At 75.1% G+C, this 56692-nt stretch carries 57 protein-coding genes and 2 tRNA genes (1 of these 59 running past the window's edge); 33 read left to right on the top strand and 26 right to left on the bottom strand.

Going from position 1 to position 56692, the window contains the following annotated elements; genetic code table 11:
• Window positions 1-35 precede the first annotated feature (35 nt).
• The 6 genes from ACI792_RS01325 (at window position 36) to ACI792_RS01350 (ending at window position 7981) form a co-directional block, all read left to right on the top strand.
• Window positions 36-1070, top strand: coding sequence for a sulfite exporter TauE/SafE family protein (locus ACI792_RS01325; protein WP_456600983.1), 1035 nt, complete (start codon window positions 36-38; stop codon window positions 1068-1070).
• A 163-nt stretch (window positions 1071-1233) separates the two neighbouring features.
• A complete protein-coding gene (locus ACI792_RS01330; RefSeq protein ID WP_456600984.1) occupies window positions 1234-2880 on the top strand; it encodes a Wzz/FepE/Etk N-terminal domain-containing protein in 1647 nt (548 codons plus the stop codon).
• A gap of 101 nt (window positions 2881-2981) precedes the next feature.
• Window positions 2982-4286 (top strand): hypothetical protein, encoded by a 1305-nt coding sequence (locus tag ACI792_RS01335; RefSeq protein WP_456600985.1) that lies wholly within the window; start codon window positions 2982-2984, stop codon window positions 4284-4286.
• Complete coding sequence (locus ACI792_RS01340; protein WP_456600986.1) at window positions 4283-5515, top strand: hypothetical protein; 1233 nt, start codon at window positions 4283-4285, stop codon at window positions 5513-5515. The genes ACI792_RS01335 and ACI792_RS01340 overlap by 4 nt, the downstream gene beginning before the upstream one ends.
• A gap of 86 nt (window positions 5516-5601) precedes the next feature.
• The gene (locus ACI792_RS01345) at window positions 5602-6399 is read left to right on the top strand and encodes a sulfotransferase domain-containing protein (RefSeq protein ID WP_456600987.1); all 798 of its coding nucleotides are present in this window, start codon (window positions 5602-5604) and stop codon (window positions 6397-6399) included.
• Complete coding sequence (locus ACI792_RS01350) at window positions 6380-7981, top strand: lipopolysaccharide biosynthesis protein (RefSeq protein ID WP_456600988.1); 1602 nt, start codon at window positions 6380-6382, stop codon at window positions 7979-7981. The genes ACI792_RS01345 and ACI792_RS01350 overlap by 20 nt, the downstream gene beginning before the upstream one ends.
• 54 nt (window positions 7982-8035) lie before the next feature.
• On the opposite strand, the gene ACI792_RS01355 is transcribed toward ACI792_RS01350, so the two are convergent.
• Both ACI792_RS01355 and ACI792_RS01360 read right to left on the bottom strand, forming a co-directional pair.
• Window positions 8036-8908: a WecB/TagA/CpsF family glycosyltransferase gene (locus ACI792_RS01355; protein WP_456600989.1), complete on the bottom strand. Its 873-nt coding sequence runs from the start codon at window positions 8906-8908 to the stop codon at window positions 8036-8038.
• Between the two features lie 171 nt (window positions 8909-9079).
• The gene (locus ACI792_RS01360) at window positions 9080-9868 is read right to left on the bottom strand and encodes a hypothetical protein (RefSeq protein ID WP_456600990.1); all 789 of its coding nucleotides are present in this window, start codon (window positions 9866-9868) and stop codon (window positions 9080-9082) included.
• Between the two features lie 138 nt (window positions 9869-10006).
• On the opposite strand from ACI792_RS01360, the gene ACI792_RS01365 reads away from it, so the two are divergent.
• Window positions 10007-11002: a sulfotransferase domain-containing protein gene (locus tag ACI792_RS01365; RefSeq protein ID WP_456600991.1), complete on the top strand. Its 996-nt coding sequence runs from the start codon at window positions 10007-10009 to the stop codon at window positions 11000-11002.
• 5 nt (window positions 11003-11007) lie between these two features.
• The gene (locus tag ACI792_RS01370; RefSeq protein ID WP_456600992.1) at window positions 11008-11943 is read left to right on the top strand and encodes a glycosyltransferase family 2 protein; all 936 of its coding nucleotides are present in this window, start codon (window positions 11008-11010) and stop codon (window positions 11941-11943) included.
• A 28-nt stretch (window positions 11944-11971) separates the two neighbouring features.
• Here the strand turns inward: ACI792_RS01370 and ACI792_RS01375 are convergent, their stop codons facing one another.
• The 3 genes from ACI792_RS01375 to ACI792_RS01385 all read right to left on the bottom strand — a co-directional run bounded on the left by ACI792_RS01375 (window position 11972) and on the right by ACI792_RS01385 (window position 15027).
• The gene (locus ACI792_RS01375; RefSeq protein ID WP_456600993.1) at window positions 11972-13477 is read right to left on the bottom strand and encodes a sugar transferase; all 1506 of its coding nucleotides are present in this window, start codon (window positions 13475-13477) and stop codon (window positions 11972-11974) included.
• 180 nt (window positions 13478-13657) lie between these two features.
• A complete protein-coding gene (gene pth, locus ACI792_RS01380) occupies window positions 13658-14227 on the bottom strand; it encodes an aminoacyl-tRNA hydrolase (protein ID WP_456601168.1) in 570 nt (189 codons plus the stop codon).
• Window positions 14228-14313: 86 nt separating this feature from the next.
• On the bottom strand, window positions 14314-15027 hold the full coding sequence (locus ACI792_RS01385; RefSeq protein WP_456600994.1) for a 50S ribosomal protein L25/general stress protein Ctc: 714 nt from the start codon (window positions 15025-15027) through the stop codon (window positions 14314-14316).
• A 240-nt stretch (window positions 15028-15267) separates the two neighbouring features.
• Between ACI792_RS01385 and ACI792_RS01390 the strand changes: the two genes are divergently transcribed.
• From ACI792_RS01390 to ACI792_RS01400, 3 genes are read left to right on the top strand one after another with little or no spacing between them, the layout of a single operon-like run.
• Window positions 15268-16044 carry a 3'(2'),5'-bisphosphate nucleotidase CysQ gene (locus tag ACI792_RS01390; protein WP_456600995.1) on the top strand — a complete coding sequence of 259 codons (777 nt, stop codon included), beginning with the start codon at window positions 15268-15270 and terminating at the stop codon, window positions 16042-16044.
• Window positions 16041-16952 carry a sulfate adenylyltransferase subunit CysD gene (cysD, locus tag ACI792_RS01395; protein ID WP_456600996.1) on the top strand — a complete coding sequence of 304 codons (912 nt, stop codon included), beginning with the start codon at window positions 16041-16043 and terminating at the stop codon, window positions 16950-16952. The genes ACI792_RS01390 and cysD overlap by 4 nt, the downstream gene beginning before the upstream one ends.
• Complete coding sequence (locus ACI792_RS01400) at window positions 16952-18193, top strand: sulfate adenylyltransferase subunit 1 (RefSeq protein WP_456600997.1); 1242 nt, start codon at window positions 16952-16954, stop codon at window positions 18191-18193. Before cysD ends, ACI792_RS01400 begins: the two co-directional genes overlap by 1 nt.
• 31 nt (window positions 18194-18224) lie before the next feature.
• On the opposite strand, the gene cysC is transcribed toward ACI792_RS01400, so the two are convergent.
• The 4 genes from cysC to ACI792_RS01420 all read right to left on the bottom strand — a co-directional run bounded on the left by cysC (window position 18225) and on the right by ACI792_RS01420 (window position 21931).
• Window positions 18225-19262 carry an adenylyl-sulfate kinase gene (gene cysC / locus ACI792_RS01405; RefSeq protein WP_456600998.1) on the bottom strand — a complete coding sequence of 346 codons (1038 nt, stop codon included), beginning with the start codon at window positions 19260-19262 and terminating at the stop codon, window positions 18225-18227.
• 62 nt (window positions 19263-19324) lie between these two features.
• Window positions 19325-20305 (bottom strand): ribose-phosphate diphosphokinase, encoded by a 981-nt coding sequence (locus tag ACI792_RS01410; protein ID WP_456600999.1) that lies wholly within the window; start codon window positions 20303-20305, stop codon window positions 19325-19327.
• A 13-nt stretch (window positions 20306-20318) separates the two neighbouring features.
• Window positions 20319-21827: a bifunctional UDP-N-acetylglucosamine diphosphorylase/glucosamine-1-phosphate N-acetyltransferase GlmU gene (gene glmU, locus ACI792_RS01415; protein WP_456601000.1), complete on the bottom strand. Its 1509-nt coding sequence runs from the start codon at window positions 21825-21827 to the stop codon at window positions 20319-20321.
• A gap of 31 nt (window positions 21828-21858) precedes the next feature.
• Window positions 21859-21931, bottom strand: a tRNA-Gln gene (locus tag ACI792_RS01420).
• Window positions 21932-22136: 205 nt separating this feature from the next.
• On the opposite strand from ACI792_RS01420, the gene ACI792_RS01425 reads away from it, so the two are divergent.
• Entirely contained in the window at window positions 22137-23129 is a 993-nt protein-coding gene (locus ACI792_RS01425; RefSeq protein ID WP_456601001.1) for an acyl-CoA desaturase, read from the top strand.
• Window positions 23130-23166: 37 nt separating this feature from the next.
• Here the strand turns inward: ACI792_RS01425 and ACI792_RS01430 are convergent, their stop codons facing one another.
• The 7 genes from ACI792_RS01430 to ACI792_RS01460 all read right to left on the bottom strand — a co-directional run bounded on the left by ACI792_RS01430 (window position 23167) and on the right by ACI792_RS01460 (window position 30700).
• A complete protein-coding gene (locus tag ACI792_RS01430; RefSeq protein ID WP_456601002.1) occupies window positions 23167-24084 on the bottom strand; it encodes a 4-(cytidine 5'-diphospho)-2-C-methyl-D-erythritol kinase in 918 nt (305 codons plus the stop codon).
• A complete protein-coding gene (rsmA, locus tag ACI792_RS01435) occupies window positions 24081-24809 on the bottom strand; it encodes a 16S rRNA (adenine(1518)-N(6)/adenine(1519)-N(6))-dimethyltransferase RsmA (RefSeq protein WP_456601003.1) in 729 nt (242 codons plus the stop codon). The genes ACI792_RS01430 and rsmA overlap by 4 nt, the downstream gene beginning before the upstream one ends.
• A 142-nt stretch (window positions 24810-24951) precedes the next feature.
• Complete coding sequence (locus ACI792_RS01440) at window positions 24952-26043, bottom strand: ubiquitin-like domain-containing protein (protein ID WP_456601004.1); 1092 nt, start codon at window positions 26041-26043, stop codon at window positions 24952-24954.
• 346 nt (window positions 26044-26389) lie between these two features.
• Window positions 26390-27229: a hypothetical protein gene (locus ACI792_RS01445; RefSeq protein ID WP_456601005.1), complete on the bottom strand. Its 840-nt coding sequence runs from the start codon at window positions 27227-27229 to the stop codon at window positions 26390-26392.
• An 81-nt stretch (window positions 27230-27310) separates the two neighbouring features.
• Window positions 27311-28192 carry a TatD family hydrolase gene (locus tag ACI792_RS01450; RefSeq protein WP_456601006.1) on the bottom strand — a complete coding sequence of 294 codons (882 nt, stop codon included), beginning with the start codon at window positions 28190-28192 and terminating at the stop codon, window positions 27311-27313.
• Window positions 28189-29985 carry a methionine--tRNA ligase gene (metG, locus tag ACI792_RS01455; protein ID WP_456601007.1) on the bottom strand — a complete coding sequence of 599 codons (1797 nt, stop codon included), beginning with the start codon at window positions 29983-29985 and terminating at the stop codon, window positions 28189-28191. Before metG ends, ACI792_RS01450 begins: the two co-directional genes overlap by 4 nt.
• A 46-nt stretch (window positions 29986-30031) precedes the next feature.
• On the bottom strand, window positions 30032-30700 hold the full coding sequence (locus ACI792_RS01460; RefSeq protein WP_456601008.1) for a hypothetical protein: 669 nt from the start codon (window positions 30698-30700) through the stop codon (window positions 30032-30034).
• A gap of 180 nt (window positions 30701-30880) precedes the next feature.
• On the opposite strand from ACI792_RS01460, the gene corA reads away from it, so the two are divergent.
• Window positions 30881-31984, top strand: a complete 1104-nt coding sequence (corA, locus tag ACI792_RS01465) for a magnesium/cobalt transporter CorA (RefSeq protein WP_456579402.1) — start codon at window positions 30881-30883, stop codon at window positions 31982-31984.
• A gap of 113 nt (window positions 31985-32097) precedes the next feature.
• Here the strand turns inward: corA and ACI792_RS01470 are convergent, their stop codons facing one another.
• Both ACI792_RS01470 and rsmI read right to left on the bottom strand, forming a co-directional pair.
• Complete coding sequence (locus tag ACI792_RS01470; protein WP_456601009.1) at window positions 32098-32409, bottom strand: hypothetical protein; 312 nt, start codon at window positions 32407-32409, stop codon at window positions 32098-32100.
• 39 nt (window positions 32410-32448) lie between these two features.
• The gene (gene rsmI / locus ACI792_RS01475) at window positions 32449-33288 is read right to left on the bottom strand and encodes a 16S rRNA (cytidine(1402)-2'-O)-methyltransferase (RefSeq protein WP_456601010.1); all 840 of its coding nucleotides are present in this window, start codon (window positions 33286-33288) and stop codon (window positions 32449-32451) included.
• Between the two features lie 103 nt (window positions 33289-33391).
• On the opposite strand from rsmI, the gene ACI792_RS01480 reads away from it, so the two are divergent.
• Complete coding sequence (locus ACI792_RS01480; protein ID WP_456601011.1) at window positions 33392-34927, top strand: dolichyl-phosphate-mannose--protein mannosyltransferase; 1536 nt, start codon at window positions 33392-33394, stop codon at window positions 34925-34927.
• A 70-nt stretch (window positions 34928-34997) separates the two neighbouring features.
• Here the strand turns inward: ACI792_RS01480 and ACI792_RS01485 are convergent, their stop codons facing one another.
• From ACI792_RS01485 to galU, 6 genes are all read right to left on the bottom strand, one after another.
• Complete coding sequence (locus ACI792_RS01485) at window positions 34998-35642, bottom strand: ScbR family autoregulator-binding transcription factor (RefSeq protein ID WP_456601012.1); 645 nt, start codon at window positions 35640-35642, stop codon at window positions 34998-35000.
• A gap of 136 nt (window positions 35643-35778) precedes the next feature.
• Window positions 35779-35852 (bottom strand) — tRNA-Ala (locus ACI792_RS01490).
• 108 nt (window positions 35853-35960) lie between these two features.
• Window positions 35961-36671 carry a hypothetical protein gene (locus tag ACI792_RS01495; RefSeq protein ID WP_456601013.1) on the bottom strand — a complete coding sequence of 237 codons (711 nt, stop codon included), beginning with the start codon at window positions 36669-36671 and terminating at the stop codon, window positions 35961-35963.
• A gap of 178 nt (window positions 36672-36849) precedes the next feature.
• Entirely contained in the window at window positions 36850-37482 is a 633-nt protein-coding gene (locus tag ACI792_RS01500; protein ID WP_456601014.1) for a GNAT family N-acetyltransferase, read from the bottom strand.
• Window positions 37483-37493: 11 nt separating this feature from the next.
• Window positions 37494-38924 (bottom strand): molybdotransferase-like divisome protein Glp, encoded by a 1431-nt coding sequence (gene glp, locus ACI792_RS01505; RefSeq protein WP_456601015.1) that lies wholly within the window; start codon window positions 38922-38924, stop codon window positions 37494-37496.
• A gap of 115 nt (window positions 38925-39039) precedes the next feature.
• On the bottom strand, window positions 39040-39960 hold the full coding sequence (gene galU, locus ACI792_RS01510; RefSeq protein ID WP_456601016.1) for a UTP--glucose-1-phosphate uridylyltransferase GalU: 921 nt from the start codon (window positions 39958-39960) through the stop codon (window positions 39040-39042).
• 27 nt (window positions 39961-39987) lie between these two features.
• Here galU and ACI792_RS01515 point away from each other — a divergent pair, with 27 nt between their 5' ends.
• From ACI792_RS01515 to mscL, 17 genes are all read left to right on the top strand, one after another.
• Window positions 39988-40578 (top strand): 5-formyltetrahydrofolate cyclo-ligase, encoded by a 591-nt coding sequence (locus tag ACI792_RS01515; protein WP_456601017.1) that lies wholly within the window; start codon window positions 39988-39990, stop codon window positions 40576-40578.
• Window positions 40579-40620: 42 nt separating this feature from the next.
• A complete protein-coding gene (locus tag ACI792_RS01520; protein ID WP_456601018.1) occupies window positions 40621-41958 on the top strand; it encodes an SLC13 family permease in 1338 nt (445 codons plus the stop codon).
• Window positions 41959-42043: 85 nt separating this feature from the next.
• Window positions 42044-43231: a CaiB/BaiF CoA transferase family protein gene (locus tag ACI792_RS01525; protein ID WP_456601019.1), complete on the top strand. Its 1188-nt coding sequence runs from the start codon at window positions 42044-42046 to the stop codon at window positions 43229-43231.
• Complete coding sequence (locus tag ACI792_RS01530) at window positions 43228-44748, top strand: carboxyl transferase domain-containing protein (RefSeq protein WP_456601020.1); 1521 nt, start codon at window positions 43228-43230, stop codon at window positions 44746-44748. The genes ACI792_RS01525 and ACI792_RS01530 overlap by 4 nt, the downstream gene beginning before the upstream one ends.
• Window positions 44749-44819: 71 nt before the next feature.
• Complete coding sequence (locus ACI792_RS01535) at window positions 44820-45290, top strand: DUF5313 family protein (protein ID WP_456579415.1); 471 nt, start codon at window positions 44820-44822, stop codon at window positions 45288-45290.
• A gap of 32 nt (window positions 45291-45322) precedes the next feature.
• A complete protein-coding gene (locus ACI792_RS01540) occupies window positions 45323-45772 on the top strand; it encodes a helix-turn-helix transcriptional regulator (RefSeq protein WP_456579416.1) in 450 nt (149 codons plus the stop codon).
• A gap of 5 nt (window positions 45773-45777) precedes the next feature.
• The gene (locus tag ACI792_RS01545; protein WP_456601021.1) at window positions 45778-46188 is read left to right on the top strand and encodes a VOC family protein; all 411 of its coding nucleotides are present in this window, start codon (window positions 45778-45780) and stop codon (window positions 46186-46188) included.
• Window positions 46189-46282: 94 nt separating this feature from the next.
• Window positions 46283-48661: an ATP-binding cassette domain-containing protein gene (locus ACI792_RS01550; RefSeq protein WP_456601022.1), complete on the top strand. Its 2379-nt coding sequence runs from the start codon at window positions 46283-46285 to the stop codon at window positions 48659-48661.
• 35 nt (window positions 48662-48696) lie between these two features.
• Window positions 48697-49044, top strand: a complete 348-nt coding sequence (locus ACI792_RS01555; protein WP_456601169.1) for an ArsR/SmtB family transcription factor — start codon at window positions 48697-48699, stop codon at window positions 49042-49044.
• Window positions 49041-49739, top strand: coding sequence for a cation diffusion facilitator family transporter (locus ACI792_RS01560; protein ID WP_456601023.1), 699 nt, complete (start codon window positions 49041-49043; stop codon window positions 49737-49739). Before ACI792_RS01555 ends, ACI792_RS01560 begins: the two co-directional genes overlap by 4 nt.
• Window positions 49736-50659 carry a cation diffusion facilitator family transporter gene (locus ACI792_RS01565; RefSeq protein WP_456579421.1) on the top strand — a complete coding sequence of 308 codons (924 nt, stop codon included), beginning with the start codon at window positions 49736-49738 and terminating at the stop codon, window positions 50657-50659. The genes ACI792_RS01560 and ACI792_RS01565 overlap by 4 nt, the downstream gene beginning before the upstream one ends.
• A gap of 42 nt (window positions 50660-50701) precedes the next feature.
• A complete protein-coding gene (locus tag ACI792_RS01570) occupies window positions 50702-51958 on the top strand; it encodes an APC family permease (protein WP_456601024.1) in 1257 nt (418 codons plus the stop codon).
• A 108-nt stretch (window positions 51959-52066) separates the two neighbouring features.
• On the top strand, window positions 52067-52570 hold the full coding sequence (locus ACI792_RS01575) for a DUF2243 domain-containing protein (protein WP_456601025.1): 504 nt from the start codon (window positions 52067-52069) through the stop codon (window positions 52568-52570).
• Complete coding sequence (locus tag ACI792_RS01580; RefSeq protein WP_456601026.1) at window positions 52571-53476, top strand: cytochrome c oxidase assembly protein; 906 nt, start codon at window positions 52571-52573, stop codon at window positions 53474-53476.
• 112 nt (window positions 53477-53588) lie between these two features.
• On the top strand, window positions 53589-53915 hold the full coding sequence (locus ACI792_RS01585) for an FmdB family zinc ribbon protein (protein ID WP_456601027.1): 327 nt from the start codon (window positions 53589-53591) through the stop codon (window positions 53913-53915).
• Window positions 53916-54011: 96 nt separating this feature from the next.
• Window positions 54012-54641 carry a Flp pilus assembly protein CpaB gene (gene cpaB, locus ACI792_RS01590; RefSeq protein ID WP_456601028.1) on the top strand — a complete coding sequence of 210 codons (630 nt, stop codon included), beginning with the start codon at window positions 54012-54014 and terminating at the stop codon, window positions 54639-54641.
• A 23-nt stretch (window positions 54642-54664) separates the two neighbouring features.
• Window positions 54665-55114: a large conductance mechanosensitive channel protein MscL gene (mscL, locus tag ACI792_RS01595; protein WP_456601029.1), complete on the top strand. Its 450-nt coding sequence runs from the start codon at window positions 54665-54667 to the stop codon at window positions 55112-55114.
• On the opposite strand, the gene ACI792_RS01600 is transcribed toward mscL, so the two are convergent.
• Window positions 55111-55806 carry a YbaK/EbsC family protein gene (locus tag ACI792_RS01600; protein ID WP_456601030.1) on the bottom strand — a complete coding sequence of 232 codons (696 nt, stop codon included), beginning with the start codon at window positions 55804-55806 and terminating at the stop codon, window positions 55111-55113. The two genes, mscL and ACI792_RS01600, sit on opposite strands and share 4 nt — an antisense overlap.
• 107 nt (window positions 55807-55913) lie before the next feature.
• Here ACI792_RS01600 and ACI792_RS01605 point away from each other — a divergent pair, with 107 nt between their 5' ends.
• Together ACI792_RS01605 and ACI792_RS01610 are read left to right on the top strand one after the other, a co-directional pair.
• Window positions 55914-56273 (top strand): VOC family protein, encoded by a 360-nt coding sequence (locus tag ACI792_RS01605; protein WP_456579428.1) that lies wholly within the window; start codon window positions 55914-55916, stop codon window positions 56271-56273.
• Window positions 56270-56677 (top strand): PaaI family thioesterase, encoded by a 408-nt coding sequence (locus ACI792_RS01610; protein ID WP_456601031.1) that lies wholly within the window; start codon window positions 56270-56272, stop codon window positions 56675-56677. The genes ACI792_RS01605 and ACI792_RS01610 overlap by 4 nt, the downstream gene beginning before the upstream one ends.
• Here ACI792_RS01610 and ACI792_RS01615 read toward each other — a convergent pair.
• On the bottom strand, window positions 56674-56692 hold the end of the coding sequence (locus ACI792_RS01615) for an MSMEG_6728 family protein (RefSeq protein WP_456601032.1). It continues 896 nt past the right edge of the window; the window shows 19 of its 915 coding nt (coding positions 897-915); the start codon falls outside the window, past its right edge; the stop codon is at window positions 56674-56676. The two genes, ACI792_RS01610 and ACI792_RS01615, sit on opposite strands and share 4 nt — an antisense overlap.

Consider the following 56692-nt stretch of genomic DNA (forward strand, 5'->3'; position numbering starts at 1 on the left):
GCGCGTCGCGCCGGGGACAGGAGGGGAGGGGGACCGTGGACCTGCAGTTCACGCTGGTGCTGGCGGGCCTCCTCATCGGTGTCGTCGTCGGGCTGACGGGCATGGGCGGAGGTGCGCTCATGACCCCCGCGCTCGTCCTCTTCTTCGGCGTGCCACCCCTGGCCGCCGTCTCCAGCGACCTGGTCGTGTCGGCGGTGACGAAGCCGGTCGGCGGCGCCGTCCACCTGCGGCGCGGCACCGTGGACCTGCGCCTGGTGGCGCTGCTGTGCATCGGTTCGGTACCGAGCGCCTTCTGCGGCGTCCTGGTCTCCCGAGCCCTCGGCTCCGGCAGCGGCGTCCAGGCGTGGACGAAGACGGCCCTGGGCGTCGCGCTGCTCCTGGCAGCCGCCGGCCTCATCGTGCGCGCCTACCAGTCGATGGTGGCGCGGGGCCGGCGAGCGGCCGAGCGCCGGGCCCGCGGTGCCTGCGGGCCGCTCCCGGCACCGGGTGATCCCGACCTCGCGGTGCCCCGGCTGCGGCCGGTCGCCACGATCGTCGTCGGCGCCATCGGCGGGCTCGTCGTCGGCATGACGTCGGTCGGGTCCGGCTCGCTGATCATCATCGCCCTGCTCTGGCTGTACCCCCGGCTGTCGGCCGCCGGCGTGGTCGGCACCGACCTGGTCCAGGCGGTCCCGCTGGTCACGTCCGCCGCACTGGGGCACCTGCTGTTCGGCGACTTCCGCCTCGACCTCACCACCTCCCTGCTGGTGGGCTGCCTGCCGGGCGTCTACCTGGGCGCCCGGCTCTCCTCCCGGGCGCCGGGGGGCCTGGTGCGGCGCGCGCTCGCCCTGGTCCTGCTCGCGTCCGCGCTGAAGCTGCTCGGACTGCCCGACCTGGCGATGGTGTCGACGCTCGCGGTGGTCGTCGTCGTCGCCCCCCTGCTGTGGATGGCGGCTCGCGCGCGGCACGGCCTGCCGCCGCGCGCCCGCATCCTCACCGCGCTCTGGGAGCAGTGGCGGGGCCGACGGCAGGAGGAGCTCCCGCAGCCCGCGATGGCGTCGACCGGGTCGGAGCGGCCGGCTCGTCACTGACGGCCGGCTACCGCCACGCCCTGCACCGCGGGCCGCCCGATCCGCGGTGCGCCACCTGCCCCCTACGGGTGGTGGCACCGGGTGGAGGGGTCGTTGCACGGACGCGCCGCTGGTACGACTGGCACACCGGTCGGACCACCTCGAGACGACGACAGGTACACGAGTGCCCAACCGGGTGCACCGGCTCCGGGAGCCGGTCGACGAGGGGACCAGGAGAACATTGTCCAGCCAGAGCACCCCGAACGCCGTGCGCCTGTCCGACTACTGGGTCCTGCTCCGCCGCGAGTGGGCCGCGGTCGTGATCTGCGGCGTCCTGGGACTCGCGGTCGCGGGCCTCTACCTCCTCGTCGTACCGCGGGAGTACACCTCGGCCACCTCGGTCCTGGTCACCGCCCCGACGCCGGTCTCGACGCAGTCGGCCGCCAGAGCGGCCGACATCAACCTCGACACCGAGGCGCGGCTGGTCACCTCGACCGCGACCGTCCTCGACGCGGCCGTGCTGCTCGACCTGCCCCAGGAGCAGGTCGACGACCTCGGCGACCGCGTGACCGTCACGGTCCCGCCGAACACCGACATCCTCACCATCTCCTTCGTGGCACCGACCGCGCAGGAGGCGCAGGAGGGGGCGCGCGCGTTCGCCGACGCCTACCTGCAGGCCCGTGAGAACTCGACCGAGGCAGCCCTCGACGCGGAGTACCAGGCCCTGCAGACCCGCATCGACCAGGTGAGCGAACGGCTCGGGGTGGTCACCGAGGCCGTCCGCACCCTGCCCGAGGGCTCGCCGGAGCGCGCCAGCCGCAGCGCCGAGGCCAGCTCGCTCAGCAACCAGCTGACCGGTCTGGGCGCCCAGCAGAACGAGGTCCGCGCCGCTGCGGTCCTGCCCGGCCGCGTCGTCACCGAGGCGGAGCTGCCGCCCTCGCCCAGCAGCCCGGACGTCGTCCTCTCCCTCCTCGCCGGTGGCCTGCTCGGGCTGCTGGTGGGCGTCGGTGCGGCAGCGCTCCGCCACCGGTCCGACGACCGGATCCGCACCGCCGACGACCTGCACCGGCGGTCCGGGGCGTCGGCCATGGCGACGCTGGTCGCCCCCCTGCGGGAGGGCGAGGTCTCCGTGGTCGCACCGACCTCCCCGGACGGGCGCACCTACGCCCGCCTGCGCAACCTGGTCATGGCCGAGCTCGGGCAGGGCCCGTCCCGGAAGGTGGTCCTCGTGGCGGGCGTCCACCGGGGCGGAGGCCCCGTGGCCGCGAACCTCGCCGCCGCGCTCGCCCGTGCCGGGGAGGACGTCTGCCTGGTCTGCGCCGACGTCTTCGCCGGCACCGCGGACGCCGTGCTCGGCTACTCCCGCGAGGCGGGCCTGGCCGACGTGCTGGACCGGCAGAAGACGCTGGAGGACGTCGCCGTCCGTTCCCGCAGCCTTCCCACGCTGCGGGTCCTGGGCGCCGGCTCGGATCCCGACCGCGCCGAGGCGCTGCTGCAGACCCGCGGCTTCCGCGACCTGGTCGACCAGCTGCTCGCCACCGTCTCCTACGTCGTCGTGGAGGCTCCGGCGACGCAGGGCGGCACCGGTGCGCAGACCCTCGTCGGTGCGGCCGAGCACGCCCTCCTGGTCGTGGAGACCGAGCAGACCACCGCCCGCCAGGTCGCCGACGCGCTCGACCAGCTGCAGGCCGTGCGCCGGCCAGTGCTGGGCGCCGTGCTGGCGCGGTACGAGCCGGCCGGACCGGGTCCGGAGCTCCCGCCGGCCGCTGCCGCCCCGCGCCGTCCGGATGCCGCGGAGGCGGCCGTCGGCAGCGGCGCCGCACGACGATGACCCTGGCGGCGCCCGCCGCCACACGGGCTGCCGGGAGCGTCCCCCCGGGGTCGCGGCAGCCGGTGTCCCGGCACCCGGGATGGCCGATCACGGCCCTCCTGGTGCTCTACCCGCTGTGGTGGATCCTCGGGCTCGGGACGCTCGTCGTCTTCGCCCTGGCCGTGCCGATGGTCGTGCACCTCTGGCGCCGGCGTCCGCTCCAGGCGCCACCGGGCTTCGGCCTGTGGTTGCTCTTCCTCCTCTGGGTGGCGCTCAGCACCACCATGCTGGGGGTCGATCCGCCCGGGACCCTGCCCGGTGAGGCGACCGACCGGCTGATCTCGGTCGCGTTCAACCTGGCGGGCTACCTCGTGGTGGCCGTCGCGCTGCTGTACGTCGGCAACCTGACCGAGGAGGAGTTCCCCCGCGAGCGCCTCGTGCGGCAGCTGTCCTGGCTGTTCCTGGTGGTCGTCGGCGGCGGCCTGCTCGGGACCTTCGCACCGACCTTCTCGGTCACCTCACCGGTCGAGGTGCTGCTGCCGGATGCGATCGCACGGAACCAGTTCGTGCAGAGCCTGGTCCACCCGGCGGCCGCCCAGTTGCACGAGGTGCTCGGTTACACCTCGGGCCGGCCCGCGGCGCCGTTCGGCTACACCAACACGTGGGGGATGGTCCTCACCCTGCTGCTCGGCTTCTTCGCCGTGCGCTGGCTGCGGACGCCCGGCCCCCGCCGCGTCGTGGGCCTGCTCGTGCTGGTCCTGGCCGTGGTCCCGGTGGTCGAGTCGCTGAACCGCGGGGTCTGGCTGGCGCTGGGGCTCACCGTCGCGTTCACCGCGCTGTGGCTGGCCCGCAGCGGCCGGTTCGCCGGCGTCGCCGCGCTGGCCCTCGGCCTGGTCGTGGCCGCCGTCCTGGTCGTCGCCTCGCCGCTGGGCACCGTCGTCCAGGGCCGGATCGACAACCCGCACAGCGACGGGGTCCGCGCCTTCACCATCACCGGGACGCTGGAAGCCACGAAGCACTCGCCGGTGCTCGGCTTCGGGTCCAGCCGGCGACCGCTGGGCAGCAACAACTCCATCGCGGTCGGGCGCGACGAGAACTGCCCGACGTGCGGCAACCCGCCGCTGGGCAGCACGGGCCAGCTGTGGCTGCTGCTCATCTCCCAGGGCGTCGTGGGCGCGGCGCTCTACCTGGGTTTCATGCTGCGGACCCTGTGGGCCTTCCGCCACGACCGGAGCCCGCTGGCCGGCGCAGCGGTGCTGGCGATCGGCCTGCCGTTCCTCTACATGCTCCTCTACAACGCGCTCGTCATCCCCCTGCTGATCACGTTCCTGGCCATCGCCCTGCTGTGGCGCAACGACCGGCACCGCGGGTCCGACACCGCAGCCGTGCCGCCCGGGGCGGTCGCGGCGCCGGGAGGTGCGCGGTGACCGACGACCGGCTCGCGCACCTGGCGGACGTGACCCCCCTGCTGTGGCCGACGTCGCGGACGCTGGTGCCGGGCTCCGCACCGCGCCGGGACCCCGGCGCCGGCACGGTGGAGGAGTACCTCCTCCTGCCCAGCCGCCGGCGGCCCCGGCTGCTGGCCCCGGCGGGCCGGCGAGCGGCGGCCGCCGTCGTCCGCCACCACGCCGAGGGGCGCGGTCGGGCCGACCGGCTCCGGGCCGGAGCGCTCGCCCTGGGCCTCCGGGCGGGGCTCGGGACGGCGCTGCGGCGGGAGCGGCTGCACGTCGTCTCCCCCGCGAACGCGGTCCCCGGCGACCTCCGGCAGCACCTCGCCGGCCTGCTCGGCTGCGACGTGCGGGTCGGCATGCACCTGGGGCCGCCGCGGGCCAACCGCAAGCCGGTCCTCCAGCTGGTGAGCCCTGCCGGGAAGACGCTCGCCTACGCCAAGGTGGGCGTGGACCGGCTGACCGACGGTCTGGTCCGCGCCGAGGCGGCGGCCCTCACCCGACTCGCGGGCGCCGTCACCGGGACGGTGCAGGTGCCCACGCTCCTGCACGCCGGGGACTGGGAGGGCCACGCCCTGCTGGTGCAGGCGGCGCTCCCCGTGTGGTCGTCCCGCCGGTCGCTGACGGACGACCGCCTGGTGGCTGCCGTCGGGGAGATCGGCTCCGTGGACCGCGTCGACGGCATCGAGCTCTCCGCCGCGCCGTTCTGGCGCGACCTGCGGGCCCGGACGGCGGGCCTGCCCGCAGGGGAGGCGGCCGACCGGTTGGCCGGCCTGGTCCACCGCGTCGACGCCGCCGCCGGGCACACCCGGCTGTCGCTGGGTGGCGCCCACGGCGACTGCACGCCCTGGAACATGGCGTGCCTGCCCGACCGCATCCTGGTCTGGGACTGGGAGCGCTTCCGCCGGGGCGTTCCCGCGGGGCTCGACCTGCTCCACCACGTGCTGCAACGGGACCTGGTGACGCGCCGGCACGAACCCGCCCCCGCCGCGCACCGGCTCGTGGACGGTGCGGCACACCTCCTGGCTCCGCTGGGGCAGGACCGGAGGGCCGCACTGGCCACCGCGACGGTCTACCTCGCCGACCTCAGCCTCCGCTACCTGGCCGACCGCCAGGTGGACGCCGGCGCCCCGCTCGGCGATCCCCGCACCTACCTGCTGCCGGCCCTCGACCGAGGGCTGGGGCTCCTGGAAGAAGAGGAACGATGATCGAACGCCTGCGCCGCTCACCCACGGTCCACCGGGCACTCCAGACAGCCGCCCGCTCCGTCGGGCGACCGTCCAGCCGGGCGCGGATGCGGCCCGATTTCCTCATCATCGGAGGTCAGCGCTGCGGGACCACGTCGATGTACCGGACGCTGCGCTCGCACCCCAACGTCCTGCCGCCGGTGCTGCACAAGGGCGTGCACTACTTCGACACCGCGTACGGGCGCGGCATGAGCTGGTACCGCGCCCACTTCCCGCTGCGCTCCACCGCGGCAGCGATCGGCCGCCGGACCGGCAGCCGGGCGCTCACGTTCGAGTCGAGCCCGTACTACATGTTCCACCCGCTCGCCGCGGCCCGGATCGCGCGCGACCTCCCGGACGTCAAGCTGGTCGTCCTGCTGCGCGACCCGGTGGAGCGCGCCTACTCCGCGCACGCGCACGAGCTGGCGCGCGGCTTCGAGACGGAGGACTTCGAGACCGCCCTCGCCCTCGAGGAGTCCCGGCTGGCCGGTGAGGCCGACCGCATCCTCGCGGACGAGGGCTACAACAGCCCGAGCCACCAGCACCACGGCTACCTGCAGCGGGGCAGGTACGTCGAGCACCTCGAGCGGCTCGAGAGCATCTTCGGCAGGGAGCGCCTCCACGTCGTCGACAGCCACCGATTCTTCGCCGAGCCCGAGCCGGTCTACGACGACGTGCTCCGTTTCCTGGACCTGCCGCACACCGGCTACCCGGCGTTCGAGCGGCACAACGCCCGCCCGCGTTCCCCGATGGACCCGGGGCTGCGCGCGCGGCTGGAGGAGCACTTCGCGCCGTTCGACGCCGAGCTCGCCCGGTGGCTCGGCCGCCCGGTGAGCTGGCGCGAGCATGAGGTCCGGCCGCGCTGAGGCGGTCGGCCCGGCGGCGACGGCCGTCGGGCCGACCGGCGAGGGCGTGGCGGGCGGCGCACCCGGTGGCGACCCCCGGTCAGGCCTGGCCGGGCTGGCCCGGCGCGGCATGGCCAGCGTCGCCGGGTCGGCGGTCTCCGCGGCGGCGGGGATCGGCGTGGTCCTCGCCCTCACCCGCACCCTCCCGGCCGACCTGGCCGGCATCTTCTTCGCGCTGACCTCCGTCCACCTCGTCGCCGAGGCGACCGCCCGGCTCGGTGCCGGCACCGGCGTGGTCTGGGCCGTCTCCCGCGCCCGGGCGCTGGGCACGGCGGGGAAGGTGCCCCAGATCCTGCGGGTAGCGCTCACGCCCGTCGTCCTGCTGGCGGGTGCGCTGGCGCTGGTCCTGCTCCTGGGCGCCGGCAGCGTGGCGGAGCTGGCGACGGGCTCGCGGTCCGGCGAGACCGTCGACGCGATCCGGGTCCTCGCCCTGCTGCTGCCCGTGACCGCGGTCTCGGAGGTGCTGGTCGGCGCGACGCGCGGCCACGACGTCATCCTCCCCACCGTCGTCGTCGACCGCCTCGGCCGCTCGCTGCTGCAGCTGGGAGCGGTGGCGCTCGTCGCCGCGGCGGGCGGCTCCCTCCCCGCGCTCGCCCTGGCCTGGGGCGCCCCGTGGGCGCTCTCGGCCGTGCTGGCCGGGGCGTGGCTGGTCAGGCTCCAGCGCGCCGCCACCGCCGGCGCGCCGCGGGCGGCGCGGGACCCCGGCGTGCGGCGGGAGTTCTGGGCCTTCACGGCCCCGCGGGCGGTGACCGGCATCGTCCAGCTGGTGCTGCAGCGCCTGGACATCGTCCTGCTCGCGGTGCTCGCCGGACCGGTCCAGGCGGCGGTGTACACCGCCGCCACGAGGTTCCTGGTGATCGGCCAGTTCGTCAACCAGGCGCTGGCCGCGGTGGTCGAGCCTCGGGTGGGAGCGCTGTTCGCGGTCGCCGACCGGTCGGCCGCACGCACGGTCTACCGGACGGCGACCGGCTGGCTGGTGCTGCTCGTCTGGCCGTTCTACCTCGTCGTGGCCGCCGCCGCGGACCCGCTGCTCGGGCTGTTCGGCGCCGGGTACGACGCCGGTGTCACGGTCGTCCTCGTGCTGAGCGCGACCATGATGGTCGCCTCCGCGATCGGCATGGTCGACGTCGTCCTGATCATGGCCGGCCGGACCCGGTGGAACCTGGGCAACGCGCTCGCCGCGCTCGCCGTCAACGTCGTCGTGGACGTCGCCCTGATCCCGTCCCTCGGGCTGCTCGGCGCCGCCGTCGGCTGGTCCGCCGCCATCCTCGTCAAGAACCTGCTCGCCCTCGCCCAGGTCTGGCGGGCGCTCGGCATGAACCCGTTCGGCGCCGGGACCGGCATCGCGATGGGCGCGTCGCTGGTGTGCTTCGGGCTGGTGCCGCTGGTGGGGCGCGCCCTGCCGGTCGACGGCGCGGCGCCGACGTCGGCGGCGCTGCTGGTGGGCGGCCTGCTGTACGTCGCAGCGTGCCGGCGCTGGCGGCACCCGCTGGCGCTGGACGCGCTCCGTTCCGCACGACGGGGCGCGGCCGGGGCCGCCTGATCCCGGCGGCCCGGGCCGGCACCTCCGTGCGGCCGGGTCGGGCGCCTCCCGAGCTCAGACCGCGGGCGAGGGGTCGTCGGGGGTGGCGAAGAGCTCCCGCCGCGGTAGCGGCAGGACCAGCCCGTCGATCCGGCGGGCCGTCGCCGCACGAGCGGGCGCGGTGCCGCGGCCGCCGCCGGCGCCGCACAACCAGGCATGGGCGTCGACACCCGGGACGTCGCGCACCGCGCGGCGCCACCTCGCGCTGCAGGTGAGCGCGCGCACGGCCCCGACGGTGTACCGGCGCCACAGCCGCCGCGGTTCCCGCGCCAGCCGGACGAGCCAGTTCAGCCGCAGCGGATAGGCCCAGGCGGGGTAGTAGCCCGGCTGCAGCACCTGGTCGAGGAATCCGCCGCACGTCATCGCATAACCGCCGGCCATCGCGTCGGCCGCCTCGAGGAGGACCTGCTCCTGCAGGCCGGCCCCGAGCCCGATCAGGACCATCTCCGGCTCCACGGACCGCACCAGCCGCGCCAGCTCCGCCCCGCGCAGGAGACCGTCGAAGCCGTCCACGTGGACGACGCGCACCGGTCGCCCGGCGAGGCCGCTGAGGGCGGCCGACAGCCCCCCGGCCCGATCACCGTGCCCGCCGATGGCGAGCACGGTGCGAATGGTCCCGTCACGCTGCAGGACGCGCGGTACGACGAGGTCGGCACTGGTGCGGGTGGGATGACGCAGCAGCCATTTGAGGAATTGCCCGTCGATTCCGCAGACATCCATCCGGGCGAGTGCGGAGGCGGCGTCGGAGAGCACGATGCGGATCGTGTGGTGGTTCAGCCACGTCGCGTGCACGCAACGGCCGGTGGCGACCCGTTCGTCCTTCATGGCGACCAGGGCGTCGACCAGCAGGTCCGGTGCACGATCGACGTCCGGCGCGAGCAGCAACATGACGAACCCCTTGCTCCGAAATGGCCGCCGACAATGACTGGAATGGCGTCCGGGCAATTCCGGGCTTGCGACCGGCATTCATTGAATGGGTCGCGGGGATCCAATGCGAGCGAATGGGTGGTCAGTCGCCCCCATGGGGTGAGGCGGCCGGGGGCGCCTCACCCGCCGCGCTCAGCCGCGGGTGGCCGGCTCCGTGGGCGCGAGGCCGGCGACGACCGGCGCACCCGCCGGCGGGTCGGCGCGGCCGGTCCGGCGGAGCAGCACCGCGAACCACAGCTGGACGAGGAGGAGGCAGACGAACGCCTCGGTGATGCGCACGCCGTAGCGGACCGCCTCGCCCGCGACGCCCGGCAGTCCGACCTGCTGCAGGACGGTCAGGAGGACCGGGGTCACCACCAGGGCGCCGTACCACGCGGCGCGCCGGACGGCCGAGGTCCGCCCCGCCGGGTCGAGGATGCCGCGATCGACGACATCGAAGGCCACCGGGGCCAGGACCAGCACCCCGAGCGCCTCCGCCAGATCGGTCACGACGCCCGTGCGGTTGAACGCCACGACGAGCACCAGGACCCCGGCCGAGAGCCACCCCGCGAGCCGGGCCGGCAACGGCCGCCGCAGCTGCAGGTAGGGCACCAGCAGCGCCGCGGCGAGGAAGGTCTCGTTGAGCGTGCGGACCCGGCTCGGCAGGTCGCCGGCCAGCAGAGCCAGGCCGATCGCCACGCCGACGACGGCCGCGAGCGCGGTCAGGGGCCACTGCTGCCGGTGCCGGGCGAGTCGCGGCCGGGCGTACTGCACCCACAGCAGGAGGAGGAGCGCCAGGAGCACCCCCTCGCTGTTCCGAGCGACGCGGGAGGCGACGACGTCGGGCAGCACGGCCGGCAGCAGCTCCAGGAGGACACCGAGGAGCAGCACACCGAGGAGGACGCAGAAGACAGCCGTGAGCCGCCGGGCGGAGGATGGCACGCAGGCAGGCTGGCACCGGGGTGCGCCCCGACCAACCTCGCTCACCCCTCCGGGGTGGGCCACCCTCCACCGCACGCATCACCCCCATGGGGGTGACGCTGGGTAACGGGCCACGACTCCGGCTGGCATCCTCGCAGCGTGTCCACCAGCCGCGCACCTGCCCCCGGCACGCCCGCCTCGTCGACCCCTCCGGCAGCCACCCGGGTCCTCTTCCTGGGCGGCCTGGGGCGCAGCGGCACCACGGTGCTGGAGCGCGTCCTGGGCGAGCTGCCGGAGACCGCCCCCGCGGGTGAGCTGGTGCACCTGTGGCAGCGCGGCGTGCTCGACGACGAGATGTGTGGGTGCGGTGAGGCGTTCGGCCGGTGCCCCTTCTGGACCGCCGTCGGCGCGCGGGCGTTCGGCGGGTGGGACGAGGGCACCGCCAGGCGCATGCGGCACCTCCAGTCCCGGGTGGACCGCACCCGGCACGTGCCCCTCTGGGCGCTCGGCCGCCTTCCCCGCCGGCGCCGCGCCGAACTCGCCGAGTACGTCGGCACCTTCGCGCGGCTCTACCGGGCGATCGCCGACGTCTCGGGGCGCCCGGTGGTCATCGACTCGAGCAAGCACTCGTCGCTCGCGTTCTGCCTGCGCCACTCCCCCGGGGTCGACCTCCGGGTGGTGCACGTGGTCCGCGACAGCCGGGGGGTGGCCTACTCCTGGACCAAGGAGGTCCAGCGCCCGGAGGCGACCACGACCGGGGACCTCATGGCCCGCTACTCGCCCGCGCGCTCCTCGGCGCTCTGGCTGGGGCACAACCTGCTCTTCGCGCTGCTGCGCCGGCTCGGCACGGCCACCCTGGTGCTGCGGTACGAGGACTTCGTCGCACACCCGCGGGAGCGGGTCGCCGAGATCGCCGACTTCGCCGGCCTCTCGGTGGACGGTTCCGCGACCCCCTTCTCGGACGACAGGACGGTGCAGCTCACGCCGTCGCACACCGTGGCGGGCAACCCGGTCCGCTTCCGCAACGGGCCCCTGACGCTGCGGCGCGACGACGCCTGGCGGGCACGGCTCCCCTGGCGCGGACGCCTCGCGGTCACCCTCCTGACGCTGCCGCTGCTGGCTCACCACCGGTACCTGCGGCGGTCGGCCCGGTGACGGGCGTGGCCGACGGCACCGTCGGCGCCCGGCCCACCGTGGGCGTCGTCGTCCCGACGCACGACCGGCCGGCGATGCTCCGGGAGACCCTCCGGTCGATCCTCGACCAGGACGCACCCGTCGGGCTGGACGTGGTCGTGGTCTTCGACCGCAGCACTCCGGACCGCTCCCTGGAAGAGCTCGGCCGGGACGGCCGCCGGGTCCGCGTGATCGCCAACGAGCGCACACCCGGGCTGGCCGGCAACCGCAACACCGGGATCCTCGCCCTGGACAGCGAGTGGGTCGCCTTCTGCGACGACGACGACCTGTGGGCACCGGGCAAGCTGCGGGCCCAGCTCGAGCGCGTCGCGGAGCACCCCGGGGTGGACGTGGTCACGACCGCCATCCGGGTGTCCTACGAGGGCACCGAGGTCGACCGGCTGGCGCACCGGGAGGAGATCCGGCACGCCGACCTCCTGCGCAGCCGGATGGCGATGCTGCACAGCTCGACCCTGCTGCTGCGCCGCTCGGCCCTCCTGGGCCGGCTGGGGCTGGTCGACGAGCAGATCCCGGGCAGCCAGAACGAGGACTGGGACCTGCTGCTGCGCGCCTCCGCGGCCCAGCCACTGCAGCACGTCGACCAGCCGCTCGTGACCGTCCGGTGGGGCCGGTCCTCGCACTTCTCCCGCAGGTTCACGACGCTGGTCCGGTCGCTCGAGTACATGCTGCGGCGTCACCCGGGGATCACCGAGGACGATGCCGGTGCGGCCCGCGTCTACGGGCAGCTGGCATTCGGCACGGCTGCCCTGGGCGAGCGCCGGGCCGCACTGCGGTGGGCGTTCCGGGCGCTGCGTCGTCGGTGGCGGGAACCCCGCGCGGTGCTCGCCCTGGCGGTGGCGGGACGGCTGGTCTCGGCGGAGCGCGTGCTGTCGGTCCTGAACCGGCGAGGTCGCGGGGTCTGAGCCCCCCGGTCGGGGGACCGCGCCCGGCTCAGTAGGCGCCGGAGCGGCTCAGCACGGCGCGCACGGTCTTGGCCAGGATGAGCACGTCGGTCGCCAGCGACCAGTTCTCGACATAGCGCAGGTCCAGCCGCACGGACTCCTCCCACGACAGGTCGCTCCGCCCGGAGATCTGCCACAACCCCGTCAGCCCTGGCTTCACCAGCAGGCGGCGGCTGACCGAGGTGTCGTAGCGGGCGACCTCGGCGGGCAGCGGCGGTCGCGGGCCGACCAGCGACATGGAGCCGCCGAGCACGTTGAGCAGCTGGGGCAGCTCGTCGAGGGACAACCGGCGGAGCAGCCGCCCGACCGGCGTCACGCGGGGGTCGGCACGGAGCTTGAAGAGCGGGCCGTCGGAGATGTTCTCCGCGCGCAGCCGCTCCAGCTGCTGGTCGGCGTCGACCACCATGCTGCGGAACTTCAGCATCGTGAAGGTGCGCCCGGCGAGGCCCACCCGCTCCTGCCGGTAGAGGACCGGGCCGGGGCTGGTGCACCGGACGGCGAGGCCGATGACCAGCAGCAGCGGGGAGAGGACGAGCAGCGCCAGCGCCGCGACCGCCCGGTCCATGCCGCCCTTCACCACGCGCCGCCAGCCCTCGAAGCAGGGCTCCTCCACCGCCAGCAGCGGCAGCCCCTCGAAGGGGCGGATGCGCAGCCGGGGTCCGGCCACCTCGATCAGGCCGGGGGCCACCAGCAGCTCGATGCCGCTGCCCTCGAGCTGCCACGACAGCCGGCGCAGGTACTGCGCCGCCGTCTCGCTGGCCGAGGTGACGGCGATGGTGTCGGCGTCCCAGGTGTCGGCGAGGAGGAGCACGTCGTCGAGCCCGCCGACGGGCACGCCGGCGCGCTCGGCGACCCGCAGCCGGTCGTCCGGGGTCACGGCGGCGGCGACCACCTCCAGCCCGCCGAAGCGCTCGCGCTGCAGCCGGGTGACCAGCTCCAGCACCGCCCCGCCGCGGCCCACGACGACGACCTTCTTCGTGCACCGCCCCTGGGCCCGCAAGCCGCGCAGCCGGGTGCGCGCGGCGTACCGGCCGAGCAGCGTGGCGAGGCCGAGGGCCGGGATGGCCACGACGACGAGCGCGCGGCTGAGCTCGAGCGCGGCGGCGTAGGACAGGAAGCTGGTGATGCCCAGGAGGAGCAGCGCGGCACGGCCGACGCGGCGGTACTCGTCGCTGCCGGTGCCGTACACCCGCTCGGAGTAGGCGCCGGTGGACCCCAGCAGGACCGGCCAGGCCACCACGAGGGCGAGGGCGCCCCAGAAGAGGGGGGTGTCCGGGCCGGCCGGGACGTCCCGCCCGACCACCACGGTGCCGCCCGCGGCAGCGGCCAGCACGGTCTCCACCGCGACCAGCGTGCGGGTGTAGGACCCCACCCAGGCCGGTGCGGCGCGCCGGGCCATCGCCCGGGCGCGCGGCGCGGAGGCGGCGGCGGATCCGCCGGCGGCCCCCGGCTGGATCACCGCGCCCGAGCTCGCCTGGTGGCGATCCAGCAGCATGCGTCCCCCGAACGTTACGCACCGTAGCCGGCCCGGTGTCGCAAGCCCGGGCGACGGCGACCCCGGGCAGTGGCTCCCCCGGGCGGCACGGTGCTGATCACCGCCACACTCACAGCGCCCCGACCGAGGCGTCAACACGCAGCGTCACGCTTCACCCGATAGGGCCGTGCGGCGGCGCCGTCAGGTGCGGGGGTGCACCTGGTTCTGCGCGGCCTCCAGGCCGGAGGTGAGGAGGAGCTCGGTGGCGTCGGCGGCCTCGACCAGCAACAGGTCGAGCTCCTTGCGCTCGGTCGCCGAGAAGTCCTTGAGCACGTAATCGGCGGGGTCCTGCCGGCCCGGCGGGCGGCCGATGCCGACCCGCACCCGCAGGTAGTCCTTGGTCCCGGTCGAGCGGGTGACCGAGCGGAGCCCGTTGTGGCCGCCCTCCCCACCGCCGCGCTTGAGCCGCACGACGCCGAAGTCGATGTCCAGCTCGTCGTGGATCACGACCAGCTGCTCGGGCGGCAGCTTGTGGTAGTCCAGCAGGCCCCGCACCGGGCCGCCCGACTCGTTCATGTAGGTCGACGGCACGGCGAGCACGACCCGCCGCCCCGCCAGTCGGCCCTCCCCGGAGAGCGCGCGGGCGCGCGCGCCCTTGCCCGCCGCGAGCCGGATGCCGGCCCGGCGGGCCAGCTCCTCGAGGACCATCGCGCCGACGTTGTGCCGGTTGCCGGCGTAGGTCGGACCGGGGTTGCCCAGGCCGACGACCAGGAACGGGCCCTCGGGAGGCGGGGACGCCGCAGGGGCGCCGGCGGTGCCGGCGCCCCTGCGGTCCGTGCTCTCGGTCAGCGGATGCCTCAGTCGTTCTTGCTGTTCTCGGCGGCGTCCATCGACTCGCCGCTGCCCTGGTCGAGGGGCTCGGGGACGACGTCGCCCTCGCCGGCGCCCTCGGCCGCCTCGTCGGACTCCTCGCGCTCGATGCCGGCCTCGGCCTCGGCCTCGGCGAGCTCGGCCTCCAGGGCCTCGGCCGTGGGCGCGCCCAGGAAGCCGATGACGAGGGCCTCGGGGTCGGTGATCAGCGTGGAGCCCGCCGGCAGCGCGAGGTCACCGGCGGTGATGTTCTGCCCGGCGTCGCGGCCGGTGACGTCGACCTCGATGCTGTCGGGCAGCCTCGTGGCGTCGGCCTCGATCTGGACGGTGTTCAGCTGGTGGTTCGGGATGGCGTCCGGCGCCGGGGTGCCGACGACGACGATCGGCACGTCGACGGTGGTCTTCTCACCGCGGCGGACCAGCAGCAGGTCGACGTGCTCGTGCACGCGGGTCAGCGGGTCGCGCTGCACGGCCTTGGTCAGCGCCAGCTGCTCCTTGCCCTCCAGCACGATGGTCAGCAGGACGTTGCCGCCGCCGTTGCGCAGCGCCGCGGCGAACTCGCGCGCCGGCAGCGAGAGGTGGACGACGTCCTGGCCGTGCCCGTAGAGGACGGCGGGGACGCGGCCGGCGCGCCGGGTGCGGCGGGCGCTGCCCTTGCCGAACTCGGTGCGGGTCTCGGCCTCGAGACGGAAGTCAGCCACGGTGGTGTGCTCCTCGGGTGGTGGATCGGTCTGCGGTCCGGCGACCGGGCGCAGCACACCCCACGGGGCACACGCACGTCGATCACGGAGTACGGGTGGACCGTCTCCCTCGCCGGGCAACGGGAGACACGGTACCCCAGCGCGGTGGCGTGGCGGCGCCTGCCCCGGAGGGATGAGGGCAGGTGCTGCCGTGGCGACCGAGCGCCCAGTATCGGGAGACCGCCGGTGAACGGAGGAGACATGCACTCAGAATCCGACCACGCCCTCGCACACGCCCTGGCCACCTCGGCCGGCGAGGTGCTCCTCCGCGTCCGGGCCGGCTCCCACCCCGGCACGGAGGCGCTCAAGGACGCCGGCGACGCCGCCGCCCACGCGCACCTGGTGACCCGGCTGGGGGCGACGCGCCCGAGGGATGCGGTGCTCTCCGAGGAGGGCGCGGACGACCCCGCGCGGGCGGGCGCCGAGCGGGTCTGGATCGTCGACCCGCTGGACGGCACCCGGGAGTTCGCCGAGCTGGACCGCGCCGACTGGGCGGTGCACGTGGCGCTCTGGGAGCGCGGCGAGCTGGTGGCCGGCGCGGTCGCCCTGCCGGCCGAGGGCGTCACGCTCGGCACGGTCGCGCCCGCGACGCTGCCGGCGCGCGCCGAGGGGCCGGTGCGACTGGCCGTCAGCCGCAGCCGCCCGCCGGCGCTCGTGCAGGAGCTGGCGGCCGCGCTCGGGGCCGAGCTGGTGCCCATGGGCTCGGCCGGGGTCAAGGCGATGGCGGTGGTGCGCGGTCGGGCCGACGCCTACGTGCACGGCGGCGGCCAGTACGAGTGGGACTCCGCGGCGCCGGTCGCCGTCGCCCGCGCCGCCGGTGCGCACACGAGCCGGCTCGACGGCTCGCCGCTGGCCTACAACCAGGCCGACCCCTACCTGCCGGACCTGGTGGTCTGCCGCCCGGAGCTGACCGAGCGGCTGCTCGGCGCCCTGGCGGACCTGGGCCCGGCCCGCACCGCCGAGGGGGAGCGGGCATGACCACGCGCTACGAGCTGGGTCACCTCGACGCGCTCGAGGCCGAGGCGGTGCACGTCCTCCGGGAGGTCGCCGCCGAGTTCGAGCGCCCCGTGCTGCTGTTCTCCGGCGGCAAGGACTCGATCGTCATGCTGCACCTGGCCGAGAAGGCGTTCTGGCCGGCCCGCATCCCCTTCCCGGTGATGCACGTCGACACCGGGCACAACTTCCCCGAGGTCATCGAGCACCGCGACCGCCGGGTCGCCGAGGCCGGCGTCCACCTCGTCGTCGCCTCGGTGCAGGAGTCGATCGACGCCGGTCGGGTGCGGGAGCAGAGGGGCCCCCGGGCCAGCCGCAACCCGCTGCAGACGGTGACCCTGCTCCACGCGATCGAGCGACACGGATTCGACGCCGCCTTCGGCGGCGCCCGCCGCGACGAGGAGAAGGCCCGCGCCAAGGAGAGGGTGTTCTCCTTCCGCGACGAGTTCGGGCAGTGGGACCCGAAGAACCAGCGGCCGGAGCTGTGGTCGCTCTACAACGGCCGCCACCACCGCGGTGAGCACATCCGGGTGTTCCCGCTGTCGAACTGGACCGAGCTCGACATCTGGCAGTACATCGGCAGGGAGGGCATCGAGCTCCCGTCGATCTACTTCGCCCACCGCCGCGAGCTGTTCCTCCGCGACGGCATGCTGCTGTGGCCGAACGAGCACGTGACCCCGGCGGAGGGCGAGGACGTCTTCGAGGCGACGGTGCGCTACCGCACCGTCGGGGACGTCACCTGCACCGGCGCCGTGGCGTCCGCGGCGCGCACCGTCGAGGACATCGTCGAGGAGGTGGCCGCCACCCGGGTCACCGAGCGGGGGGCGACGCGCGCCGACGACCGGGCCAGCGAGGCCGCGATGGAAGACCGCAAGCGCGAGGGGTACTTCTGATGGAGATGCTGCGGGTCGCCACGGCCGGCTCGGTGGACGACGGCAAGTCGACGCTCATCGGTCGGCTGCTGTACGACACCAAGTCCATCTTCAGCGATCAGCTGGAGGCGGTGGAGCGCACCAGCGCCGCGCGCGGTGACGAGTACACCAACCTGGCGCTGCTCACCGACGGTCTGCGGGCCGAGCGGGAGCAGGGCATCACCATCGACGTGGCCTACCGCTACTTCGCGACTCCCAAGCGGAAGTTCGTCGTCGCCGACACCCCCGGGCACATCCAGTACACCCGCAACATGGTGACCGGTGCGTCGACGGCCAACGCGGCGCTGATCCTGGTCGACGCCCGCAAGGGCCTGCTCGAGCAGAGCCGCCGGCACGCGTTCCTGGCCAGCCTGCTGCGGGTGCCGCACCTGGTGCTGTGCGTCAACAAGATGGACCTCGTCGACTACGACCGTGGCGTCTTCGACGCGATCGCCGACGAGTTCCGCACCTTCGCCGCGAAGCTCGACGTGGGCGACCTGACGGTCATCCCCGTGTCGGCGCTGGCCGGCGACAACGTCGTCACCCGGTCGGCGAACATGCCCTGGTACGAGGGCACCTCGCTGCTGCACCACCTGGAGGAGCTGCACATCGCCTCCGACCGGAACCTGATCGACGCCCGGTTCCCGGTGCAGTACGTCATCCGCCCGTTCTCCGCCGAGCACCCCGACTACCGGGGCTACGCCGGCCAGGTGGCCGGCGGCATCTTCAAGCCCGGTGACGACGTCGTCGTGCTGCCCTCGGGGCTGCCGTCGCGGATCGCCGCCATCGAGACCAGGGACGGACCCGTCGCCGAGGCCTTCCCGCCGATGTCGGTGACGATCCGGCTCGAGGACGAGATCGACGTCTCCCGCGGTGACATGATCTGCCGGCCCCACAACCAGCCCGCCGTCTCCCAGGACGTCGAGGCGATGGTCTGCTGGCTGCACGAGGAACCGATGCGGCCGGGCGGGAAGTACGCGGTCAAGCACACGACGCGGTCGGCCCGCGCTCTGGTGAAGGACCTGCGCTACCGGCTGGACGTCAACTCGCTGCACCGCGACGAGGGCGCCGCGACGCTGGCCCTCAACGAGATCGGCCGGCTGCGGCTGCGGGTCACCGCGCCGCTGTTCACCGACCCCTACCGGGTCAACCGGACGACGGGGAGCTTCATCCTCGTGGACGAGGGCAGCAACGCGACGGTCGGCGCGGGGATGGTGCTGTAACCCCTCCCGCGCGAGGAGCGCCTGCTGAGCGCTACGACCGTCGAGCGCCCTCCATCGCCGAGAGCACCAGGCGGGCGCACGCCTCGACGTCCGTGCCGCTGGTGTGGACGGTGACCTCCGCGTCGGTGGGCGCCTCGTAGGGATCGCTGATCCCGGTGAACGCCGGGATCTCGCCGCGGCGCGCCTTCGCGTACAGACCCTTGCGGTCCCGGGCCTCGCACTCGGCGAGCGGCGTGGCGACGTGCACCAGCACGAAGCTGCCCCGCCCTGCCTGCGCCTCCACCTCCCGCCGGACGTCGGCGCGCACCGCCGCGTACGGGGCGATCGGCGCGCAGACGGCGATCCCGCCGTGCTTGGCGATCTGCGCGGCCACCCAGCCGATCCGCCGGACGTTGGTGTCCCGGTCCTGCTGCGAGAAGCCGAGCCCCGCCGACAGGTGGTGGCGCACCTCGTCGCCGTCCAGCAGGGTGACCGCCGAACCGGACTCGAGCAGCAGCTCGACCACGCGCCCGGCGATCGTCGACTTCCCCGCACCCGACAGCCCCGTGAAGAACAGCACCGTGCCACCCGTCCGGGCGGGCTCGGGGTCGGCCCGCTCCCCGAGCAGCGTCGCGCCGTACCGGGCGGCCAGCTCGCCCCAGGGCAGCTCCGGGTGGGCGGCGGTGACCGGTACCAGCACCAGCTCGACCTCGCGGCCGGTCGCGCGCACGCCCGCCCAGGCGGCGGCGCCGGTGGAGACCGAGACGGAGTCCGCCGGCGCACCGGCCACCGGCAGCAGCGCGAGGACGCGGTCGGGCAGCTCCGCGGGGTCGGCCGGGGGCCGGCCGACCCAGGCGGCCGGCGCCACCCAGCCGAGGTCGGTCAGCCGCCGGGCCACCGCCGCGGGCGAGCGCCAGCGCGGGATCTCCGCCACCGCCAGCCCGTCGCCCTCGCGGACGGCGACCGGCACGCCCTGGGCGTCCTCGAAGGCGTCCCCGGGCGGCAGGTCGGGCACCGCGGCGCCCAGGCCGAAGTGGTAGCGGGCCACGGCGGCCACCTGGGCGTCGGTGAGTCGGGCGCGAGCGGGCACGCCGGCCATCCTCCCAGGGGACCGGCCGGGGACCACCCGGCCGCTCCCCCGGCGGGATGAGCTCAGCTGGCGCCGTCGAAGAGGCTGGTGACCGAGCCGTCCTCGAAGACCTCCTTGATGGCCCGCGCGAGCAGCGGGGCGATCGAGAGGACGGTGAGCTTGTCGAACTGGCGGGCCGGCTCGATGGGCAGCGTGTTGGTCACGATGACCTCGCTGATCTTGCTGTTGGACAGCCGCTCGACGGCGGCTCCGGACAGCACGCCGTGCGTGGCCGTGACGATGACGTCCGCCGCCCCGGCGTCGAAGAGGGTCTCGGCGGCCTTCACGATCGTGCCACCGGTGTCGATCATGTCGTCGACCAGGATGCAGACCCGGCCCTCGACCTCGCCGACGACGCGGTTGGCGACGACCTCGTTGGCCACCATCGGGTCGCGGGTCTTGTGGATGAAGGCCAGCGGGGTGCCGCCGAGCTTGTCGCTCCACCGCTCGGAGACGCGGACCCGGCCGGAGTCGGGCGAGACGACGGTGATGTCGCGGTCGCCCCAGCGCTGGCAGACGTGCTTGACCAGCAGGTCGAGGGCGAAGAGGTGGTCGACCGGGCCGTCGAAGAAGCCCTGGATCTGGGCGGTGTGCAGGTCGACGGTCATCAGCCGGTCGGCGCCCGCGGTCTTGAACATGTCGGCGACCAGGCGGGCCGAGATCGGCTCGCGGCCGCGGTGCTTCTTGTCCTGCCGGGCGTAGGGGAAGAAGGGCGCGACGACGGTGATCCGCTTGGCCGAGGCGCGCTTGAGCGCGTCGACCATGATCAGCTGCTCCATGAGCCAGGTGTTGATCGGCGCGGTGTGGCTCTGCACCACGAAGGCGTCGCAGCCGCGCACCGACTCCTCGAACCGCACGAACAGCTCGCCGTTGGCGAACTCGTAGGCGGCGGTGGGCGTCGGGGTGACCCCGAGGTGACCGGCGATCTCGTCGGCCAGCGCGGGGTAGGCCCGGCCGGAGAAGAGCATCATGCTCTTGTTCGTCGTCTGCCGGATCGCACTCATCGGCTCGCTGTCCCTAGCTGTCGTGGGCCGCACGGGAGGACTCGGACGGGTCCGTCCCGGGTGCCTCGGTCCGGCCCTCGGCCGCTGCCGCGGCCTCCGCAGCGGGCGTTCCGGACCGTCGGCGACGCACCCAGCCTGCCACATTCCGCTGGGGTGCCCGAGCGACGGCCATCGCCCCCGGGGGGACGTCGGAGGTGATGACCGACCCCGCGGCGGTGTAGGCGCCGTCCCCCACCGTGACCGGCGCCACGAACATGTTGTCGGCACCGGTGCGCGCGTGCTCCCCGATGGTGGTGCGGTGCTTGGCCACGCCGTCGTAGTTCACGAAGACCGTGGCCGCCCCGATGTTGGTGCCGCGGCCGATCGTCGCGTCGCCCACGTAGGAGAGGTGCGGGATCTTCGCCCCCTCCCCCACCTGCGCGTTCTTGGTCTCGACGAACGTGCCGACCTTCGCCCCGGCGCCGAGGTCGGTGCCCGGGCGCAGGTAGGCGAACGGACCCACCGAGACCCGCGCGCCGATCCGCGCCCCGACCGCGTGCGCCCGCACCACGGTGGCGCCCTCGCCGACCTCGGTGTCCTCCAGGGTGGTGTCCGGGCCGACGTGGGCAGCATCACCCACGGAGGTCACCCCGCGGAGGTGGGTGCCGGGCTCCAGGACCGCGTCCCGGCCGACGGTCGCGGTGACGTCGACCCACGTGGTGAGCGGGTCGACGACGGTGACACCGCTGCGCATGAGCTCCTCGAGCAGGCGGTCGTTGAGGGTGCGGCGGCGGGCGGCGAGCTCCACGCGGTCGTTGCAGCCGAGGACGTCGTCGGGGTCCTCGGCCCGGACGGCGGCCGTGGGGGCCCCGCCGGCGACGAGCGGCGCGAGCGCGTCGGTCAGGTACTGCTCGCCCTGCGCGTTCGACGTCCCGAGGCCGGCCAGGACCCGGCGCAGCGTGGCGGCGTCCGCGACGTAGACGCCGGCGTTGACCTCCCGGATGGCGCGCTGCTCGTCGGTCGCGTCGCGCTCCTCGACGATGGCCTGCGGGGTCCCGCGGTCGTCGCGGACGATCCGGCCCAGACCGGTCGGGTCCTCGACCTCGGCGGTGAGGACGGTGAAGACGCTCCCGGCGGCGTCGTGGGCCGCCACCAGCCCGCTGAGCGTCCGGCTGGTCAGCAGGGGCGAGTCCCCGTTGACGACGAGGACGGAGCCCTCGAGGTCCGGGACGGCGGCGAGCGCCACACCTGCCGCGTGGCCCGAGCCGAGCTGCTCCTCCTGCACGACCGCCCGGGCGTCGGGCGCGATCTCCGCGAGGTGGGCCTCCACCTGCTCCCGGCCCGAGCCGACGACGACCACCGTCCGGCCCGCCGAGAGCGGCGCGGCCGCGGCGAGCACGTGCCCGAGCATGCTGCGGCCGCCGAGCGGGTGCAGCACCTTGGGGGTGGACGAGCGCATCCGGGTGCCCTGCCCGGCGGCCAGGACCACGACGGCGGCCACCGTCGGCGCATCGGGGGCGGGAACCGGCTGCGGGTGGGTCACGGAACTCCTCGGGAGGCGTCGGCGGGTTGCGCTGGGGGACTCGGACTCGAACCGAGACTTCCCGGCTCCAAAGGCCGGCGGGCTGCCGATTACCCCATCCCCCATCCCCGGGCCGGTGCGGGCCCGGGAGGCGCCGGCGGAGGGCGCCCGACGGCGAGCCTAGGGCCCCGCCGGTGCCGGGAGCACGCGCGCGGGGCCGCGGTCGCCCCGCGGTCCGGTCGCCGGGTCCCCCACGGTGGCGTACGTTACGGCCACGTAGCCGGGCCGCGCGCACCGGCCAACACCCCCCTCGGTCGCCTCGGAGGCCCCTTGTCCGCTCCTGCCCGCACCCGGCCCATGGCTCCCCCGCGCCCCGCGGACCCGCACGCCGGGCTCCCGGAGAACGCGATCGGGCGGCGCAAGAGCGTCCTGGAGATCGTCACCCTGTACGTCTTCGTGGTGGTGCCCTTCCTCGCTCTGGCCGCGGTCGTGCCGGCGGTGTGGGGCTGGGGGCTCTCCTGGCTGGATGTGGGGCTGGCGGTCGGCTTCTACTTCTTCACCCTGCTGGGTGTGACGGTGGGCTACCACCGCTACTTCACCCACGGCTCGTTCAAGGCGAAGCGGCCGCTGCGGCTGGGGCTGGCCGTCGCCGGCTCCATGGCGATCCAGGGGCCGGTCATCCAGTGGGTGGCCGACCACCGGCGCCACCACGCGTTCTCCGACCGCGAGGGCGACCCGCACTCGCCGTGGCGCTACGGCACGGGCGCCGGCGCGCTGCTGAAGGGCATGTTCCACGCCCACCTGGGCTGGCTGTTCGAGCGGCGCAAGACGAACGCCGAGCGCTACGCGCCCGACCTGCTCAAGGACTCCGCCCTGGTCACCACCGGTCGGCTGTTCGTGGTGTGGGCCGCGGTCAGCGTGTTCCTGCCCGCGCTCATCGGCGGCCTGGTCACCGGCACCTGGGCCGGCGCGTGGACCGCCTTCTTCTGGGCGGGACTGGTGCGCATCGCGCTGCTGCACCACGTGACCTGGTCGATCAACTCGGTCTGCCACGTGGTGGGCGACCGCCCGTTCGTCTCCCCCGGCCGTGACCGGGCGACCAACTTCTGGCCGCTGGCGGTCCTCAGCGCCGGCGAGTCGTGGCACAACCTGCACCACGCCGACCCGACCTGCGCCCGGCACGGCGTGCTGCGCGGGCAGATCGACATCAGCGCCCGGGTGATCTGGGCGTTCGAGAAGCTCGGCTGGGCCTGGAACGTCAAGTGGCCCGACCCGGTGCGGCTCGCCGCCAAGCGCCGCGTGCCGGCGACCACCGCCGCCTGACCACCGCTGCCTGAGCGCCCCGCCCGGTCCGCGCCGGTCAGCCGACGGGCCGGGCCCCCGGGACGGGGCCGCTGACGGCCCGGACGGTGCGGAAGACCCCGACGCCGGCCAGCTCGGCGGCGAGGCGGACGGCGGACCGCTCGTCGTCCGCCAGCGCGGCCACCGTGGGCCCCGAGCCGCTGACCAGCGCGGCGCGGGCGCCGGCGTCCTCGGCGGCGCGCAGCGCCCGGCGCAGCTCCGGCCGGAGGGCCAGGGCGGCCGGCTGCAGGTCGTTGGCCAGCGCCCCGGCGAGCTCGTCGACCGAGCCCGAGCGCAGCGCGGCGAGCACAGGCCCGGCCTGCGTCGGCTCGGTCACGTCCGGCGCCCGGCCGTCGGCGCGCATGCGGTCGAGCTCCCCGTAGACCGCCGGCGTCGAGAGCCCCTCCCCGGCGATGCCGAGCACCCAGTGCCACCGCCCGGCGGCGAGCACCGGGGAGACCTGCTCCCCCCGGCCGGTGCCGAGAGCCACCCCGCCGACGAGGCCGAACGGCACGTCGCTGCCGAGCCGGGCGGCGAGCCCGAGGAGCTCCTCCCGGCCGGCCCGGGTCCCCCAGAGGGCGTCCAGCGCGACCAGCGTCGCCGCGGCGTCGGCGCTCCCCCCGGCCAGCCCGGCGGCGACCGGGATGCCCTTGACCACCTCCAGGTCGGCGTCGGCGCGGACCCCCGCGTGCGCGGCGAGCAGCTCCGCCGCCCGCCAGACGAGGTTGGTGCGGTCGGCGGGCACCAGCCCGGGGCCGTCGGCGCCCTCGCCGCTCAGCCGCAGCGAGAGCCCCTCACCCGGCCGTGCCGTGACCGTGTCGTGCAGCGACACCGCGAGGTAGACGGTGTGCAGCGCGTGGAAACCGTCCTCGCGCAGCGGGCCGACGCCGAGGTGCACGTTGACCTTCGCCGGCGCCCGGACGACCACGGCGCTCACGGCTGCACCGCCTCGGTGGCGGCCAGGCGGGCGAAGTCGGTGACGGAGAGCTGCTCGCCGCGGGCCGTGGGCTCGATGCCGGCCGCCCGCAGGCGCTGCTCGGCCGCGGCCGGGCTCCCCGCCCAGCGCGCCAGCGCCGCGCGCAGGCCCTTGCGGCGCATGCCGAAGGCCGCGTCGACGGCGGCGAAGGTCGCCACCCGGTCCCCCGGCGGCGGCGGACGGCGGACGAGGGCGACCAGGCCGGAGTCGACGTTCGGCTCGGGCCAGAAGACCCGCCGCCCCACGTTGCCCGCCCGGCGCACCTCGCCGTACCAGGCGGCCTTGACCGACGGGACGCCGTAGGCCGGCGTCCCCGGCGCGGCGGCCAGCCGCTCGGCGACCTCGGCCTGCACGAGCACCAGCGCCCGGTCGAGCGTGGGTAGCAGCTCGAGGAGGTGCAGCAGCACCGGGACGGCGATGTTGTAGGGCAGGTTGGCCACCAGCGCGGTGGGCGGGTGGCCGGGCAGCTCGCGGATCCGGAGCGCGTCGTCGCGCACCACGGTGAGCCGGTCGGCGAGGTCGGGCCGGCGGGCGGCGACGGTGCCGGGCAGCAGCTCGGCCAGCCGCGGGTCGATCTCCACCGCCGTCACGTGCGCGGCGGAGGGCAGCAGCCCGAGGGTGAGCGAGCCCAGCCCGGGCCCCACCTCGAGCACGACGTCGTCGGGCCGCAGGTCGGCGGTGCGCACGATCCGCCGGATGGTGTTCGCGTCGTGGAGGAAGTTCTGGCCGAGCGTCTTGGTGGGACGCAGGTCGAGCTGCTGGGCCAGGTCGCGGATCGCGGCCGGCCCCAGCAGCCCGTCGGTCGGCTCCGGTGCGGTGGTCAGCGGATCAGCTGAACAGGCGGGGCCCGCAGTGCGGCCACTGGCCGGCGCCGGAGCGCTGGTACAGCAGCTGCGCGCGGTAGGTCTGCTCGTCGGCCGAGGCGGCGGCGGGGTCGCCGGTGCCGCCGACCGAGTTCCAGGTGGCCTGCGAGAACTGGTACATGCCCCGGTACTTGCCCGTCGAGCTCACCGCGTCCGGGCGGCCGCCGGACTCGCACCCGGCGAGCGCGGCCCAGTTGAGGCCGTCCGCGGCCGGGCGGTTGGTCGGGCGGGTCTTGGTGCCGACCGCGACCTGCTCGTCGACCGGCTGGCGGGTGACGCTGCTCGACAGCGTCTCGCGGCTGGTCTCGGCACCGTCGACGACGGTCACCCGGTAGGTGGTCACCTGCTCCCCGTCGACGCCCGGGACGGTCACCGTCTCCTCGCCCTGGAAGGCCTCGGCGTCCTGGGTCTCCACGCGCCCGTGGGCCACCGGGGTGGTCTCGCTGATCTCGGAGACCTGCACCCGGTACACCTGCAGGCGCATCCGGTTCAGCAGCGCCTGGGACAGCCGCAGGCTGGTGCGGTCGGTCCCGCTGAGGGCGATGCCCTGCTCGGCGAGCAGGTCACCGGCCGTGGCGGCGGTGGTGGTGACCACCCGCTCCTGGCCGTCGGCGACGAGCACGACCTCCTTGGGCGTGGTGATGCTCAGCCGCATCCCCTCCAGCGGAAGGCGCTCGCTGCGGCTGGCGGAGACCACCAGGCCGTCGGTGCGGAAGCCGAGCTGGTCGAGCGCCTCCTGGACCGACAGGGCGGTCACGAGCACCTCGCGGGAGACGCCGTCCACCGTGAGCTCGATCGGCCGCGCCCGGTTGAGGACGACGGTGTCGCCGTCGGCCACCACCTGGTCGGCGGCGGGCAGCACGACGTCGTGCGCCGCGAGGGAGAGCCCCTCCTCCTCGAGCACCTCGGCCACGGTGCCGGCGTAGGTGCCGACGTCCCGGCTCTGCCCGTCCACGGTCAGCGTGACGGACTTCTGGGCGAGGAAGAAGGCCAGCGTCCCGCCCACCAGTCCGAGGAGGACGAGGGCGAAGAGGCTGAACTGCAGGGAGCGGCGCACGACACTTCCAGGGGTCACAGAACCCGGGCAGGAGAGCGTCGGGACCGCCGGAGCGGCCCGGTCGCGTCGGCGGCTCGAACGGCAGCTGCCGGGTTGCCCCGGTGCGGCGCCGCCCGGGTCGTCGCTCCACCCCGGCTGTCGGTCACGACACGATAACGAACACTCTTCGGATGGCTCTGGTGCACGAGGAGTGAAGCAGAGGCCACCTGCTCCGCTGTGTCGACTCGCCGACACGCGGAGTCATCGCCACGCCGCGACGGGACGCCGGCTGGGCCGCCCCTCCGGACGGCGACGGGTGACCAACCCCACGGGGTGGAGACTCCCGTCCGGGGGAACGGCGGGGTGCTCAGCCGGCCAGCGCGGGCGCGCTCGAGGGCACGGGCCGCAGCCAGCTCCAGAGGAACACGGCCACCGCGACCCCCGCGGCCAGCGCGGAGAACCCTCCGGCGACGAAGGCGACCGGCAGCACGTCGAACCCCTCGCCGACCTCGTCGCCCAGGTCGAGCCCCACCCGCAGCAGGAGGGCGCCGAGCGGCAGCAGCGCGCTCACGCTCGCGGCGGCGACCACCAGGTGCGCCGTCCAGGTGCGCAGCGCCTCGTCGACCGGCACGTCGGCCCCGTCGGCCGGCATCGGCCGGAGCAGGGCCCGCAGCAGCGCGGCCTCGGCCAGCAGCCAGGCCGCCGCCGGCACCGCCACCAGGGCCCAGGCCACCGGACCGCCGAGGTCCCCCGTGGACCACGACCAGCCGGCGAGGAACAGCTCCGCGGCGACCACCACGCGCATCGTCCACAGCAGCCAGGCCGAGATCTGCTCCCCCTGGCGCGGGCGGCGCGGCGGCGCGCTCAGCTGCCAGCGCGGTCGCGGCCGGGTCGCCTCGGCGAGCAGGACGCCCGCCAGCGAGCCGACGACGAGGATCGGCACCCACAGGAAGACCGACGCCTCGGCGAGCACGACGACGCTCGCCACCACCCCGGCGATGCCCAGGAGCAGGCCCAGCCACCGCCAGCGGCGACCGTGCGCCGCCTGGCGCTGCAGCGTCGCCGTCCCCTCCCGGCTGGGGTCGGCCAGCTCGACGGCGCCTCCGGCGACGGCGCGACGCCCGCTCGCCAGCGCCCATGCGCGAGCCAGCAGCACACCGGGCACCAGCACGGCGATGAACACCACGACGGCGATGAGACGACCCACGAGTGCCAGTGTCCCCCGGAATGCCGGGCGTGGGGCAGGCGCCGGTCACGCTCCGGTAACACCGGCGTCCCAGCGGCGGCGCTAGTGCCAGGTGCCGAAGACGCGTTCGGCGGTGGCGGTGAGCGCGTCGCAGAACTGCGCCAGGTCGGTCCCGGTCACCTCGGCGAGGGCGCGCACCGTGTGCGGCACCAGCCGCGAGGCGTTCGGCCGGCCCCGGAGCGGCACCGGGGTGAGGAACGGCGAGTCGGTCTCCACGAGCAGCTGCTCCAGCGGGGTCAGCGCCGCGGCCTCGCGCAGGTAGCCCGCGCTGCCGAACGTCACCGTGCCGGCGAAGGAGAGCACGAACCCGCGCTCGACGCAGGCCCGGGCGAACGCCGCGTCGCCGGAGAAGCAGTGCATGACGACGTGCTGGGGCGCCCCCTCGTCGTCGACCACCCGCAGCACCTCGTCGTGCGCGTCGCGGTCGTGGACGACCAGCGCCAGCCCGTGCCGCTTGGCGATGCGGATGTGCTCGCGGAAGGACGCCTCCTGCGCCGCCCAGCCCTCGGGGCCGGTCCGGTAGCGGTCCAGGCCGGTCTCCCCCACCGCCCGCACCCGCGGCAGCGCGGCGAGGCGGTCGATCTCGGCGAGGGCGTCGTCGTCGGCCTCCCCGGCACCGGCTTCGTTGGGGTGCACGGCGACCGCGGCGAGGACGTTCGGGTGCCGTGCGGCCAGCTCCGCCGACCACCGGGAGGAGGCGACGTCGACCCCGACCTGCACCAGACGCGGGACGCCCACCGCCACGGCGGCCGCGATCTCGGCGTCGACGTCGGCGTCCGTCGCCGTCGGCCCCCCCTCGGGACGGAAGCCGTCCAGGACGATGTCCAGGTGCGTGTGGCTGTCCACCGCCGGTGCCGGCAACGGCTCCGGGGACGGCGGCGGCTCGTCCCGCCGGTTCGCGCGGGACGCGGCGCTCCGGCTCACTCTCCTTCTTCCAGCCGCCGGAGCTCCTCCTCGACGACCGATTCGTCGAGCTTGGTGAAGATCGGCGTCGGCGGCGCCAGCGGCGTGCCCGGCGCGGCGAGCGGGGTGGACGCCCACACCGCCTGCCCCTGGTCGTAGGCCCCGGTGATGATCGGGTACGGCGAGCCGTCGTCGAGGTCGGTGACCTCCTGGATCTCCGGCGCCACCGACCACGTGCCCTCGCCCCCGAGCAGCTCGTGCACCTTCTGCGCCGAGTGCGGGAGGAGCGGGGTGAGCAGGGCGTTGCAGTCCTTGATCGCCTGCAGCGCGGTGTGCAGGACGGTGTCCCGGCGGGCCGGGTCCTCCTTGAGCTTCCACGGTGCCTGGTCCGACAGGTACTTGTTCGCCTCGCCGACCACCCGCATCGCCTCGCCGATGGCGGCCTTCTGGCGGTTGCGCGACAGCAGGTCGCCGACCGTGCCGAAGGCTCCGGAGGTGGTGCCCAGCAGCGCCCGGTCGTCGTCGGTGAGCTCACCCGGCGTCGGCACCGCACCGACGTTCTTCGCCGCCATCGAGACGCTGCGGTTGACCAGGTTGCCCCAGCCCGCGACGAGCTCCTCGTTGTTGCGCCGGCGGAACTGCTCCCAGGTGAAGTCGGTGTCCTGGTTCTCCGGGCCCGCGACGGCGATGAAGTAGCGCAGCGCGTCGGCGTCGTACCGGGCCAGGAAGTCGCGCACGTAGATGACGACCTGGCGGCTGCTCGAGAACTTGCGGCCCTCCATGGTGAGGAACTCGCTGGAGACGACCTCGGTGGGCAGGTTCAGCCGGCCGAGCGGGCCCGGCGTCCCGCCCTTGTCGCCCTCGCCGTTGTAGCCGAGCAGCTGGGCGGGCCAGATCTCGGAGTGGAAGACGATGTTGTCCTTGCCCATGAAGTAGTAGGCGTCGGAGTCCGGCGTCTGCCACCACTGCCGCCACGCGTCGGGGTCACCGGAGCGGCGGGCCCACTCGATGGACGCCGACAGGTACCCGACGACGGCGTCGAACCAGACGTAGATGCGCTTGTCGGGCCGGTCGCGCCAGCCGTCGAGGGGGACGGGCACACCCCAGTCGATGTCGCGGGTGTAGCTGCGGGGCTTGAGGTCCTCGAGCAGGTTCACGCTGAAGTTGAGGACGTTGGGGCGCCAGCTCTTGCGGGTGCCCAGCCAGTCGCCCAGCGCCCGGGTGAACGCCGGCAGGTCGAGGAAGTAGTGCTCGCTCTCGACGAACTTCGGCGTCTCGCCGTTGATCTTGCTGACCGGGTTGATCAGGTCGATCGGGTCGAGCTGGTTGCCGCAGTTGTCGCACTGGTCGCCGCGGGCGCCGTCGTAGCCGCAGATCGGGCAGGTGCCCTCGATGTAGCGGTCGGGCAGGGTGCGGCCGGTGGAGGGGCTGATCGCGCCGAGTGTCGTCTTCGGGAAGACGTAGCCGTTCTTCAGCAGGCCCAGGAAGATCTCCTGGCTGATCTGCGCGTGGTTGGCCGTCGACGTCCGGGTGAACAGGTCGTAGCTGAGCCCGAGCGACTGCAGGTCCCCGACGATGATCCGGTTGTTGCGGTCGGCGATCTCGCGGGGCGTGATTCCCTCGGCGTCGGCGGCGACCGTGATCGGGGTCCCGTGCTCGTCGGTGCCGCTCACCATCAGCACCCGGTCCCCGGCCATCCGGTGGTAGCGGCTGAAGACGTCGGAGGGGACGCCGAAGCCGGAGACGTGGCCGATGTGCCGCGGGCCGTTGGCGTAGGGCCACGCGACGGCGGTCAGGATGTGCCGATCACTCACGCGTTGAGACTAGGCGGACCCCGCGGCCGGTCGCCGGGGAACCCGCTCAGGGCTGGGAGACCACGCTGCCGACCGGGCCGGGCGGGCCGGCCTCGACCGGGCTGAGCACGGCGAAGCCGCCCAGGACGAGGGCGATGCCGCCGAGGGTGAGGGCGCACAGCGAGCGGTGCACGACCACCGGGTCGGGGCGGCGCACGCGGACCCGCGGGCCCTGGAGCACCCACTCCCGGGCCGACGGCGCGTCCACGAGCAGCAGCTTGCCGATCGTGAGCCCGAAGGCGCCGGCGAACAGCAGCGGGAGCGGCAGGCCACCGGTGAGCGCGGTCGGCAACGGCAGGAGGACCGCCATGCCGCCGAGCACCGACACCGCCGCCAGCTCGGCCACCGAGGTGACGACGAGCAGGGTGCGGGTGGAGCCGTCGACCAGCGCCGCCCCGGCGCCGGCGGTGAGGACGACCCAGGCGGCGAGCACGACCAGGGCCAGTCCGACGACCCAGCCCGACGGCCGGACCGGGGAGGCCAGGACGACGTCGGCCCGGGCGAGCCCGAACGCGAGGAGACCGACGGCCTCGATGACCGAGAGCGCAGCGGCCGCGAGCGCCGGCACCGGGATGCGTCGCAGCCCGCCGCCGACCGCGACGTCGGGGGCCGGCCGCTCCGGGCGGAGGTGGGACGACCCGACGGTGCTGCGGACGTCGAGGACGGTGCTCGCCACGAGGGTTTTCTCCCTGACCGGTCGGAGGTGTCTCGTGACTCGACGGCCGGTCGGGGCGGTGGCTGGAGCACCGGTCCCGGCCGCCTCACCCCTCGGGTGGGACACCCGCCCGATCCGGGAGCTGCGCGCGCTTAGGCTGCTGATCCCGGACGACGACCCGCGAGGAAGGCGGCACCCGCGATGACCACCCGGGACGAGCACCCCGCCACCCGCCTCGGGCCGAGCGATCCGCCGACGCTGCGCCCGCAGCCGGCCGGCCCGCAGCACCGCCGCCCCACCCGCCGGCCGGACGAGGGCGCCGTCGTCGACTGCGCGGTCTACGTCGGCGGGGAGCGGCAGGAGCCGGTGACCCCGCACGAGGCGCTGCGCGTCGCCGAGGAGCGCGACGGCTTCGTGTGGCTGGGCCTGTTCGCGCCCACCGAGGAGGAGCTGGGCGCGATCGCCGAGCGGTACGACCTGCACCCGCTCGCCGTCGAGGACGCCGTCTACGCCCACCAGCGCCCCAAGCTCGAGCCCTACGACGACGCGCTCTTCATGGTGCTCAAGACCGCGACGTACGTGGAGCACGAGGAGCTGACCGCCACCAGCGAGGTCGTGGACACCGGTGAGGTGATGGTGTTCCTCGGCCCCCGGTACGTGATCACGGTGCGGCACGGCGAGCACGGCGGGCTGACCGGCCTGCGGGAACGGCTGGAGGAGCAGCGCGACCTGCTGTGCCTGGGCCCCTCCGCAGTGCTCTACGCGGTCGCCGACCTCGTCGTCGACACCTTCGTGGAGGTCACCGCGGCCGTCGAGCAGGACGTCGAGGAGCTCGAGGCGTCGGTCTTCAGCCCGGAGCGCACCGACGACATCGGCCGGCTCTACCAGCTCAAGCGCGAGCTGCTGTCGCTGCGCCGGGCCGTCTCACCGCTGGAGGTGCCGCTGCAGAAGCTCGCGGAGCGGCCGGTCGACGTCGTCCCCGAGGCGATGCGCTCCTACTTCCGCGACGTGCTCGACCACGCCATCCGGGTGCGGGACCAGGTCGGCGGGCTGGACGAGCTGCTCACCTCGATCCTGCAGGCGTCGCTGGCCCGCACGACCATGGCCGACAACGAGGACATGCGGAAGATCTCGGCCTACGCGGGCATCATCGCCGTGCCCACCGCGATCGCCGGCATCTACGGCATGAACTTCGAGCACATGCCCGAGCTCGAGTGGCGGTTCGGCTACCCGCTGGTGCTGCTGGTGATCCTCGGCGCGATCGTGCTGCTCTACCGCGGCTTCAAGCGCAACGGCTGGCTGTAGGCGGCGCCGACTGTGCGCTCGTCGGGGTCACCGACGGCCGGGTTGACCCGGGAACTGCACGACGGCGGCCAAGCGGGCGAGGAGTTCGGCCGGACGGTGGAGATCGGCGGCGGTCACGAAGACCACGCGCCGTCGTCCGGCGGCAGGGCGGCGGCCACCCGGACGGCGGTCGCCTCGGGCAGGGTCACCCGCGCGCCGAAGCAGGGTCGGACGTCGTCCCGCGCGAGCGCCGCCCGGTGCACCCCGATGCCCGCGACGCGGACCGGCCGCCGGGACGGAGGAACGGTCAGCTCCACGTCGTCACCCGGACCGGCGAGCTCCACTCCCCACAGCACGGCGGCGCTGCACCCGGTGACGACGGCGTCCGCGAGGACGGGCGACGCGGCGGCCAGCGCGCGCAGCCGGTGTGCACTCCCCGGGGTCACCTGCCGCCCGGAGACCCCGGGAAGCGCAGAGGCGAGGGCTCAGGGGCGCTTGCCGGCGACCACGGCGTCGTAGACGGTCCGCTTGGGCAGCCCGGTGCGCTCCATGACAGCCCGGATCGCGTCCTTGCGGGTCGCGCCGGCTGCCTCCTCGTCGGCGACTGCGGCGGCGAGCTCAGGCGCGGTCAGCTCCACGGCGCGCGCCGGCGCCCCGGCGACCACCAGCGTGATCTCGCCCTTGACCCCGTCGGCCGCCCACGCGGCCAGCTCGCCCAGCCCGCCGCGCCGGATCTCCTCGTAGGTCTTGGTCAGCTCGCGGCACACCGCGGCCGGCCGGTCCTCGCCCAGCACCCCCGCGGCGTCGGCCAGCGCGTCGGCCAGCCGGTGCGGCGACTCGAAGAAGACCATCGTCCGCCGCTCGTCGGCCAGCGCGGTGAAGGTCGACCGCCGCTCGCCCGCCTTGCGCGGCAGGAAGCCCTCGAAGCAGAAGCGGTCCACGGGCAGGCCCGAGACCGCGAGCGCCGTCGTCACCGCCGAGGGCCCGGGCACGGAGGTGACCTCGATCCCGGCGTCGATGGCCGCCCGCACGAGCGAGTACCCCGGGTCGGAGACCGACGGCATCCCGGCGTCGGTGAGCAGCAGCACCGTGGCACCCGAGGAGAGCGCATCGAGCAGCCCGGGCAGGCGCGCCCGCTCCACCGACTCGTGGAAGGTGACCACCCGGCCGGTCAGCGTCACCTCGAGGTCGGCGGCCAGCCGGTGCAGGCGGCGGGTGTCCTCGCACGCCAGGACGTCGGCGCCGGCCATCGCCGCCCGCAGCCGCGGGCCGACGTCCCCGGGCTGCCCGAGGGGCGCCCCACCCAGCACCAGCCGTCCGCTCACCCGCCGAGCCTGTCACGCCCCGCCTCCGCGGCACGCCTGCAGGGGCCCGGCGCGAGCCTGCACGTGCCCGAAAGCAGGCGGGTCCTGTGTCTACCCTGACCGCATGGCGGTGCTGGCACCCGGGCGGGCGGAGCACGACCCGCAGGGGCCCCCGCGGCCGGCCGGGCCCCGGCTGCGCCGCCCGCCGTTCCCCGCCCGCCGCCGCGACGTCGTCCCGCCGCTGCCGGACGACCGGCGGACGGCGTGGACGATCGCCGCCGTCCTCGGCGCCGTGGCGCTGACCCTCCGGCTCTGGGGCATCGGCTACCCCCGCGAACTCGTCTTCGACGAGGCGTACTACCCGCCCGAGGCCCGCGAGCTGCTCGTCTGGGGCTTCGAGTACAACCGCGGCTACTCGTTCATCGTGCACCCGCCGCTGGGCAAGTGGCTGATCGCGCTCGGCGAGCAGCTGTTCGGCTACGACTCCTTCGGCTGGCGCTTCCCCTCGGCCGTGGCGGGCTCGATCGCCGTCGTCCTGCTCTTCCGGCTCACCCGGCGGCTCACCGGCTCCACCGTGATCGGCCTCTTCGCCGGGGTGCTGCTTCTCGTCGACGGCTTCCAGTTCACGCTGTCGCGGATCGGGCTCCTCGACATCTTCCTGCAGGTCTTCGTGCTCGCCGCCGTCTCCTGCCTCGTCGTCGACCGGGACGTCGTCCGCGCGCGGGTGCGGGCGGCCGCGGACGTCGGCGCGACCGGTTTCCGGCTCGGCCCGCGGGGCTGGCGGATCGCCGCCGGCGTCCTCTTCGGCTGCGCCTGCGCGGTGAAGTGGAGCGGCGTCTGGTTCCTCGCCTTCTTCGCCGTCCTCTCGCTGTTCTGGGACCGCTCCGCGTGGCGCGCGGCGGGCGTCCCCCGGCCGACCCGGACGGCGGCCCGCCGCGGGCTGCCCGGCGCGCTGTGGGCACTGGCCGCCGTGCCGGTGCTGACCTACCTGGCCAGCTTCACCGGCTGGTTCCTCGGTGAGACCTCGCAGGGCAAGGCGTGGGCCCAGCAGAACCCTGAGACGGCGTTCCCGTGGGTGCCCGACGCCCTGCGGTCGCTCTGGCACGAGCACGCCGAGTGGCTGCGCTTCCACAACGGCCTGTCCAGCCCGCACCCGTGGGAGTCCGGGCCGTGGTCGTGGCTGGTGACCGGCCGGCCGATCCTGCTGTGGAACCCCCAGGGGCTCGTCGACGCCGAGGGCGAGCAGGTCATCCGCTACATCCTCATGGTGGGGACGCCGACCCTCTGGTTCCTCTTCGCCCCCGCCACGCTCTGGCTCGCCTGGCGGATCGTCGCCCGGCGGGACCCGGCCGCGGTCCCCGTGGCCGTCGGCATCGCGGCGGGCTGGCTCACCTGGTTCCTCAACCTCGAGCGCACGATGTTCCTCTTCTACATGGCGCCGGTGCTGCCGTTCTTCGTGCTCGCGGTCGCCCTGCTGCTCCAGGACGTCGTCGGCCGCCCGGGCTCCGGCGAGTGGCGCCGGCGCGCGGGGCTGGCCACCGCCTGCGGGTACATCGCGATCGTCGCGGCCACCTTCGCCTTCTTCTGGCCCGTGCTCACCGGGCAGCCGCTCTCCCACCCCGAGTGGGCGCAGCGGATGTGGTTCCCGTCCTGGTTCTGAGCGCTCACCGCCTGCCCGCAGCCGGCACGGTGACGACGACGGCGTCACCGATCGCGCAGCCGGCGGCCGGTCAGACGACCGGTTCGGGACGCAGCTGCGGGAGGACCAGCGCCCAGAACGAGTCCAGCCGGCCCTCCAGGTCGCGCCGCGCGCTGAGCTCCTGGGAGACCTGCTGCATGCCGAAGAAGCTCGCCACGATGACCTGGGCGGTGCCGACCGGGTCGGCGCGCTGGTCGATCTGCCCGCGGGCCTGGCCCTGGGTGATCAGCTGCGCGAGCGCGTGCTGCCAGCCGACGTAGGGCTGCGGCAGCCTCGCCAGCGCCTCGGGGGGCAGCTCCGCCATGAGGCGCTTGGCGGCGCGGGTGACCGGGTCGGTCGCGAACTGCCGCCCCGCCACGTAGGTGACCGCCACGAGGGCGTCGAGCGCGTCGTCGTGGGAGTCGATGACGCCGCGCAGCAGTACCGGCCAGGTCTCGAACATCTGGTGGACGACCGCGACCGCCACGCTCTCCTTGGACTCGAAGTGCCAGTAGAGCGCGCCCTTGGTCATGCCGGTGCCCGCGACGATGTCGTTCAGCGAGGTGGCCGCGTAGCCGCGCTCGCCGAACTCCCGGGCGGCGACGTCGAGGATGAGCTGCCGGGTGGCGGCGCTGTCGCCGGCCCGCCCGCGGGCGCGCCGCGGCGCCGGGGAGGCCCCGACCGGTGACCCAACCATCGCAGCGCCTCCCGTGGGGGCCGTCCCGCCCCGTGTCGCCGGGCAGCGTAGCGGTCTGGGCGGCGGATCGGGCCCCGTCGGAACGACGACGGCGCCGCCGGGGAGGAGTCCCCGGCGGCGCCGACCACCGTGTGGGTGGAGCTGAGGGGATTTGAACCCCTGACCCCCTCGATGCGAACGAGGTGCGCTACCGGTCTGCGCCACAGCCCCCAGTGCTGGGTCGAAGAGTACCGCCCGCCCGCTCCGGCCCCGCCACCGGGGGCGGGGCCGGCCCCGTGCAGGCCCCGCCGCGAGCGCGCGAGCGGGGGGGGTGCTTCCTCAGCCGTTGGCCGCCCGGGCGGGGCGGTACTCCTCGATGTCGGCGAAACCGATGTCGTCGTCGTCCAGCCCGACCACCGCGCTGTTCTGCCAGCCGGCCGGCGCGGGGGTGCGCGCGGCGACCACGCGCCCGGGGCGCAGGGCGTGCACGGGGGCGAGCGGGACGCTGGGGTGCGGCAGGACGGGCAGCGCCTCCTGGGCGACGGTCTCGTGCACCTCCGGCGACGTGCGCTGGGCCGGTGCGGGCCGGGCGGCCGGGCGGGCCGGCGCCCGGAGGGACTCCCGCGCCGCGGCACGGGCGGCGCGGCGCGCGGCCAGCCGCTCACGCCGGGCGACCTTGCGCAGCACCAGCACGTAGCCCGCGGTCGCGACGGTGGCTATCGCCTGGAGGATCCACAGCCACGGCGTCAGCAGCAGCGCGCCGGCCAGCGACGCCAGGGTGAGCAGCACCAGGCCGCCCAGCACCCGGCGGCGCAGCGCGTGCACGTCCACCTTCAGCTCCCCCGTGGTGCGCAGGACCTCGCGGTCGATGGACACCCGCTCGGTCGCCGCGTGACGCACGGGGTCCACCGCGCGACGCCGCTGCAGGGTCCGCCCCGAGTCGGCAGGTTCGAGCCGGCCGTCCTGCCCGTCGCCGCGGGTCACCACCATGGGCACCAGCACGACGAACCACAGCACGACCAGAGCGGCCAGCAGCACACCCGATCCCATACGACACCACCTGTCACATCAGTCACTCGCCGGGCGAGGTTATGCAGGCCGGGGGCCGGTGTCCGGGAGGCGCGCGGGTGTGTCGCCGATGTGTTGTGGGACCGGTGTGACGGGAGACGGCGTGTCACCCGCGGCCACCTCCGCACCGGCCACCGTGCGTGCTATGCCGACGAGCCGATCAGTCGACGGGTCGACCCGGGGCGGACCGCTCCCAGCGCTCCAGCACCCCGCGCGGCAGGTCCTCGGCGAGCAGGGCGTAGCTGAGGTGGTCGCGCCAGTCGCCGTCGATGTCGAGGTAGCGGCGCAGCAGCCCTTCGCGCTGGAACCCCAGCCGCTCCACCAGCCGCTGGCTGGGCCCGTTCTCCGGGCGGATGTCGGCCTGCAGCCGGTGCAGCCCCGCCGGCCCGAAGGCGTGGTCGCACACCAGCGCCACCGCCAGCGAGGCGACGCCGCGGCCGGCCACCGAGCGGTCGATCCAGTAGCCCAGGTACCCGGTGCGCAGCGCGCCCCGGACGATGTTGTCGACCGTCACCTGACCGGCCAGCCGCCCCTCGACCCGGATCGCGAAGGGCAGCGAGGTGCCCGCGCGGGCGCGGCGGGCCATGACCCGCCGCATCGCCCGGTAGGCCGCCGGGCTGTGCCGGGCCTGCCAGGAGACGGCGGCGGTCGGCTCCCAGGGGCGCAGCCAGTCCTCGTTGGCCAGCCGCAGGGCGCTCCACTCCGCGGCGTCGCGGCGGCGCAGCGGGTGCAGCTCCACCGGCCCCCGGGCGAGCTGCGCCGGCCAGCCGGGGTGCAGCAGCGGATCGGTCACGGCGGGCGCGGTCAGCCGCCGAGCAGCAGCGGCATGACGGTGACCAGCCCGCCGGCGGCCACCTCGGTGACGTCCTCGTCGATGACGATCAGGCAGTTGGCGCGCGCCATCCGCGCCAGCAGGGCGTCGGTGGCCTCGCCCACGGGTTCGACGACGTAGCCGCCGTCGGGGTGGCGCATGACGCTGCCGTGCAGGTACTGGCGGTAGCCCAGCGGCGAGAGCAGCTGCTGGCCGGAGATGGCCTGCACCGTGCGCCGGAACAGCTGCCGCTTGCCGAGCATCAGGCGGATGGCGGGGCGGACGAACACCTCGAAGGAGACCAGCGCCGCGACCGGCTCCCCGGGGATGCAGATGACCGGCACCTCGTCGCGCCCCAGCCGGCCGAAGCCCTGCGCGGGGCCGGGGTGCATGGCCACCTGGCGGAAGCGCATGTCCCCGAGCGCGCCCAGCGCCTCCTGCACCATGTCGAACCCCGAGCCGGTGAAGGTGCCCGAGATGAGCACCAGGTCGCTGCGCAGCAGCTGGCTCTCGAGCACCTCGGCCAGCCGCCGCTGGTCGCCCGGCAGGATCCCCCACCGGTAGGCGTCGGCGCCGGCGTCGCGGGCGGCCGCCGCCAGTGCGTAGCTGTTGACGTCCACCACCTGGCCCGGCGCCAGCGGAGAGCTGATGTCCACCAGCTCCGTGCCGGCGCTCAGCACCGCGACCCGGGGTCGGGGACGGACGAGGACGCGGTCGCGCCCGACGGCGGCCAGCAGGCTGATCTGCGCGGGCCCGATCGGGGTGCCGACGTGCACGGCCGGGTCCCCCGGGGCGACGTCGTCACCGGTGAGCCGCACGTAGCTGCCCACCGGCGGCCCGGCCTGGACGGCGACCCGCGCCGCGCCGTTGTCGGTCCACACCGCCGGGACGACGACGTCGGCCCCGGACGGCAGCATCGCTCCCGCGGCGACCCGCATCGCCAGCCCCGGGCCGATCGACGACGGCCCGCTGGCCCCCGCCACGCTCTCCCCCACGACGGGCAGCTCCGCCGGGCGGGCGACGGTCGCGTCGGCGACGTCCTCGGCGCGCACGGCGTAGCCGTCGAGGGCCGCCTGGTCGAAGGCCGGCAGCGCCCGCTGGCTGACGACGTCCTCGGCGCAGAGCAGGCCCTGCGCGTCGAGGACGGCGAGCTCGATCGGGTCCGGCTGCGGCACCGCGGCGAGGATCTCGTCGAGGTGGCGCTCGACGGTGCGCACGTGGGGGGAGGCGTCGGAGCGGCCGTCCGCCGGCAGCGGCACCGGTCCGGTGAGCGCCCGCTGCGCCGGCACCGGCTCGGCGGCGGCCGGCGCGCCGGCGACCGGGCCGGTCCGCCGGGGCGGGGCCATGGGCATGTCGACCTGCGCGGTGTCCCGGTGCCCCCGGAACTCCCCGCCGCTGCTGCCGTCGTCGCTCTGCCCGAGCATCCTCACCACCGTCGTCCCGCCGTGCCGTCTCCCGGCACCGGCCCCCGCGGCAGCGCCGGCCCCGGACGGGGCCGGCGTCGTGCCACGGGTCCGATCGTGCCCTCGCGGGCGCCGGTCAGGACGACGACGCGCCCTCGGCGGGCAGCTCGGTGACGAACTCGCGCAGCCAGCCGCGGAGCGACGGACCCAGGTCCTCGCGCTCGCTGGCCAGCCGGATGACCGCCTTGAGGTAGTCCAGCTTGTCGCCGGTGTCGTAGCGGCGGCCGCCGAAGACGACGCCGTGGACCGGCTCACCGCGCTCGACGAGGGTGGCCAGGGCGTCGGTCAGCTGGATCTCGCCACCCCGCCCGGGCGCGGTCTCGCGGAGCACGTCGAAGATCTCCGGCGCGAGCACGTAGCGCCCGATGATCGCCAGGCTGCTGGGGGCCTCGTCGACGGGTGGCTTCTCGACCAGGCCCGTGACGGCGACGACGTCGGTGCCGTCGACGGTCGGCTCGACGGCCACGGCGCCGTACTTGTCGATGTTCTCCCGGCCGACGTCGAGCAGGGCGATCACCGAGCCGCCGTGCTCGGCCTGGACGGCCAGCATCTGCTCCAGCAGGTGGTCACGGGCATCGATCAGGTCGTCGCCGAGGAGCACGGCGAACGGCTCGTCGCCGACGAAGGCGGCCGCCTGCAGCACGGCGTGACCCAGCCCGCGGGCCTCGCCCTGGCGCACGAAGTGCACCTGCGCGACCTCGGTGGACTCGTGCACGGCGGCGAGGCGACCGGCGTCGCCCTTCTTCTCCAGCGCGGTCTCGAGCTCGGGGGTGCGGTCGAAGAAGTCCTCGATGGCCGCCTTGCCGCGGCCGGTGACCATGAGCACCTCGGGCAGCCCGGCGCGGGCGGCCTCCTCGACGATGTACTGGAGGGCCGGCCGGTCGACGACCGGGAGCAGCTCCTTCGGGACGGCCTTGGTGGCCGGCAGGAAGCGGGTGCCCATTCCTGCGACGGGGATGACCGCCTTCCGGGCCGTACGGGTGAGGGGCATCGACATGTGGGGCAGCCTATCTAGGCTGCGCCGGTGAGCACCTCGCCCGCGGAGGCCGCCGCCAAGGCCGCGCTCCGCGCCGAGCTGCTGGGACGCCGCGCGGCCCGCCCCGCCGACGAGCGGGCGGCGGCCGCGCGGGCGGTCGCCGCCACGCTGGCCGACCGGCTCGCCGGGGTCCCCACCGTCGCCGCGTTCGTGCCCGACCCGGCCGAGCCCGGGCACGGCCTGCTCCCGGCCGCGCTGGCCGGCCGCGACCGCCTGCTGCTCCCCGTCGTGCCCGCCCGCGGCCGGGAGCTGGACTGGGCGGTGCACACCGGCGAGCTCGCGCCGGGCCGGTTCGGGCTGCTGGAGCCGGTCGGGCCGCGGCTGGGCCCGGCCGCGCTCGCCGCGGCCGGCGCCGTCGTCGTCCCCGCGACGGCGGTCGCCCGGGACGGGACCCGGCTGGGCCGCGGCGGCGGGTACTACGACCGCGCCCTGCGGCATGCCCGGCCCGGGGCGGTCCTGGTGGCGGTCGTGTTCGACGACGAGGTGGTCGACCGGCTGCCGGGCGAGCCGCACGACCTGCGGGTGACGGCGGTGGTCACGCCGTCCGGTGGATGGCAGGCGCTACCGGCGAGTCACTGACACAGTGAGCGAGCCGCAGCCCCGGACCTGGTGGGAGTGACCGTGTCGCCCGAGATCGTCACCATCCTGGCGCTGGTCGTGATCTTCGCGATCGCGACCTTCCTGCCGATCAACATGGGGGCGCTGGCGTTCGTCGCCGCCTTCGTCGTGGGCACCCTCTCGGTGGGGTTGACCACCGACGACATCATCAGCGGGTTCCCCGCCGGCCTGGTGCTGACCCTGATCGGGGTCACCTACCTGTTCGCCATCGCGCAGAACAACGGCACGGTGGACCTGCTGGTCCGGGGCGCGGTGAGGATGGTCGGCGGCCACGTGGCGGCCATCCCGTGGATCATGTTCGCCGTCACCGCCGTCCTCACGGGCATCGGCGCGCTGTCGCCGGCGGCGGTCGCGATCATCGCCCCGATCGCGCTCACCTTCGCCGCCCGGCACGAGATCAGCCCGCTGCTGATGGGGATGATGGTCATCCACGGCGCCCAGGGGGGCGGCTTCTCCCCCATCAGCGTCTACGGCGTCACGGTGAACACCATCGTCGAGGACGAAGGGCTGCCGGGCAGCCCCCTGGCGGTGTTCCTCGGGGCGCTGCTCTTCAACATCGCGATCGCCCTGGTCCTGTTCTTCGCGCTCGGCGGCCGGAAGCTGCTGGGCCGCAAGGTCGCCGCCGAACCGATCCCGCACGGCGAGCACGCCCACGGCACGGTGGTGCGCGGCCACGGCGCCGCGCCCGGGCCCGCCGTCGGCGGGGACGACGACGAGCACATCCACCCCGACCGCCCGTCGCCGGTGCGCTTCGAGCAGGTGCTCACGCTGGTCGGGCTGGTCGTCGTCGCCGTCCTGGCGCTCGCCTTCGACCTGGACATCGGCTTCGTCGCGATCACCGTCGCCGTCGTCCTGGCGCTGTTCTCCGCCCAGCAGCACAAGGGCGCGGTCACCCAGATCAGCTGGTCGACGATCCTCCTGATCGCCGGCGTCCTGACCTTCGTGTTCGTCCTCGAGGAGGCCGGCACCATCGACTACGTCGGCGACGCGGTCATCGGCCTCGGGGTCCCGCTGCTCATCGCGCTGCTGCTGGCCTACATCGGCGGCGTCGTCTCGGCCTTCGCGTCGTCGACGGCGATCATCGGCGTCGCCATCCTCCTCGCGGTGCCGTTCCTCGAGGCCGGGGCCATCAGCGCGATCGGCGTGGTGGTCGCCCTGTCGGTGGCCTCCACGATCGTCGACGTGAGCCCGTTCTCGACCAACGGCGCGCTCGTGCTGGCCAACGCGCAGGACGTCGACCGCGACCGCTTCTACAAGCAGATCCTGGCCTACGCCGCGATCGTGGTGGCCGTCGGACCGCTGCTGTCGTGGCTGGTCTTCGTGGTGCCCGGCTGGTTGTGACCCGGCCGGCCACCGATGTCTCAGCGCTGAGACACTTCCGGGGCGCAGCCATCGGAGCCGCACCCCCCGAGCGAGGGAGCACACCATGCCCGGACCGCTGGACGGCGTCCTCGTCGTCGACCTCACCCGCGCCCTCGCCGGGCCGCACGCCGCGATGATGCTCGGCGACCTCGGCGCCCGCGTGATCAAGGTCGAGACGCCGGGGACCGGTGACGACACCCGCAGCTGGGGGCCGCCGTTCGTGACCCCCGAGAGCGGGGACCGGGAGTCCACCTACTTCCTCTCGACCAACCGCAACAAGGAGTCGATCACCCTCGACCTCAAGGACGAGGGCGACAAGACCGTGCTCACCGGGCTGCTCCAGCGCGCCGACGTGCTGCTGGAGAACTTCCGCCCGGGCACGCTGGCCCGCCTGGGCTTCGGCACCGACGTGCTGGCCGAGCTGAACCCGCGGCTGGTGACGCTGGCGATCAGCGGGTTCGGCCACGACGGCCCCGAGGGCGGTCGCGCGGGGTACGACCAGATCGCCCAGGGAGAGGGTGGGCTGATGTCGCTCACGGGCTCGGGGCCCGACGACCCGCAGCGGGTCGGCGTGCCCATCGGCGACCTGCTGGCCGGCATGTACGGCGCCTACGGCGTCCTCGCCGCGCTGATCGAGCGGGGCCGCACCGGCCGCGGGCAGGTGGTGCGCACCTCGCTGCTCGCCGCGATCGTCGGCGTGCACGCCTTCCAGGGGACGTCGTGGACCGTGGCCGGCAAGGTCGGTGCCGCGCAGGGCAACCACCACCCCTCGATCGCCCCCTACGGGCTCTTCCACTGCCAGGGCGGCAGCGTCCAGGTGGCGTGCGCCAACGACTCCCTCTGGCGGAAGCTCTGCGCCGAGTTCGGCTTCGACCCCGAGGCTCCCGGGATGGCGACGAACGGCGACCGGGTGGAGCACCGCGAGGAGGTGATCGCCCTCCTCGAGGGCGCGTTCGCCGACATCCCCGCCGAGGACCTGCTGGCCCGGTTGGCCAAGGTCGGCATCCCGTCGGGCAAGGTCCGCACGATCGACGAGGTCTACGGCTGGGACCAGGCGCTGTCGCAGGGGCTGCTGGTCGACGTCGACCACGCCACCCTGGGCCGGCTGCAGCTGCCCGGCCCGCCGCTGCGCTTCTTCGCCGCCGGGGCCGACGGCGAGACCGAGACCACGCGCCGGGAGCACTCGGCTCCCCCTGTGCTGGGCGCCGACGGCGAGGCCATCCGCGCCTGGCTGAACGGCCCCGCCACGTGACCGCGCGGCCGGACGCCCGGACGCTGCGCGACCTCGTCCTCGACCCGGGGTCGTGGCAGTCGTGGGACTCCCCCGTCCCGCCCCGCGACGTGGCGGACGACTACGCCGCCGAGCTGGCCCGCGCCGCGGAGAAGTCACGGCAGGACGAGTCGGTCATCACCGGCGAGGGCAGGCTGCGCGGCCGCCGCGTCGCCGTCGTCGCCGGCGAGTTCGGCTTCCTCGCCGGCTCCATCGGGGTGGCCGCCGCCGAGCGGCTGATCGCGGCGGTGGAGCGGGCCACCGACGAGGGGCTGCCGCTGCTGGCGGCGCCGGTCTCCGGGGGCACCCGCATGCAGGAGGGCACGGTCGCCTTCCTGCAGATGATCGGGATCACCGCCGCGATCGCCCGGCACAAGGAGGCGGGGTTGCCCTACCTGGTCTACCTCCGCCACCCGACCTTCGGGGGCGTGCTGGCCTCCTGGGGGTCGCTCGGTCACGTGACCATCGCCGAGCCCGGCGCCGCCATCGGGTTCCTCGGGCCGCGGGTCTACGAGGCGCTCTACGGCGAGCCCTTCCCCGAGGGCGTGCAGACCGCGGAGAACCTGGCCGCCCGCGGTCTCATCGACGCCGTGGTCCCGCACGACCAGATCGCCGACGTCGCCGACCGCGCGCTGCGGGTGCTCTCGGCCCGGCAGACCTGGCACCTCGACGTCCGGGACGCCGAGCGGCCGACCGCCGAGGACGGCACCGACGCCGACGACCCGGAGGACGGGCGCAGCGCGTGGGAGGTCGTGACCGCGTCACGGAGGGAGGACCGCCCTGGCGTCCGGCGGCTGCTGCGGACCGCGGCCACCGACGTCGTCGGTCTCTCCGGCACCGGCGCCGGCGAGAAGGACCCCGGGCTGCTGCTGGCGCTGGCCCGCTTCGGCGGGGCGCCCTGCGTCGTTCTGGGGCAGGACCGGCGCGGCCAGTCGCTGTCGGCGCCGCTGGGGCCGGCGGCGCTGCGCGAGGCGCGCCGCGGGATGCACCTGGCCGAGGAGCTGCGGCTGCCGCTCGTCACGCTCATCGACACCCCCGGCGCGGCGCTGTCCCGCGAGGCCGAGGAGGGCGGGCTCGCCGGGGAGATCGCCCGCTGCCTGCACGACCTGGTGGTGCTCAAGGCACCCACCCTCGCGGTGCTGCTGGGCCAGGGCACCGGCGGCGGCGCGCTGGCGCTGGTGCCGGCCGACCGCGTCCTCGCCGCGGCGAACGGCTGGCTGGGCCCGCTGCCCCCGGAGGGCGCGAGCGCCATCGTGCACCGCACGGTGGACCGCGCCGACGAGATGGCCGCGCACCAGGGCGTGCGCGCCACCGATCTGTGGCGCGCCGGGATCGTCGACCGGGTGGTGCCCGAGCGGCCCGACGCGGCCGACGAGCCGGTCGAGTTCTGCCTGCGGCTGGGCCGGGTGCTGGGCGAGGAGCTGGCCGGGCTGCTCGGCCGCGACGACACCGAGCGGTTCCGCACCCGGCTGCACCGCTACCGCCACCTGGGCCGTTGACCTCCCGGGAGCTGAGCCAGGACGGCGCGGGGGGCGACCACCGGCGCCGGTGACCCTGGGACGATGGCGGGGTGAGCGACGGCGACGCGGGTCCGAGGACGCCCGGGGACGACGGCCGCGCCCCCGTCGTCCGCCCGGCTCCCCACCGGTGGTTCTGGTACGCACTGGGCGGCCGCCTGCCCGAGCGCCACCGGGGCTGGGTCCTGCACGACACCACGACCGGGACGTGGTGGGCCCGGCACGTCCTCCGGACCCTGGTCCAGCTGGCCGTCCCCATCGCGCTCGTCGTGGCGTTCCTGCCCGCGCCGCTGGGGCTGCGGCTGGCGGTCGCGGGCGGTGGGATCTTCCTGGGCCTGATCTTCTCGCTGGCCTACATGCCCGAGACCACCGAGAACCGCGTGGTGAAGGCGGGCTACCCCGCCGGCACCGCGACCGCCGCCCGGGAGCGCGCCGGGCTGGTCGCCCAGCAGCGCGAGACGGAGCGGAAGCGGGCGGCGGCGGCCCGGCGGGCCGCCCGCTACCGGGAGCGCCAGGACCGCTGACGCGGCGGCGAACGCGTGGCACGATCCGGCCCGTGACCAGCGGACCGGCCGCCGACCCGCACCTGCGCGACCTCGTGCGGCTGCGCCGGGTCAAGGACCGGATCGACCGCGAGTACGCCCGGCCGCTGGACGTCGCCTCGCTCGCCCGTGGGGCCCACATGTCGGCCGGCCACCTCAGCCGGGAGTTCAAGCGCGCCTACGGCGAGTCCCCGTACGCCTACCTGATGACGCGGCGCATCGAGCGCGCGATGGCGCTGCTGCGGCGCGGCGACCTGACCGTCACCGAGGTCTGCTTCGCGGTGGGCTGCTCGTCGCTGGGCACCTTCAGCACCCGGTTCACCGAACTGGTCGGCGTACCGCCGAGCACCTACCGGCGGGAGGCGGCGGAGGCGACCTCCGGCATCCCGTCGTGCACGGCGAAGCAGGTCACCAGACCGGTCAGGAATCGAGAAGCGCCGGCACCCGCCGCGTCCCTAGCGTGATCGCCATGGATCTCACCGTGCACCACGCCTTCCTCCCCCACGACGACCCCGAGGCCTCGCTGGCCTTCTACCGCGACGCCCTCGGCTTCGAGCTGCGCAACGACGTCGGCTACGAGGGCATGCGCTGGCTCACCGTCGGCCCGGCCGACGAGTCGGCGACCTCGATCCTGCTCCACCCGCCGACCGCCGACCCCGGGATCACCGAGGACGAGCAGCGGACCATCGCCGAGATGATGGCCAAGGGCACCTACGCCTCCGTCGTCCTGGCCACCAAGGACCTCGACGCCGCCTTCGACCGGATCCAGGCCACCGGCGCCGAGGTGATGCAGGAGCCGACCGAGCAGCCCTACGGCATCCGCGACTGCGCGTTCCGCGACCCGGCCGGCAACACCGTCCGCATCCAGCAGCTCCGCTGAGAAGCGGGCGTGCCCGCAGTCATCCCTGTCGGACATCGTTGGTAGACACCGGGCCCTCGCCACATCGGCGGGGGCCCGGACGGACGGAGGCACGATGAGCACGGTGACCGAGCCGGATGCGGTGCGCGCCGCCGCCGACAGCCACGACCTGATCCGGGTGGTCGGGGCGCGGCAGAACAACCTCAAGGACGTCAGCGTCGAGATCCCCAAGCGGCGGCTCACGGTGTTCACCGGCGTCTCCGGGTCGGGCAAGAGCTCGCTGGTGTTCGGCACCATCGCCGCCGAGTCGCAGCGGATGATCAACGAGACCTACAGCGCGTTCGTGCAGGGCTTCATGCCCTCGCTCGCCCGGCCCGACGTCGACGTCCTCGAGGGGCTGACGACGGCGATCATCGTCGACCAGGAACGGATGGGTGCCAACCCGCGCTCCACCGTGGGCACGGCCACCGACGTCAACGCGATGCTGCGGATCCTCTTCAGCCGGCGCGGGGAGCCCAGCCTGGGCTCGCCGAACGCCTACTCCTTCAACATGCCGTCGGTCTCGGCCAGCGGGGCGATCACCGTCGAACGCGGGGCAGGCAGCAAGGCGGAGAAGGTGACCTTCACCCGCCTCGGCGGCATGTGCCCCCGCTGCGAGGGCATGGGGTCGGTCAACGACATCGACCTGACCGCGCTGTACGACGACTCGAAGTCGCTCGCCGACGGCGCCCTGACCGTGCCCGGGTTCAGCATGGACGGCTGGTACGGCCGCATCTTCGCCGGCGCCGGGCTGCCCATGGACAAGCCGATCGCGAGGTTCACGAAGAAGGAGCTGCACACGCTGCTCCACGCCGAGCCGACCAAGGTCAAGGTCGAGGGGGTCAACCTCACCTACGAGGGCCTGATCCCCAAGATCCAGAAGTCGATGCTCAGCAAGGACGTCGACGCGATGCAGCCGCACGTCCGCCGGTTCGTCGAGCGCGCGGTGACCTTCGAGACCTGCCCCGACTGCGACGGCACGCGGCTGAGCGCCGAGGCCCTGTCGTCGAAGATCCGCGGCAAGAACATCGCCGACCTCTGCCGCATGCAGATCAGCGACCTCGCCGCGTGGCTGCGCGAGCTGGACGACCCGGGGGTGGCGCCGCTGCTGGCCGGGCTGCAGCACACCCTCGACTCCTTCGTCGAGATCGGGCTGGGCTACCTCTCCCTGGACCGCCCGGCGGGCACCCTCTCCGGCGGCGAGGCCCAGCGCACCAAGATGATCCGCCACCTCGGGTCCTCGCTCACCGACGTCACCTACGTCTTCGACGAGCCGACCATCGGCCTGCACCCGCACGACATCCGGCGGATGAACGACCTGCTCCTGCGGCTCCGCGACAAGGGCAACACCGTGCTGGTGGTCGAGCACAAGCCGGAGACGATCGCGATCGCCGACCACGTCGTCGACCTCGGCCCGGGCGCCGGCACCGCGGGCGGCGAGGTGGTGTTCGAGGGCAGCGTCGAGGAGCTGCACCGCAGCGGCACCCTGACCGGCCGCCACCTCGGTGACCGGGTGCGGCTCAAGCCGGAGGTGCGCACCTCCACCGGCGCGCTGGAGATCCGGGGGGCGCGGCAGAACAACCTGCGCGGCGTCGACGTCGACATCCCCACCGGGGTGCTGACCGTCGTCACCGGCGTGGCCGGGTCGGGCAAGAGCTCCCTCATCCACGGCAACCTCGCCGGGCGGGAGGGCGTGGTGGTCGTCGACCAGTCGGCGATCCGGGGGTCGCGCCGGTCCAACCCGGCCACCTACACCGGCCTGCTCGAGCCGATCCGCAAGGCGTTCGCCAAGGCCAACGGCGTGAAGCCCGCGCTGTTCAGCGCCAACTCCGAGGGCGCCTGCCCGACCTGCAACGGCGCCGGCGTCCTCTACACCGACCTCGGCGTCATGGCCACGGTCGAGTCGACCTGCGAGGAGTGCGAGGGCAAGCGCTTCCAGGCCGCCGTGCTCGAGTACCGCCTGGGCGGCCGGAACATCGCCGAGGTGCTCGCGATGAGCGTGGCCGAGGCCGAGGAGTTCTTCGGCGGCGGGGACGCCCGCACGCCCGCCGCGCACGCGATCCTCGACCGGCTGGCCGACGTCGGGCTGGGCTACCTCACCCTCGGCCAGCCGCTCACCACCCTCTCCGGGGGTGAGCGCCAGCGGCTGAAGCTGGCCACCCGCATGGCGGAGAAGGGCGGGGTCTACGTCCTGGACGAGCCGACGACCGGCCTGCACCTGGCCGACGTCGAGAACCTGCTCGGCCTCCTCGACCGGCTGGTGGACTCCGGGACGACCGTGATCGTCATCGAGCACCACCAGGCGGTCATGGCGCATGCCGACTGGATCGTCGACCTCGGCCCGGGCGCCGGATCCGAGGGCGGCCTGGTGGTGTTCGAGGGGACCCCGGCCGACCTGGTCGCCGCCCGGTCCACGCTCACGGGGGAGCACCTCGCCGAGTACGTCCCCGCTTGACGACCGACCTCGAGCGCTATCATCGCCGGGTGACGATGATCGAGGTCGACGAGGCGGCGGCGCTGTCCGCCGCCTCGTGCCTGTTCCGGAGCCTCGGGGACCCCAACCGGCTGGCGATCGTGCGCCATCTGGCCCTCGGGGAGCACAAGGTGGTCGAGCTGACCCGCCACCTGGGGTTGGCGCAGTCGACCGTGTCGGCGCACCTGGCGTGCCTGCGGGACTGCGGCCTGGTCACCTCGCGGCCGCAGGGGCGTGCCTCGCTGTGGTCGCTGGCCGCCACCACCGAGGTCCTCGGCCTGCTCGCCGCCGCTGAACGGCTGCTCGCCGGCACCGGCGATGCGGTCACCCTCTGCCCCGCCTACGGCGAGGTGGCGGCCCGGTGAGCGCGACGACCACCACTCCACCGAGCGCGGCCGACCGCGCCCGACTCGGGCGCCGGGCGCAACTCCTCGCCGGCACCGCCGTCGCCTACAACGTCGTCGAGGCGGTGATCGCCATCGCCGCCGGGCTGGCCGCCGGGTCGGTCGCGCTGATCGGGTTCGGCCTGGACTCGGTGGTCGAGGTCTCCAGCGGCCTGATCATCCTGTGGCAGTTCCGGCACCACCTGCCGGAGAGCCGGGAGCGGCAGGCGCTGCGGCTGATGGCCTGCTCCTTCTTCGCCCTGGCCGGCTACGTCACGTTCGAGTCGGTGCGCGCGCTCGTCGCCGGCGGCGACCCGGACGCCTCGCCCGTGGGCATCGCGCTGGCCGCGGTCTCCCTGGTGGTCATGCCCTTCCTCTCCTGGGCGCAGCGCCGCACCGGCCGGGCGCTGGGCTCCGGTGCCGTCGTCGCCGACTCCACCCAGACGCTGCTGTGCACCTACCTGAGCGCCGCCGTCCTCGTCGGGCTGGTGCTCAACGCCTGGCTCGGCTGGAGCTGGGCCGACCCGGTCGCGGGCCTGGTGATCGCCGCCGTCGCCCTCCGCGAGGGGGTCGAGGCGTGGCGCGGCGAGGGCTGCTGCGCGCCCGGCCGCCCGGGCCCGGACGCCGCGGTGGACACGTGCTGCGGAGCCGCTCCCGGGCCGCAGGACGACCGGTGAGCGGCGGGCACGACCACGGCCACGCCGCGGCGTCCGGGAACCGGCGCCGCCTGGCCGTGGTGCTGGCCCTGACTGCGGGCGTGCTGGTCGTCCAGCTCGTCGGCGCGCTCGTCTCGGGATCGCTGGCCCTGCTCGCCGACGCCGCACATGCCGCCACCGACGCCGCGGGCCTGGCGATCGCGCTGGTCGCGGCCACCCTGGCGGCGCGGCCCGCGACGGCGCAGCGCACGTGGGGCTACCGGCGCGCCGAGGTGCTCGGGGCCACGCTGCAGGCCGCCGTGCTGCTGGCCGTCGGCGGTTGGATCGCGGTCGAGGCGATCGGCCGGCTGGCCGATCCGCCGGAGATCGCCACCACCGCCGTGCTGGTCTTCGGCGCGATCGGGCTGGCCGCCAACCTCGCCGGCATCGTGGTGCTCACCCGGGGCGGGCACGGCGGGAACGTGAACATGCGCGCCGCGACGCTCGAGGTGGTCAACGACGCCCTCGGCTCGGTCGCCGTCCTGGTGGCCGCCGCCGTCGTGGCCCTGACCGGTTGGCTGCAGGCGGACGCGATCGCCTCGCTGGTGATCGTGGCGCTGATCGTGCCCCGCACCGTCCGGCTGCTGCGGGAGACGGTGTCGGTGCTCCTGGAGAGCACGCCGCCGGGGGTCGACCTCGACGCCGTCCGGGCGCACCTGCTGGCGCTGCCGCACGTCATCGGGGTGCACGACCTGCACGCCTCGCAGATCACCAGCGGGCTGCCCGTGCTCTCGGCGCACGTCGTCGTCGAGGACGGCTGCTTCCACGACGGGCACGCCCCGCAGGTGCTGGACCAGCTCCAGGCCTGCCTCGCCGAGCACTTCCCGGTCGGCATCGAGCACTCCACCTTCCAGCTCGAGACCGCCGCGCACGCCCACCACGAGCCCGCCGCGCACCGCTGAGCAGCCCCGCTATCGTCGGCCGACGCCGCCGCGAGGAGCACCGTGAGCACAGGCCCTGCACTGGCCCGCCGGCTGGGCACCACCGACGCCGTGGTCCTCGGGCTCGGCTCGATGGTCGGGGCCGGGGTCTTCGCCGCCTTCTCCCCCGCCGCACAGGCCGCCGGCGCAGGGCTGCTCATCGGGCTGGCGATCGCGGCGGCGGTCGCCTACTGCAACGCGACGGCCTCGGCACAGCTGGCCGCGGAGTACCCCACCTCCGGGGGCACCTACGTCTACGGCCGCGAGCGGCTGGGCCCGTGGTGGGGGTTCCTCGCGGGGTGGGGCTTCGTCGTCGGGAAGACGGCGAGCTGCGCGGCGATGGCGCTGACCTTCGCCGCCTACGCGGCACCGGCCGGGTGGCAGCGACCGGTGGCCGTCGCCGCGGTGCTGGCCCTGACGGCGGTGAACTACCGCGGCGTGACCCGCACCGCCGGGCTGACCCGCGTCGTCGTCACCGTCGTGCTCGCCGCGCTCGCCGTGGCGGTGACCGCGAGCCTGCTCGGGAGCGGGGCGAGCCGGGACGGGCTGGCGACCTGGACGTTCACCGACGGCGGCGTGCACGGGGTCCTGCAGTCGGCCGGCCTGCTGTTCTTCGCCTTCGCCGGGTTCGCGCGCATCGCGACGATGGGCGAGGAGGTCCGCGACCCGGCCCGGACCATCCCGCGGGCCATCCCCCTGGCCCTCGGTATCGCCGTCGCCGTCTACGCGGTGGTCGCCGTCGCCGTGCTGGTGGCCCTCGGGCCGGACGGCGTCGCCGCCACCTCGGCGCCGCTGGCCGCGGCGGTGGACGCCGGCGGGTGGGCGTGGGCGGAGCCGGTGGTGCGCGTCGGCGCCGCCGCGGCCTCCCTGGGCGCGCTGCTGGCGCTCGTCGCCGGCATCGGCCGCACCGGGCTGGCGATGGCCCGGCACGGTGACCTGCCCGGGTTCCTGGCCGCGGTGCACCCGCGGTTCTCCGTGCCGCACCACGCCGAGCTCGCCCTCGCCGCCGTGGTCTGCCTGCTGGTGCTCACCGTCGACCTGCGCGGGGCGGTCGGCTTCTCCTCCTTCGGCGTGCTGCTCTACTACTTCGTGGCCAACACCGCGGCCTTCACGCAGGACCGCGCGCACCGCCGCTTCCCCCGCCCCCTGCAGGTGCTCGGCGCGGTCGGCTGCCTGGTGCTGGTCGTCGCGCTACCGGTCGAGGCGGTGGTCGGCGGAGTGGTCGTCTTCGCCGTCGGCATCACCTACCGGGCCATCCGCCTCCGGCCCACCCGGAGGTAGGCGGGACGGACGGGGCCGGCGGGTGCGCCCTGCGGCCGGTCCGTGCGCGGTACAGGATGGACCGGGCAGCAGGGCGGAGCGGGTCCGGCGGCCGAGGAGGCAGGCAGCATGGCGGTGAACCCGGGCCGGACGCGCACGGACGTGGCCGGTCCGGACCGCCGACGGTCGATGCTGGTGGCAGCGGTCATCGGCGTCGGGCTGATGGCGGCGATCGACGAGATCGTCTTCCACCAGCTGCTCGCCTGGCACCACTTCTACGACCGCTCCAGCGGCAGCGTGGCCCTGATGTCCGACGGGCTGCTGCACGCCGCCGAGCTGATCCTGCTGGTCGCCGGTTTCTTCCTCTTCGCCGACCTGCGACGACGTCAGGCGCTCGCACCCCGCTCCGCCTGGGCCGGGCTGTTCCTGGGTCTCGGCGGGTTCCAGCTGTTCGACGGCCTGGTCGACCACAAGGTCCTGCGTGTGCACCAGATCCGCTACGGCGTCGACCTGCTGCCCTACGACCTCGCCTGGAACGTCGGCGGCGGCGTGCTGGTCGTCATCGGCGTCGTGCTGGCCGTGCGCAGCCGGGACGAGGGCCGTGCGGCGCGAGCCGCCGGCCCGGTCGGCTGAGTGCCGCACCAGCACGCCCCGGCGGCCACCGACGCCACCGGGCACTGGATCGCCACCGTGCTCCTCGCCGGTGCGGCGATCGCGGTCTACCTGGTCGCGACCGGCCGTGCCCGGCACCGGCTGCAGCGGCCGTGGCCCGTCGCGCGGACGGCCGGCTGGACGGTGGGCGTCGTCCTCCTCGCCGCCGCCGTCTCCCCGCCCCTGGCGGCGTTCGCGCACCAGGAGCCGGCCGGGCACGTGGTGCAGCACCTGCTCCTGGGCATGTTCGCGCCGCTCGGGCTGGTCCTGGCCGCGCCGGTCACGCTCCTCCTGGGTGCGTCCTCGACGCCGGTGCGCCGGCGCATCGGCACGGTGCTCGGCAGCCGGTACCTGCACGTGCTCGGCCACCCGTTCACCGCGGCCCTGCTGGCCACCGGCACCCTCTACCTGCTGTACCTCACGCCCCTGTACGCAGCGGCGATTGGGGACGCCCTGCTGCACACCCTGCTGAACGTCCACTTCCTGCTCGCCGGCTGCCTGTTCGTCTGGGCCATCGCGGGCCCCGACCCGGCGCCGGGGCGGCCGGGCATGGGAACGCGGCTGGCGGCCCTCTTCGCGTCCACCGCGGCGCACGGCTACCTCGCCAAGCTCCTCTACGCCCACGCCGCCCTCCTCCCGCCCGGAGCGGAGCAGGGAGTGGCGGGCAAGGAGCTGGCGGCCCGGTGGATGTACTACGGGGGAGACCTCGCCGAACTGCTCCTGGCGATCGCCCTCTTCGTCGCCTGGTACCGGGGCCGCGTTCCCGCCGGGCGGGTCGTGGCGCGACCGGCGCCCGCGCCCCGGGCGGCCGGCCGTGCGCGACGACGGAGGCCTCCTCCCGCGCCCGGGTGGCCGCACCGACTCCTCGGCCTCGCGCTCCGGGAGTGACGTTGAGCGGCAGACGTGGACGACCGGTCCTCGCATGGCGCATCATTGGCAGTCTCCGGGTGCGAGTGCCAACCCGGGCCCCTACCTCCGCTCGACCAGGGAGAGCCACGCCGTGCCCACGTACCAGTACGCCTGCACCAACGCCGAGGGCAAGCACGAGTTCGAGGTCGTGCAGTCCTTCACCGACGCCCCGGTGACCGAGTGCCCCGAGTGCGGCGCCGCGGTGCGCAAGGTCTACGGCTCGGTCGGCGTGGTCTTCAAGGGCTCGGGCTTCTACCGCACCGACAGCCGCTCGGGCGGCAAGACGTCCGAGACCGCGGGCAGCAGCAACGGCTCCTCGTCGGGCACCTCCTCCACGCCGGCCAAGGAGAGCTCCACCTCCGCCCCCGCCTCGACGCCGGCGGCGACCTCCGGCAGCGGGGCCAAGGCCGCCAACTGAGGAGAGGCGGCCGGGCCTCGTCCACAGGCTCGCCGCCCCTCCACAGCTCCGCCCGACCGCTTTCCGGCCCGGCCCGACCAGGGAAGGGTCGGCGCCGTGCTCCGACTGCGCCGACCCCCCTTCCCGCTGCTGACCGCCCGCCGGCTGGCCGCCGCGCTGCTGACCGCGCTCGCCGTGGGGCTCGCGCTGCGCCCCGGCCCCGCTCCCGCCGAGCGCACGTCACCGCGCGACGTCGCCGTGGTCGTCGCCGCCGCCGACCTGCCCGCCGGCACCGTCCTGGCGCGCGGCGACCTGGCGCTCGTCCGGCTCCCGGCCGGTGCGGTGCCCGGCGGCGTGGTGGCCGCCCGGGAGGAACTGGAGCGCCGCGTGCTCGCCGGGCCCGTCCGCCGCGGCGAGCCGCTCACCGACGCCCGGCTGGTCGGCGCCGGGCTGACCGCCCTGCTGCCGGCGGGCCAGGTGGCGGCCCCCGTGCGGCTGGCCGATCTGGCGGTCGCGGCGCTGCTGCGCGCCGGCGACCGGGTGGACGTGCTGGCCGCCGAGCCGGGCGGCGGCCCCGCCGAGCGGGTGGCAGCGGGGGCCCTGGTGCTCGCGGCCCCCACCGGGGACGACGGCGACGCGGGCGCCGGGCTGCTCGTCCTCGCCGTCGACGCGGAGACCGCGGCGCGGCTCGCGGCCGCCGCGGCCGCCGCCACGCTCACCGTCAGCCTGCCCCCACCCCCGGCCTGACGCGCGGACCGCGGTGTGGCTGGATGGTCCCCGTGCTCAGGGGCTTCAAGGACTTCCTCTTCCGCGGCAACGTCGTCGACCTCGCCATCGCGGTGGTCATCGGCGCGGCCTTCACCGCCGTGGTCAACACGTTCGCCGAGTCGTTCCTCACCCCGCTGATCGGCCTGGTCGGCGGCGGTGGCGAGCTGGGCGGGACCTTCGAGGTGGACGGCCAGATCTTCACCTGGGGTGCCTTCCTCAGCCAGGTGATCACCTTCGTGCTGACGGCGGCAATCCTGTACTTCGTGGTGGTGCTCCCCATGCGGCGGCTGTTCGACCGGCGGGCTGCCGGTGAGGAGCCCGGCCCGGTGGCACCGACCCAGGTCGAGCTCCTCGTCGAGATCCGCGACCTGCTCCGCGCCCAGCAGCAGACGGACCCTCGTGCCCCCCACCACCCGCAAGCTCGCGGCGGGACCCTGCACGAGGGCCGTTAGTCGCTGCCCCAGTGCGGCGGCCGGTCCTCGTAGTAGCGCCGGTCGTCGTCGGCGCCGTCGGCGGGCCGCTCCCCCCAGCCGACGTCGGTGTCGTCCGGCGCCCGGCCCAGCCGCAGCGGCGGCGGTGCGGGTGGCTCCGCGGGCAGCGGCTGCCCCAGCCCCTCGAGCACCTGCGCGGCGGGGAGCGCGGCGAGCACCGCGCCGGGGACGGCGAGCTTGCTCCCGCGGGTGCCCGAGCCGATGACCACCAGGTCCGCCGCGGCGACGGCGGCGTCGACGAGCACCGGCCAGGCGGCGGGCAGGCCGACCGGGGTGATGCCCCCGAAGGCCATGCCGCTCTCGGCGACGGCGACGTCCTGCGGCGCGAACGACGCCTTGCGGGCGCCCAGGTGCCGCCGCACCAGGCCGTTGACGTCGGCGCGGGTGGTGGCGAGCACGAGGCACGCGGCGAGCGTCGTCTCCCCCGCCCGGCGGGCGGCGACGACGACGCAGTTGGCCGAGGCGGCGAGCGGCACCCCGTAGGCGTCGGTGAAGGCGGCGGTGTCGGCGAGGTCGTCGGCGATCTCCGCGACCCACGCCGGCCCGGCCAGCACCGGCAGCGCAGCGGCGACCGGCGGGGCCAGCAGCTCGGGCCGGTCGGCGGCGGGCGACCAGGTCAGCGAACCGAGGACGGGTGCAGCGGGGTCGGGCATGCCCCCGATCCTGCGGCACGGGTCCCGGCGGCGCCGTGGCGGGATCCTGGCGGGAGCCGACCGGGATCCGGCTGTCGGCCCGCCCGGCCGCGCGCCAGGATGGCCCCATGATCGGTCAACTCCACTCCGTCGTGCTCGACGCACCGGACGCGCACGCCCTCGCCGGGTTCTACGCCGACCTCCTCGGCATGGAGATCAGCCGGGGCGAGCCCGGGGACGACTGGGTCGTCGTCACCGGCGCCGGCTACCGGCTGGCCTTCCAGCAGGCCCCGGACCTGCGGCCGCCGGACTGGCCCGATCCCGAGCGCCCGCAGCAGTTCCACCTGGACGTCCGGGTCGCCGACATCGAGGAGGCGGAGCCGAAGGTGCTGGCGCTGGGCGCCCGGAAGCTCCCCGGCGGCGGGGGCGACTTCCGCGTCTACGCCGACCCGGTGGGCCACCCGTTCTGCCTGGTGTGGGACGCGTGAGCGACGGGCCGGTGGACCCGGCGACGGCCAGCCGCTTCGTGGCGGCGGCGGGCTTCCAGGTCACCGAGGCCACCGGCACCCGGGTGGCCGGCCACGTGGAGCTCGGCCCCGACCAGCACACCCCCTGGGGCGTGGTGCACGGCGGGCTGTACTGCACCGTCGTCGAGTCCGCGGCCAGCATCGGGGCCAGCCTCGCGGTGCGCGAGCTCGGCCAGTTCGCCGTCGGCGTCAACAACAGCACCGACTTCCTCCGCAGCGTCACCGCCGGGCGGGTCGACGTCGTCGCCGAGCCGGTGCAGCAGGGGCGGACCCAGCAGCTGTGGCAGGTCGCGCTCACGCGGGAGGACGGCAAGCTGGTCGCCCGCGGGCAGGTGCGGCTGCAGAACGTGCCGCTGCCCGGCTAACGCAGGACGGCGGGG

This window comes from Blastococcus sp. SYSU DS0669 (assembly GCF_054050895.1).

Bases quoted from the DNA above. Each gene is read 5' to 3' on its own strand.
- ACI792_RS01605 (WP_456579428.1), top strand. From the start codon at position 55,914: ATGATCGGTCAACTCCACTCCGTCGTGCTCGACGCACCGGACGCGCAC.
- corA (WP_456579402.1), top strand. From the start codon at position 30,881: ATGACCACCCGGGACGAGCACCCCGCCACCCGCCTCGGGCCGAGCGAT.
- ACI792_RS01400 (WP_456600997.1), top strand. From the start codon at position 16,952: ATGGAGATGCTGCGGGTCGCCACGGCCGGCTCGGTGGACGACGGCAAG.
- ACI792_RS01375 (WP_456600993.1), bottom strand. From the start codon at position 13,477: ATGCTGCTGGATCGCCACCAGGCGAGCTCGGGCGCGGTGATCCAGCCG.
- glp (WP_456601015.1), bottom strand. From the start codon at position 38,924: ATGCTCGGGCAGAGCGACGACGGCAGCAGCGGCGGGGAGTTCCGGGGG.
- ACI792_RS01600 (WP_456601030.1), bottom strand. From the start codon at position 55,806: ATGCCCGACCCCGCTGCACCCGTCCTCGGTTCGCTGACCTGGTCGCCC.
- ACI792_RS01485 (WP_456601012.1), bottom strand. From the start codon at position 35,642: ATGGTTGGGTCACCGGTCGGGGCCTCCCCGGCGCCGCGGCGCGCCCGC.
- ACI792_RS01495 (WP_456601013.1), bottom strand. From the start codon at position 36,671: ATGGGATCGGGTGTGCTGCTGGCCGCTCTGGTCGTGCTGTGGTTCGTC.
- ACI792_RS01555 (WP_456601169.1), top strand. From the start codon at position 48,697: ATGATCGAGGTCGACGAGGCGGCGGCGCTGTCCGCCGCCTCGTGCCTG.
- ACI792_RS01550 (WP_456601022.1), top strand. From the start codon at position 46,283: ATGAGCACGGTGACCGAGCCGGATGCGGTGCGCGCCGCCGCCGACAGC.
- ACI792_RS01410 (WP_456600999.1), bottom strand. From the start codon at position 20,305: ATGAGTGCGATCCGGCAGACGACGAACAAGAGCATGATGCTCTTCTCC.
- ACI792_RS01350 (WP_456600988.1), top strand. From the start codon at position 6,380: ATGAGGTCCGGCCGCGCTGAGGCGGTCGGCCCGGCGGCGACGGCCGTC.
- ACI792_RS01545 (WP_456601021.1), top strand. From the start codon at position 45,778: ATGGATCTCACCGTGCACCACGCCTTCCTCCCCCACGACGACCCCGAG.
- ACI792_RS01575 (WP_456601025.1), top strand. From the start codon at position 52,067: ATGGCGGTGAACCCGGGCCGGACGCGCACGGACGTGGCCGGTCCGGAC.
- ACI792_RS01480 (WP_456601011.1), top strand. From the start codon at position 33,392: ATGGCGGTGCTGGCACCCGGGCGGGCGGAGCACGACCCGCAGGGGCCC.
- ACI792_RS01390 (WP_456600995.1), top strand. From the start codon at position 15,268: ATGCACTCAGAATCCGACCACGCCCTCGCACACGCCCTGGCCACCTCG.
- galU (WP_456601016.1), bottom strand. From the start codon at position 39,960: ATGTCGATGCCCCTCACCCGTACGGCCCGGAAGGCGGTCATCCCCGTC.
- mscL (WP_456601029.1), top strand. From the start codon at position 54,665: ATGGTCCCCGTGCTCAGGGGCTTCAAGGACTTCCTCTTCCGCGGCAAC.
- ACI792_RS01355 (WP_456600989.1), bottom strand. From the start codon at position 8,908: ATGTTGCTGCTCGCGCCGGACGTCGATCGTGCACCGGACCTGCTGGTC.
- ACI792_RS01345 (WP_456600987.1), top strand. From the start codon at position 5,602: ATGCGGCCCGATTTCCTCATCATCGGAGGTCAGCGCTGCGGGACCACG.
- ACI792_RS01525 (WP_456601019.1), top strand. From the start codon at position 42,044: ATGCCCGGACCGCTGGACGGCGTCCTCGTCGTCGACCTCACCCGCGCC.
- cysD (WP_456600996.1), top strand. From the start codon at position 16,041: ATGACCACGCGCTACGAGCTGGGTCACCTCGACGCGCTCGAGGCCGAG.